This is a genomic window from Leptospira saintgironsiae, assembly GCF_002811765.1.
Classification (GTDB): domain Bacteria; phylum Spirochaetota; class Leptospiria; order Leptospirales; family Leptospiraceae; genus Leptospira_B; species Leptospira_B saintgironsiae.
Map to the genome: position 1 here is coordinate 1 of NZ_NPDR01000003.1, position 57,671 is coordinate 57,671.

At 38.5% G+C, this 57,671-nt stretch carries 51 protein-coding genes (1 of these 51 running past the window's edge); 31 read left to right on the forward strand and 20 right to left on the reverse strand.

The genetic code is table 11. From position 1 onward, the window contains the following. Window positions 1-92 precede the first annotated feature (92 nt). Complete coding sequence (locus tag CH362_RS07620) at window positions 93-1,367, reverse strand: transposase (RefSeq protein WP_100709780.1); 1,275 nt, start codon at window positions 1,365-1,367, stop codon at window positions 93-95. 158 nt (window positions 1,368-1,525) lie between these two features. On the opposite strand from CH362_RS07620, the gene CH362_RS07625 reads away from it, so the two are divergent. The 4 genes from CH362_RS07625 (at window position 1,526) to CH362_RS07645 (ending at window position 11,862) form a co-directional block, all read left to right on the forward strand. Further along, window positions 1,526-4,534, forward strand: a complete 3,009-nt coding sequence (locus CH362_RS07625) for a DEAD/DEAH box helicase (protein WP_100709781.1) — start codon at window positions 1,526-1,528, stop codon at window positions 4,532-4,534. Between the two features lie 33 nt (window positions 4,535-4,567). Then, on the forward strand, window positions 4,568-5,353 hold the full coding sequence (locus tag CH362_RS07630; protein ID WP_100709782.1) for an HTH domain-containing protein: 786 nt from the start codon (window positions 4,568-4,570) through the stop codon (window positions 5,351-5,353). Window positions 5,354-5,692: 339 nt separating this feature from the next. Next, window positions 5,693-7,276, forward strand: a complete 1,584-nt coding sequence (locus CH362_RS07640) for a hypothetical protein (protein ID WP_100709783.1) — start codon at window positions 5,693-5,695, stop codon at window positions 7,274-7,276. Between the two features lie 68 nt (window positions 7,277-7,344). Next, window positions 7,345-11,862 (forward strand): NACHT domain-containing protein, encoded by a 4,518-nt coding sequence (locus CH362_RS07645; RefSeq protein WP_100709784.1) that lies wholly within the window; start codon window positions 7,345-7,347, stop codon window positions 11,860-11,862. Window positions 11,863-11,881: 19 nt separating this feature from the next. Here CH362_RS07645 and CH362_RS07650 read toward each other — a convergent pair whose 3' ends face one another. Next, window positions 11,882-12,079, reverse strand: a complete 198-nt coding sequence (locus CH362_RS07650) for a helix-turn-helix transcriptional regulator (protein WP_100709785.1) — start codon at window positions 12,077-12,079, stop codon at window positions 11,882-11,884. A 159-nt stretch (window positions 12,080-12,238) separates the two neighbouring features. On the opposite strand from CH362_RS07650, the gene CH362_RS07655 reads away from it, so the two are divergent. From CH362_RS07655 to CH362_RS07730, 15 genes are all read left to right on the forward strand, one after another. After that, window positions 12,239-12,985, forward strand: coding sequence for a hypothetical protein (locus CH362_RS07655; protein ID WP_100709786.1), 747 nt, complete (start codon window positions 12,239-12,241; stop codon window positions 12,983-12,985). Between the two features lie 336 nt (window positions 12,986-13,321). Next, the gene (locus CH362_RS07660) at window positions 13,322-13,855 is read left to right on the forward strand and encodes a phage neck terminator protein (RefSeq protein ID WP_125169712.1); all 534 of its coding nucleotides are present in this window, start codon (window positions 13,322-13,324) and stop codon (window positions 13,853-13,855) included. A gap of 3 nt (window positions 13,856-13,858) precedes the next feature. Further along, entirely contained in the window at window positions 13,859-14,887 is a 1,029-nt protein-coding gene (locus CH362_RS07665; RefSeq protein WP_100709788.1) for a DUF3383 family protein, read from the forward strand. 12 nt (window positions 14,888-14,899) lie between these two features. Continuing rightward, the gene (locus CH362_RS07670; protein ID WP_100709789.1) at window positions 14,900-15,319 is read left to right on the forward strand and encodes a phage structural protein; all 420 of its coding nucleotides are present in this window, start codon (window positions 14,900-14,902) and stop codon (window positions 15,317-15,319) included. 201 nt (window positions 15,320-15,520) lie between these two features. Next, window positions 15,521-15,808 (forward strand): hypothetical protein, encoded by a 288-nt coding sequence (locus tag CH362_RS07675; protein ID WP_244280511.1) that lies wholly within the window; start codon window positions 15,521-15,523, stop codon window positions 15,806-15,808. A 173-nt stretch (window positions 15,809-15,981) separates the two neighbouring features. Continuing rightward, a complete protein-coding gene (locus CH362_RS07680) occupies window positions 15,982-17,592 on the forward strand; it encodes an LIC12611 family phage tail protein (RefSeq protein WP_100709791.1) in 1,611 nt (536 codons plus the stop codon). Window position 17,593: 1 nt separating this feature from the next. After that, window positions 17,594-18,160: a phage baseplate protein gene (locus tag CH362_RS07685; RefSeq protein WP_100709792.1), complete on the forward strand. Its 567-nt coding sequence runs from the start codon at window positions 17,594-17,596 to the stop codon at window positions 18,158-18,160. Window positions 18,161-18,169: 9 nt separating this feature from the next. Beyond that, the gene (locus CH362_RS07690) at window positions 18,170-18,514 is read left to right on the forward strand and encodes a phage baseplate plug family protein (protein ID WP_244280512.1); all 345 of its coding nucleotides are present in this window, start codon (window positions 18,170-18,172) and stop codon (window positions 18,512-18,514) included. Further along, complete coding sequence (locus CH362_RS07695) at window positions 18,511-19,305, forward strand: phage protein (RefSeq protein WP_100709793.1); 795 nt, start codon at window positions 18,511-18,513, stop codon at window positions 19,303-19,305. Before CH362_RS07690 ends, CH362_RS07695 begins: the two co-directional genes overlap by 4 nt. 71 nt (window positions 19,306-19,376) lie before the next feature. After that, on the forward strand, window positions 19,377-19,970 hold the full coding sequence (locus CH362_RS07700) for a Gp138 family membrane-puncturing spike protein (RefSeq protein ID WP_244280513.1): 594 nt from the start codon (window positions 19,377-19,379) through the stop codon (window positions 19,968-19,970). Window positions 19,971-19,981: 11 nt separating this feature from the next. Further along, a complete protein-coding gene (locus CH362_RS07705; protein WP_100709795.1) occupies window positions 19,982-20,374 on the forward strand; it encodes a contractile injection system sheath initiator in 393 nt (130 codons plus the stop codon). Further along, window positions 20,374-21,612 carry a baseplate J/gp47 family protein gene (locus CH362_RS07710; protein ID WP_100709796.1) on the forward strand — a complete coding sequence of 413 codons (1,239 nt, stop codon included), beginning with the start codon at window positions 20,374-20,376 and terminating at the stop codon, window positions 21,610-21,612. Before CH362_RS07705 ends, CH362_RS07710 begins: the two co-directional genes overlap by 1 nt. Further along, the gene (locus CH362_RS07715) at window positions 21,609-22,487 is read left to right on the forward strand and encodes a hypothetical protein (protein ID WP_100709797.1); all 879 of its coding nucleotides are present in this window, start codon (window positions 21,609-21,611) and stop codon (window positions 22,485-22,487) included. Before CH362_RS07710 ends, CH362_RS07715 begins: the two co-directional genes overlap by 4 nt. 562 nt (window positions 22,488-23,049) lie before the next feature. Beyond that, window positions 23,050-23,751: a hypothetical protein gene (locus CH362_RS19155; protein WP_125169713.1), complete on the forward strand. Its 702-nt coding sequence runs from the start codon at window positions 23,050-23,052 to the stop codon at window positions 23,749-23,751. A 174-nt stretch (window positions 23,752-23,925) separates the two neighbouring features. Then, window positions 23,926-24,126 (forward strand): hypothetical protein, encoded by a 201-nt coding sequence (locus tag CH362_RS07730; RefSeq protein WP_125169714.1) that lies wholly within the window; start codon window positions 23,926-23,928, stop codon window positions 24,124-24,126. 111 nt (window positions 24,127-24,237) lie between these two features. On the opposite strand, the gene CH362_RS19375 is transcribed toward CH362_RS07730, so the two are convergent. The 5 genes from CH362_RS19375 to CH362_RS07760 all read right to left on the reverse strand — a co-directional run bounded on the left by CH362_RS19375 (window position 24,238) and on the right by CH362_RS07760 (window position 27,602). Continuing rightward, a complete protein-coding gene (locus CH362_RS19375) occupies window positions 24,238-24,828 on the reverse strand; it encodes a sulfite exporter TauE/SafE family protein (RefSeq protein WP_341865077.1) in 591 nt (196 codons plus the stop codon). Beyond that, a complete protein-coding gene (locus CH362_RS19380) occupies window positions 24,750-25,013 on the reverse strand; it encodes a hypothetical protein (protein ID WP_244280514.1) in 264 nt (87 codons plus the stop codon). Before CH362_RS19380 ends, CH362_RS19375 begins: the two co-directional genes overlap by 79 nt. 36 nt (window positions 25,014-25,049) lie before the next feature. Next, window positions 25,050-25,487, reverse strand: a complete 438-nt coding sequence (locus tag CH362_RS07740; RefSeq protein ID WP_100709801.1) for a DUF6691 family protein — start codon at window positions 25,485-25,487, stop codon at window positions 25,050-25,052. A gap of 436 nt (window positions 25,488-25,923) precedes the next feature. Further along, the gene (locus CH362_RS07755) at window positions 25,924-26,805 is read right to left on the reverse strand and encodes an alpha/beta hydrolase (protein WP_100709802.1); all 882 of its coding nucleotides are present in this window, start codon (window positions 26,803-26,805) and stop codon (window positions 25,924-25,926) included. Between the two features lie 29 nt (window positions 26,806-26,834). Then, on the reverse strand, window positions 26,835-27,602 hold the full coding sequence (locus CH362_RS07760) for an SDR family oxidoreductase (protein ID WP_100709803.1): 768 nt from the start codon (window positions 27,600-27,602) through the stop codon (window positions 26,835-26,837). Between the two features lie 106 nt (window positions 27,603-27,708). Here CH362_RS07760 and CH362_RS07765 point away from each other — a divergent pair, with 106 nt between their 5' ends. Next, window positions 27,709-28,746, forward strand: coding sequence for an AraC family transcriptional regulator (locus tag CH362_RS07765; protein WP_100709804.1), 1,038 nt, complete (start codon window positions 27,709-27,711; stop codon window positions 28,744-28,746). Between the two features lie 22 nt (window positions 28,747-28,768). Here the strand turns inward: CH362_RS07765 and CH362_RS07770 are convergent, their stop codons facing one another. The 3 genes from CH362_RS07770 to CH362_RS07780 all read right to left on the reverse strand — a co-directional run bounded on the left by CH362_RS07770 (window position 28,769) and on the right by CH362_RS07780 (window position 34,554). Then, entirely contained in the window at window positions 28,769-29,545 is a 777-nt protein-coding gene (locus CH362_RS07770) for a LamG domain-containing protein (protein ID WP_165780242.1), read from the reverse strand. A gap of 301 nt (window positions 29,546-29,846) precedes the next feature. Further along, window positions 29,847-32,372: a magnesium-translocating P-type ATPase gene (mgtA, locus tag CH362_RS07775; protein ID WP_100709806.1), complete on the reverse strand. Its 2,526-nt coding sequence runs from the start codon at window positions 32,370-32,372 to the stop codon at window positions 29,847-29,849. A gap of 97 nt (window positions 32,373-32,469) precedes the next feature. Beyond that, window positions 32,470-34,554, reverse strand: coding sequence for a glycoside hydrolase family 5 protein (locus CH362_RS07780; protein ID WP_244280516.1), 2,085 nt, complete (start codon window positions 34,552-34,554; stop codon window positions 32,470-32,472). A 43-nt stretch (window positions 34,555-34,597) separates the two neighbouring features. Between CH362_RS07780 and CH362_RS19390 the strand changes: the two genes are divergently transcribed. After that, the gene (locus CH362_RS19390) at window positions 34,598-34,777 is read left to right on the forward strand and encodes a hypothetical protein (RefSeq protein ID WP_244280517.1); all 180 of its coding nucleotides are present in this window, start codon (window positions 34,598-34,600) and stop codon (window positions 34,775-34,777) included. A 337-nt stretch (window positions 34,778-35,114) separates the two neighbouring features. Here CH362_RS19390 and CH362_RS07785 read toward each other — a convergent pair whose 3' ends face one another. From CH362_RS07785 to CH362_RS07795, 3 genes are all read right to left on the reverse strand, one after another. Continuing rightward, complete coding sequence (locus CH362_RS07785; RefSeq protein WP_244280518.1) at window positions 35,115-35,624, reverse strand: zinc-binding dehydrogenase; 510 nt, start codon at window positions 35,622-35,624, stop codon at window positions 35,115-35,117. Between the two features lie 61 nt (window positions 35,625-35,685). Beyond that, the gene (locus tag CH362_RS07790) at window positions 35,686-36,732 is read right to left on the reverse strand and encodes a VOC family protein (RefSeq protein ID WP_244280519.1); all 1,047 of its coding nucleotides are present in this window, start codon (window positions 36,730-36,732) and stop codon (window positions 35,686-35,688) included. 111 nt (window positions 36,733-36,843) lie between these two features. Continuing rightward, entirely contained in the window at window positions 36,844-38,139 is a 1,296-nt protein-coding gene (locus CH362_RS07795; RefSeq protein WP_244280520.1) for a phospholipase C/P1 nuclease family protein, read from the reverse strand. A gap of 108 nt (window positions 38,140-38,247) precedes the next feature. Between CH362_RS07795 and CH362_RS07800 the strand changes: the two genes are divergently transcribed. Beyond that, complete coding sequence (locus CH362_RS07800; protein ID WP_100709808.1) at window positions 38,248-39,846, forward strand: Na+/H+ antiporter; 1,599 nt, start codon at window positions 38,248-38,250, stop codon at window positions 39,844-39,846. 40 nt (window positions 39,847-39,886) lie between these two features. On the opposite strand, the gene CH362_RS07805 is transcribed toward CH362_RS07800, so the two are convergent. The 3 genes from CH362_RS07805 to CH362_RS07815 all read right to left on the reverse strand — a co-directional run bounded on the left by CH362_RS07805 (window position 39,887) and on the right by CH362_RS07815 (window position 45,956). Further along, window positions 39,887-41,434, reverse strand: a complete 1,548-nt coding sequence (locus CH362_RS07805) for an efflux transporter outer membrane subunit (protein ID WP_244280521.1) — start codon at window positions 41,432-41,434, stop codon at window positions 39,887-39,889. A 65-nt stretch (window positions 41,435-41,499) separates the two neighbouring features. Further along, the gene (locus CH362_RS07810) at window positions 41,500-42,714 is read right to left on the reverse strand and encodes an efflux RND transporter periplasmic adaptor subunit (protein ID WP_100709810.1); all 1,215 of its coding nucleotides are present in this window, start codon (window positions 42,712-42,714) and stop codon (window positions 41,500-41,502) included. Then, a complete protein-coding gene (locus CH362_RS07815; protein WP_100709811.1) occupies window positions 42,711-45,956 on the reverse strand; it encodes an efflux RND transporter permease subunit in 3,246 nt (1,081 codons plus the stop codon). Before CH362_RS07815 ends, CH362_RS07810 begins: the two co-directional genes overlap by 4 nt. Before the next feature lie 85 nt (window positions 45,957-46,041). Between CH362_RS07815 and CH362_RS07820 the strand changes: the two genes are divergently transcribed. Then, the gene (locus tag CH362_RS07820; RefSeq protein WP_100710230.1) at window positions 46,042-47,607 is read left to right on the forward strand and encodes a helix-turn-helix domain-containing protein; all 1,566 of its coding nucleotides are present in this window, start codon (window positions 46,042-46,044) and stop codon (window positions 47,605-47,607) included. Window positions 47,608-47,685: 78 nt separating this feature from the next. Here CH362_RS07820 and CH362_RS07825 read toward each other — a convergent pair whose 3' ends face one another. From CH362_RS07825 to CH362_RS07840, 3 genes are all read right to left on the reverse strand, one after another. Further along, entirely contained in the window at window positions 47,686-48,459 is a 774-nt protein-coding gene (locus CH362_RS07825) for an MBL fold metallo-hydrolase (protein WP_100709812.1), read from the reverse strand. Between the two features lie 153 nt (window positions 48,460-48,612). After that, window positions 48,613-49,575, reverse strand: a complete 963-nt coding sequence (locus CH362_RS07830; RefSeq protein ID WP_100709813.1) for a lipin/Ned1/Smp2 family protein — start codon at window positions 49,573-49,575, stop codon at window positions 48,613-48,615. 291 nt (window positions 49,576-49,866) lie between these two features. Further along, on the reverse strand, window positions 49,867-50,568 hold the full coding sequence (locus CH362_RS07840) for a lysozyme inhibitor LprI family protein (RefSeq protein ID WP_100709815.1): 702 nt from the start codon (window positions 50,566-50,568) through the stop codon (window positions 49,867-49,869). Window positions 50,569-50,594: 26 nt separating this feature from the next. Between CH362_RS07840 and CH362_RS07845 the strand changes: the two genes are divergently transcribed. From CH362_RS07845 to CH362_RS07875, 7 genes are all read left to right on the forward strand, one after another. Further along, window positions 50,595-51,011 carry an ArsR/SmtB family transcription factor gene (locus tag CH362_RS07845; RefSeq protein ID WP_208859559.1) on the forward strand — a complete coding sequence of 139 codons (417 nt, stop codon included), beginning with the start codon at window positions 50,595-50,597 and terminating at the stop codon, window positions 51,009-51,011. Next, complete coding sequence (locus tag CH362_RS07850) at window positions 51,008-51,436, forward strand: SRPBCC family protein (protein ID WP_100709816.1); 429 nt, start codon at window positions 51,008-51,010, stop codon at window positions 51,434-51,436. The genes CH362_RS07845 and CH362_RS07850 overlap by 4 nt, the downstream gene beginning before the upstream one ends. A gap of 8 nt (window positions 51,437-51,444) precedes the next feature. Beyond that, window positions 51,445-51,843: a GFA family protein gene (locus tag CH362_RS07855; RefSeq protein ID WP_100709817.1), complete on the forward strand. Its 399-nt coding sequence runs from the start codon at window positions 51,445-51,447 to the stop codon at window positions 51,841-51,843. A gap of 74 nt (window positions 51,844-51,917) precedes the next feature. After that, window positions 51,918-54,053 (forward strand): ammonium transporter, encoded by a 2,136-nt coding sequence (gene amt / locus CH362_RS07860; RefSeq protein WP_100709818.1) that lies wholly within the window; start codon window positions 51,918-51,920, stop codon window positions 54,051-54,053. A 68-nt stretch (window positions 54,054-54,121) separates the two neighbouring features. Further along, window positions 54,122-54,472, forward strand: coding sequence for a DUF3147 family protein (locus CH362_RS07865; protein WP_100709819.1), 351 nt, complete (start codon window positions 54,122-54,124; stop codon window positions 54,470-54,472). Between the two features lie 75 nt (window positions 54,473-54,547). Further along, window positions 54,548-55,396, forward strand: coding sequence for a phosphotransferase family protein (locus CH362_RS07870; RefSeq protein WP_100709820.1), 849 nt, complete (start codon window positions 54,548-54,550; stop codon window positions 55,394-55,396). After that, window positions 55,393-57,003, forward strand: a complete 1,611-nt coding sequence (locus CH362_RS07875) for a glycerol-3-phosphate dehydrogenase/oxidase (protein ID WP_100709821.1) — start codon at window positions 55,393-55,395, stop codon at window positions 57,001-57,003. The genes CH362_RS07870 and CH362_RS07875 overlap by 4 nt, the downstream gene beginning before the upstream one ends. An 85-nt stretch (window positions 57,004-57,088) precedes the next feature. Here CH362_RS07875 and CH362_RS19395 read toward each other — a convergent pair whose 3' ends face one another. Continuing rightward, window positions 57,089-57,364 (reverse strand): hypothetical protein, encoded by a 276-nt coding sequence (locus CH362_RS19395; protein ID WP_244280522.1) that lies wholly within the window; start codon window positions 57,362-57,364, stop codon window positions 57,089-57,091. Between the two features lie 28 nt (window positions 57,365-57,392). Between CH362_RS19395 and CH362_RS07880 the strand changes: the two genes are divergently transcribed. Continuing rightward, on the forward strand, window positions 57,393-57,671 hold the start of the coding sequence (locus CH362_RS07880) for an NHL repeat-containing protein (RefSeq protein ID WP_244280523.1). The gene runs 630 nt beyond the window's last position; 279 of the gene's 909 nt are visible here — the first part of the coding sequence; the start codon lies at window positions 57,393-57,395; its stop codon lies off the right edge, out of view.

Here is a 57,671-nt window from a genome sequence, read left to right on the forward strand (position 1 = left end):
CGTAATGTTTAGCTCCTATTGGGGAATTTGAAGGGTCGTTTGTACTTACGTTGTGCGGATTAGTATCTACGAATAGATAGTAATCCCTTCCTCTAAATCCGAACCGCCTCCTTCATCCTGGCTCTCGGATTGACAGCAAAAGCATCCCTATCTCTACACCTCATTCCAACATTGGGATCATCATCACGTTCAACCAACACATCCAGTCCGAATACATTAGCATTCTTAATGAAGCTAAACTCATTCAGATACATTTGCGAATACTTTGGCTTTATATATCCATAAGCCGCAAAAGCAGTCTTTAAAACTCTCTGATTACCTTCCGCTACTTGGTTGTGGACTCCATTCTTACTCCATCTATTACGAGCAAATCTGAATCTATTATCCTTTGATCTTGCAGAGTGATTTACTGATCTATGGTTCTTATATATTCCCCAAAGCCATGGATATCCTTGGTCTGTGAAAAGTGGGGTAGAAGTAGGTAAGTGATCCTTGATGATCGGACCTAATGTATCTGCTTTCTGATTAGATACTGATGTAAAGAATACAGGTCCTTGCTTTATTGCAATAGTCTGGACTAAAGTTCCGACTTGTCTTCCTCCTAATTTCTCTGAAAGGTATATAGAAGAAGTCTGTCCACTATGTCTGTATCGTTTCCTACCTTGGCTTGCTCTTTCTCCCGCAGAATATAATACAGCAGTGTCTACGCAAACGTAGGGTCGTTTTGCCATGATCTTAGTTATATCTCTATTCTCATTTGGTGGGAGGAGAAAGACTTTGAACTGATCATTTAAGGCTTCGTAGGTTAGCTTCTTATACTTTGGTAATTGGTCAGAAGCGAAGAGTTGAAATCTTCTCTTGAGTAAGCTGGCTGCATTATATCCTATCTTTAGTCTCTTACTTAGTTCTGTTGCTGTTACTACTTTTGGATATTGAATTAGAGATTCGTAAAGTAAGTATCCGAACATCCATATTGGTAGTTTGAAGTGATGAAGGGGAGTGTAGCTTAGTCTTGAAGTTAGATGTCTACATTGAGGACATCTGATTAGATCTGGTCTGGTTGAGATTTCTTTATCTAAGATTCTATTGTTACATTCAGTAGTTGGACAATGCTTTGGGTAGAAGTCATTTAGTATCTTCTTGGTTATTTCTGTGAAGTAGGCTGTGTTTAGTGCTGGGTTGTGATGTTTTGGTAGGAGGATTTTATTTTCGGTTTTTCTAATAGAAGGGGCGGTTCTGGATTGGAGGAAAGGTGGTCCTCGGTTCGGATTACGTGTATTAAATATTCCGAATTCAAGCCAAGGTCGAGTAGGAGTGAAGGATTGTCCGTGAGAGTAGATTTCTTGATATTTTAGTGCTGCTTGCATGAGTATTACTTTTTTGTTTTTTAAGGAAGCAAAACGTTAGACATGATTAAAAGAAAAGCTTTATTTTGAATATCGTGTGCAGAAGATCAGGAAAATTCTGATGGCTTTTGGGCCGTTGTAAATACGATTATTTTAAAGCAAAGGGAGATTAGATCGGGATGGCATTGCGAGCAGTCTTCATTGGAATTAACCAATATAATGATCAAGGTATTTCTGAGCTTAATGGAGCAAAGCGGGATGCCTTAGCTCTCTGGGCTCTGTTTACTGATTCTATTGAAGGTTTAACCTCGAAGTTGCTAGTAGATCAAGATGCAACTAATTCTGAAGTCCGCAAGTATGTTTTTGGAGCGTTGTCTGAAGCAAATGGGGATGATGTCATTATCATTTCCTTTGCTGGTCATGGGTCACCAGATGGGAATATTATCTTGTACGATACTGAAATAGGGAATCTCCCCGGAACTGCTATTTCAATGGCTTCTTTAGCCGAAGCTTTTAAAACTACCAAAGCAAAGACTGTACTTTTTATTCTGGATTGTTGCTTTAGCGGTCAAACTCCAGCTAGGGTTCTTGAAACTGCTGGATTACCTCGAAGTAGCTTTATTCTAAATGAAGTATACGGAGAAGGACGAATAATTTTGTCGGCATGTTCTGTGAGTGAATCTGCTTGGGAACAACCTGGAACCGGACATGGATTATTAACTTACGCAATTATTACTGCGTTAACTGACAGCGACAAACAGATTGTAAATTTTCCAGACGTTGTTGGGGAGATTATTCGACTAACTCGGATTGAAGCAGAGAGAATTAATGTTAAACAAACACCCATGTTTTTAGGAACTGTAATTGGTGGTCTTACATTTCCTGTTCTCAAACGAGGAGCCAATTATTTTGCAGCTTTCCCACATAAAACTACAAAGAAAGTTTCTGGTAAGATAGAAGATCTTCACCAATACGGGTTTCCTCCTTCTATAATTGACCAGTGGAAAGTTCGATTTCCACATGGACTTAACTCTTTACAAATTCAATCTATTAATGAATTCGGAATTCTCGCTGGTAATTCGTTACTTGTTGTTGCACCGACAAGTTCAGGCAAGACTCTAATCGGAGAATTAGCAGCAATCCCTTCGATAACTCTTGGGAAGAAGGTAGCATTTTTGCTTCCATATCGTGCTTTGGTTAACGAGAAATATGAAGATTTTACATTTAATTATTCACTGTCCGGTCTTCGAGTAGTTAGATGTAGTGGAGATTCGACGGATGGAGTTGCACCTGTAATTAAGGGGCGATATGATCTTGGATTTTTTACATATGAGACCTTTTTAAATATAATTTTAGGATCTCCTGGTATTCTCAATCAATTAGGCCTTATTGTTTTGGATGAAGGACAGTTTATCACAGATCCAAATCGGGGAATCATTGTTGAATTGATTTTTTCATTTTTATTACGCGCACGAGCTAATGGAATTGAACCTCAAATATTAGTCCTATCTGCAGTCATGGGGAATATAAATAATTTTGATCGCTGGCTTAACCTACCTCTTTTAATTTCGAAAGAAAGACCAGTGCCATTAATAGAAGGAGTACTAGATCGAAGAGGGCAATTTCAATTCGTTGATGTAGATGCTACAATTAAGAATGAAGAATTGCTCCCTGTTCAAAGTATTGTTCAACGTCGTGATAGGCCCAGTTCTCAAGATGTAATTGTTCCATTATCTAAGAAATTAGTTTCGAATGGGGAAAAGCTGTTAATTTTTCGTAATCAAAGAGGTGCAGCTCAAGGTTGTGCCAAATACTTAGCAAATGAACTCGGTTTAGAACCTGCAAACCAAGTTCTAAATACATTACCGACACAAGATTTAACCAATGCGTCTCAGGACTTACACTTGTGCTTAAAAGGCGGAGTTGCTTTTCACAATACGAATTTATTAAGATCTGAAAGAGAAGCCGTCGAAAAAGAATTTCGAAAATTGAACGGTGAAATTCATGTAATTGCGGCTACAACTACACTTGCTGCGGGTATCAACACTCCAGCTTCAACTGTGATTCTCACAGAGAATGAATTTTTGGGCGAGGATGGCCGAGAGTTTACTGTAGCGGAATATAAGAACATGGCTGGCCGTGCAGGAAGAGTTGGTTTTAATGAAATAGGTAAATCTATTATATTGGCAGAGACTCCTTTAGAGAGAGCACAGCTTTTTCAAAAATATGTATTGGGAACTCCTGAAGAGGTTCAATCATCTTTTCAGGAGCGGGACCTCTCTACATGGGTTATTCGGTTGCTTAGTCAAGTTAAAGAGATCTCACAAAAAGAAATTCCCGGTTTATTAATTAACACTTTTGGCGGATATTCTGCTTCCCTTGAAAATCCTAAATGGGTCGTAAATATTGAATTTGAAGTAAATACATTCGTAGAACGTCTGCTTCAATTAGAATTAGCAGAACTAGAAGGCGATTTTATTCATTTGACATTATTAGGAAGAGCGTGCGGCTCCTCATCGTTGTCCTTTGAATCAAGTATGCGATTAGTTGAAATTCTGAAAGAAATTGATACTAGTAAAATTTCTCCCGTACATTTATTGGGCATTCTACAGGTACTTAATGAATTGGACTCAATTTATACGCCACTAATGAAGAGGGGCCAATCAGAGTCTTTGCGAGTTTCCGATGCATCTAAAAGATATGACCTAAATGTAATTCAAAGTCTAAAACGCTATTGTCATGATCAGTTTCAATTTTGGGCCCGTTGTAAACGAGCTAGTATTTTGTTTGATTGGATAAATGGGGAACATATTGAAGTAATTGAAAAATATTATACCGCTAATCCATATCAAGGTACGATAAGTTACGGTAACATTGCTAGCATTGCAGAAGGTACCCGATTTCATTTACGCTCAGCTCATAAAATTCTATCTACTCTTTTGCTCGATACACCTGATTTCTTAAGTGAACTAGATATAATATTACAACAACTCGAATTCGGATTACCACGTGATGCCTTGTTCTTATTAAAATTGGAAATTCCTTTAACTAGAGGGCAGTATTTAGCATTATTTTCTGCTGGATGTAGAAAAATAGAAGATATATTCGATTTATCGAATGAAAAATTTATTGAATATGTCGGTACGGATATTGCTAAACAATTACTGTCAAAGCCTTTAAAACAATAAACGTGAAATTTGATATTTTATAACGAGGAACCTATGTCTGATTTAACTTGGATTGAAGCAATAAAACAAGTGTTAGATGCAAATAGACAATCAATGCATTACACTGAAATTTTAGATAAGATAATTGAAAGAGGGCTACGGGAAGAAGTTGGCGCAACGCCAGCGAATACGGTATATTCTTCTATATATCAGGATATTAGGACAAAGAAGAAAAAATCTGAATTTATTAAAACGGATACTGGAACTTTTATCCTAAGAAAATACATTGATTCAAGTTCTTCAGTAGATGCTGAAAGTAAAGATTCGAACATAGAAGATGAATCTGCGGGAATAATTAAGGCTTTTGGCATGTTTTGGAGACGAGATAAGGTCCACTGGGAGTCTAATCCGAAGATTTTTGGTAGACAATCCTTTGGGTCGACTCCCGTCGATTTCGGAGATGAAATCGGTGTGTATGTTTTATACGATGAAAATAGGCCAATATACGTTGGTAGAGCGATTGATCAAGGAATAGGAAAAAGAATCTTTCAACATACGTTTGATAGATTGAGTGGTCGATGGAATAGATTTTCTTGGTTTGGCCTTAAGTCTGTATCTGAAACTGGAAAGTTGGATCAGTTCAGAAAAACGTCCCTCGATGCAGAAGTTCTGATTGTCACTATGGAAGCTATTTTAATCGAAACTCTCGAGCCGGGGTTAAATAGAAAAAGAGGCGATGATTTTAAAGCAGTTGAATATCTACAAAGTGAAGATCCAAAAATTCAAAATAAACATATTGCTTCACTCTTGGCAGAGATACAGGGCAAACTAAACGGTTAATTATATAGTCATAATAATATAACCGTACTTGAAAAATAAATAAAAGTCAATTCTACGATTGGTCTTTCTTAAAATCAAAGAAATCTTGAATTTTAACTCCAAGTCGAAAGGCGACACGAATCAAGGTGTGAATAGTTACATTAGAGTTTCATCTTTTCAGCTCAACGTATGCTCGAAGAGGTAAACCTTAAGTTTCTTCTTTTATATCTTCTTGCGTCAGACCTTTATCAATACGAATTTATTTGATTCGTTTTCGCCATTATCAATCTCGTAGGTAGTTTTGAAAGAAGTGCAAATTTATCTTAATCTTATAGTCAAGTATAGCGGGTACTTTTGGAAATGAACAGAGAAGATTTTACAATTCGAATATTCCTTAATTTTCTTCGCTCAGTTGGAATTACGGTAGAAAACGACATTTTAGGCGTAGTTAGAAATGTGATTCTGCCACAGTCTGATATTCCTTTATGTTTAACTGGAATTTGCTATGAGATAGCATTGCATGAGCCAGGAAAGTTTTACAATCGAAAAGTTGCCGATGAACTAAATTCGAAATTTAAAACGGCATATGACACAGACAGCAATATATTCTTGAAAGGTATGCAATCAGCCCTTTCTTATTTTTACACTGCTCTAAAGTCATACGATTACACATTAGAATTGTATAACGAATTTTCTGAATCGGCATTCGATAATTATTTTAAAACAAATGTTTATAGAATTCCAACATTGCTGCGAATTTCTGAAGATATTTTGATGAATCTTTATAGATTTGTAAGGGATATTCATCAGCAATACACCGAAAAGAATTATTCAAATCTGGAAACGCTCGGACAAATTATATCCGTTTTGAAAAGTATCGGATATACTGAATTTACTAACGTTGATACGGATTTACGAAATGCTTTAAGTCATGGGAAGGCGTTTAATCATGGAAATAGCGTTTCTTATAAATATAAAAAAAACGGCCAAGAGTATCCGGAAAGCATAAATATATGGGACTTCGACAGAAAAATTAATGAATCTCTCGATATTGCTTCCGCAGGGATAATTGGAGTTTTACGGTTCTTGTCATCTCACGTTGACTTGCTTGAAAAATTATTATCCATTGCTGATCTCGAAGTTAAAGACATGCTTATTAAACTTCAATTTAGAAGTTCAGATTTTAGGATTATGGATATTCAAAGGATCGGAGGAAATAAGCAATTAAACGCCCTTTGTATTTTAAAAGCAAAAGACAATACTAGTTTACTTATTTCTTTGTATTATACCGCGATAATCCTATATTTAAATTATCCAGATTTCGATTCCTATTTTGTTTCTTACGATCACATTAGAAGTCTTGGAGGATATGTTCGATTTAAAAAGAACGAAATTATTAAATTTTTAGAGGATGAATTTTCTGAAAAAGTGCCTCAATTAAGCCAAAAACATGAAATAAACGTGTATGAAATAAAAGAGGAAGTTAAGAGTGAGAGAGAGCACAAATATTTTCAATTTCCACGAATTGAAGGAGAGGGGTGGTATTTAAAATATATTGAAGATATAAGTATTGAATCACATAAAAGAATTAAGGCAATACTCATTGTTCGAGAAGGAAGATTTGATAAGGAAATGGTAAGAGCATTTCTTTTAGAATCTATTGAAAAATTGAAACGAATCTATACTCCGGAGAATCCTAAATTTGTTTGTCCATATGGGGACTCGGAAACTGATGCGATATTTATCCATACCTTCAAAGATTCTCAAGTTAGGGAAACATATAGTCTTTTTAACTCGAACAAAAACTTCTTATGTATAGCTAATTATTATCGGAATGGAACTGTCCCACGATTAGTTCACGGGGGTATTATGGAAAGTCTTTGGAAGGAATATTCTCGAGAATTTATTGACTCAATAGAATTTGGCTGGAATTCGAATTTATAATTTTGGGGAAAACTGTTTGTATCTTGATTGCTCGGACAATAAATCTTCAACTAAGAGAAACTTCATAAATGGAAATTAACTTTTCAAATATACGAACTCACAATGGCAGTAAGAATTCGGGTTTTGAGGAGTTAGTTTGTCAACTAGCTCATTTACAGCGGCCCAATAATGGAAAATTATTTGTAAGGAAGGAAGGTTCGGGCGGAGATGCTGGAGTAGAGTGTTATTGGGTTATAGATGATAATACTGAGATAGGTTGGCAAGTTAAGTACTTTCCCGATGGATTAAATGCTTCTCGCTGGAAACAAATTGAAGAATCTTTTTCAACTGCATTAGAAAAACATCCCAATTTGAATCACTACATTGTCTGTTTACCAATAGATAAAGCGGATAGCAGGAAAATAGGTAAAGGAGGCAAGCTTGTAGTTTCCGTTGAGGATGAATGGAATAAGCGAATTCAAGAGTGGGAAGATCAGGCTAAGAAAATTGGTAGAGAAATAAAATTTTCGTTTTGGGGAAAGCATGAAATTACTACTTTTCTTACAATTGATGATCCCCTTTACTCCGGTAGAGCTTTGTACTGGTTTAATGAACCATTTCTCGGGTCGGAAATATTTAGGAACATCGCAAAAAGATCAAAAGATAGTTTAGGAGAAAGGTATAGCCCGGAATTTCATGTTGATTTACCGATTGTAAGAAGTTTTGACGGACTATCTTTGAATTCCTCCTGGTGGGAACTTCTTAGAGAAAAAAAATCGGCATTAAGAAAAATTGCCTTGGAAGTTATTTCTTTTTTAAAAAAAGAAAGTGAAAATGGAAATACTTCCTTAGAGAGCGAAAAAGTAGAAATACTAAGTAAGCTATTTAAATTAATCAACGATGAGTTTGAAGCTGGAATTAAGTATAAAGATTTTCACAAGCGAATATCGGAAATTACCTCTTCGATTGAGAAATTTTCTAAGTTTTATACTAATTTCTATCAAACTGCATATAACGCAATTGATTGGTCTCAAAAGAAAGAAATTTCTAAATCCAGTTTTTTCAAATTAGAAAGCGAAATAAATGATCTAGAATATTTCGTTAATCAAAAAACAAATCTATCTCGGGCAAAATCAGCTCTCCTTCATGGTGAAGCAGGTATAGGTAAATCGCATTTTTTATGTGATTTAAGCCTAAGTAGAATCAATGAAAATTTACCCACAATTTTTTTATTAGGAGCACAATATTGCGGAGGAAATCCGAATGATTTTATAAAAGAATCATTAGACTTGCAAAGCTATAGAACCTCACAGGTTTTAGGAGCTATTGATGCAGCAGGTGAAGCATCGAGAACAAGGGCACTTATTGTTATTGATGCTATCAATGAGGGAAACTATCGAAATGATTGGCATGATCGAATAACTGGATTCTTATCTGATTTATCAGAATTTTCAAATATTGCTATTCTATTCAGTTGCCGTAGTACATATCTAGACTACATTCTTCCGGAAAGTGCAACCGAAAATCAACTACCTCGTTTAGAACATAATGGTTTTAGAGGACATGAACATCGGGCTGCAGAAATATTTCTTTCCCAACAAGGAATATCTAAACCAAGTGCTCCAATTCTTGCCCCAGAATTTACTAATCCGCTATTTTTAAAAACATGTTGCCGGGCTATCAAACAAAATGGGCAAAACTCATTTCCGAAAGGTTTGAATTCGATTACTTCATTATTTGATTATTATGTTGAAAGCATCGAGAAGATTGTAGCAAGGAAGAAGAAATTCAATTTTCAAGAAAAGATCGTTAGGTCGACTCTTATTGAAATTTCTTCCAAATTATTGCCAGATAATCTGGAAGGGCTGCCAGTGCAAGAGGCGAGGAAATTAGTAAATGGTTACGATCCTTACCAGAACTCTGGTGAAACTCTATTTGAAATCTTGCTTGATGAAGGCATTTTATCTGAAGACGTTTCTCATAAAAAAGAGAAGTGGGGAGAACTAATTATAAGGTTTACTTACGAACGATTTAGCGATTATTTTATTGCTCAACAACTATTGGACAAAGTAGTAGATATTGAATTAGCTTTTTCCGACAAAGGCTCTATATACGAGCTTCTTAAAGAAAATGGCTATTATTCATTTGCAGGAATATTTGAGGCATTGGCAATTATTATTGCTGAGAAATTTAATAGAGAGTTAGAAGACTTACTTCCTCATGATATTGAAGTTGCTAGATGGCAACTTGATGAGACATTCCAGAATACCGTTTTATGGCGAAGCCCAAGCTCATTTACTGAAAGAACTTTTGAGATATTAAATAATTTAGATTATCATTTATCCATTGATCCTGCTTTGGATATTTTGTTGAAATTGTCAACCGAACCGAATCATCCATGGAATGCGGAATTGCTTCATCGGAATCTCATTGACAAAGAAATCGCTGAAAGGGATCAATTTTGGTCTATTCATATAGCATATGGCGATAGCTCAGAAGAGGATAACGATTATGAATCAATCATTCGAACAATTATTGAATGGTCTTTCTCCGGCGAAATAAATTCGGCTGAAGAAGAAAGGGTTAGGCTTTGTTCTGTTATCCTTATTTGGTTTTTAACTACTCCGAACAGAAAAATTAGAGATCGATCTACAAAATCCTTAGTCAGAATACTAGCCTTTTTTCCAAAACTTGTTGTAGATTTATTAGAAAAGTTTTCAAGTATAAATGATACATACTTGTCTGAGAGACTTTATGCAATTGCCTATGGTGTCGTTTGCAATATCAATAATGAAGATGTTATAAGAAATATATCAGATTGCACATATTCTTTGATCTTTAAAGAAGGTGAAACAATACCACATTTATTACTTAGAGATTATGCTCGTGGAATTTTAGAGAGAGCATTAAGTTTGGGAATACTCTCATCAGAAATTAATCCCGAAAAGTTTAGACCACCGTATAAAATCAGCTCCCAATTTCAAATTCCTACAATCGATGATATAAACAAAATAGAGGGGGATGAGTTTTCATCTCGAATTAAAAGTTCCTTAATGGGATTTCCTGGCGATTTTGGAAACTATACATTGGGTTGCGTTCATAGTTGGTCTTCCACACCGTTATTTAATTCAACTACCGAGAATGGCCTTACATTAAAGAAACGTTTTGCAAATGAGACGCTAACAGGAAATCTGAAAAAAGAATATTTAAGAAAAATAGAGTCTGAAAAAAGAGAAAATACTCCAATTACGAAAGACAAACTATTAGAATTTATTAGCTGGGACGATGAAGAATACAAACGTATTTTTGAGGTTAGTCGAAAGGAACAGGAAGACTTTGATAAGAGAGTGAATGAACGGTTAAATGTAGAGCAAAAAGAATATTATCTCTGGATTTCTGGGTTAAGTGACGATAGGCCAGCAGCTTTTAGTAAAAAATTGGCACAAAGATGGATTTGTAAACGAGCTCATGAATTCGGTTGGAGCGAAGAGCTGTTTGCTGATTTTGAAAGAAATTGTTCATTCGGTAGAGGTGGCGGGCCTAGCGGTGGAGCTATGGAACGTGTCGGGAAAAAATATCAATGGATGGCATTCCATGAGTTTTTAGCGAGACTTTCAGATAATTATCATTGGATTAATCGGGGCTACGTGGATATTACTGATGATGATATCTATGAAGGCCCCTGGCAAATTTTCAAACGAGATATTGATCCAACTTTATGGGCAAGGCAGAGTGGTGAATATAAAACATTTCACAATGAGCAGTGTACTTGGTGGCAACCTTATAAATTTCCATTTCCAAAAGAAAATAACCACGCGAGTAAAACAAACTTCTTATGGGATGAAGATGTTATACCTGATTTCTCTGATTTGCTTCAAAGAAGGATGCCTTCCGATAATTCTAGTTGGTTGGTTTTGCATGGGTTTTGGTCTGAAAATAAGAAATATATTGATATCGAATCTGAGAGCCCAGAACTTGATGGGTGGTTCAGGATTAACTCTGTTTTGATCCGCAAAGGAGATTACGACTCATTAGTTAAAGGCGTTGAGGAAAAAACACTTTGTGATCCTCATATCGTAAGCGTTCATTCAACTCAACATCAAGGTTTCTTCGGAGAATACCCGTGGCATCCAATATATCGCCATATATATGATTGGATAGAGCCGGAAGAGAGCGATAGTGATAAGATTGCCGTTAAACACTTTATCCCTTATTCCACATATGAATGGGAAGCTGGCAATCATGACTATTCTCTCAATCATTCACTTCAAATTCAATTACCAGCTAAGGAGATAATTCAGGGAATGGGCTTAACTAGAACTTTAGGCAAGCTTGGGACCTGGGAACAAAAAGGGAAACTTGTTTTTATTGATCCGAGTATAGAAGAATATGGCCCTTCATATGCATTAATGCAAACTGATACATTACAGAAATGGCTTGAAGAAAATGGTTTTGAAATTGTCTGGCTAATCGGGGGAGAAAAACTAATGTTTCTTTCTGGTCCAGGGCGATTTTTTGGTCGTTTAATTTACAGCGGTGTATTCAAAATTGAAGATGGAAAACCTATCGGAAAAATATGGTGTGATAGGGAAGAACCAATAAAATGAAGAACTAAATTTATTTATTTTAAAAATCAAATAAATCCTTAGGCTTCACTTTCAATCTTTTAGAAATCCGAAACAAAGTATTCACATTCGGATTAGTCCGGCCATTCTCTATTTCTTGAATCGTTCTGAAATGAACAGCGAAATCTCCTTCATCCATATCTTCCTGAGTTAATCCGGCAGCAAGTCTATGTTTCTTTATTTTTAAATGCGAATTGATTTTCCCTCAGAGTCTATGCAGTTGACTTTGGGTTTTATTAAGGCTAAAGCTTGGAAGAGCTAATTTCAGAACGGAATTTAAAAAACTTCGTTGACTGCGTCCTACGAAGAATTTAATTTCCGCCAGACCAAAGAGCATTTTTCTCGTATTAGAGGCTGAATGGATAATAAAAAATTTATTAAAGAACTCATGAGATATGGAACTGAAAAATACGGCTTACTTTACGACCGTTGGGTAATCTTTGGGGTAAGAGGTATTGACTTCTTAAAAGAAATACTTGTAAATAACGATGCGATCAATGAATATAATGATGCTATTTTTTTGGTTAAAAATCCGAACAACGGTGTATTGGAATATAAGACGTATTCAGCCACAATTGATCCAGGACGTTATTGGCTGGTAAATCCAATGAATCCTAGCGGTACGGCAAGGATAGTTGAAGGAATCTATAAATATAAATTAGGTATGCATCGCGGACATAAGGCCTTAAATCAATATGCTAAAGTTACCGTTAACCGATACGCAATTCATCAAGGCTCAGAGCCCTGGTTTCGATGGAAAGACGAAACTCCAGCGGTCACGCAAACCGATTTTTTTGCGATCGATATTCACGCGAAAGGTAGCTCTTCTAAATTTGTAGAAATGGCAAGTGCTGGTTGCACGGTAATAAATTCTACTTGGACAGATACTGGGTGGAGGGATTTTTATTCCACCGTAGAGGCAGCTTTGTCTTTGAGGCAATACATTTGTTATTGTGTTTTGGACCAAAGTTCCGCGATTTCTATTTTGAATTCTGAAAAAATTCGAACAGAAAAAGAGACCTTCGTAATGAGACAGGAAGTAAATTCCGGACAGAAGAAGTCTTTTTTCTTCTTTTTAAAAAATATTTTTTCATTTCTGAGATAAGCAAGACGTAATTTCTGTATAGCCTGCTTTTAATTTCGAGTTCGAGATTACTTAACGTTAATTATTAAGTAATCTCAAATATTGATTTCCTTTCTTTTTCCCCAAATTGGATAAGATTTTGTTTTTTTTTGAAAAAAATATTATTTGGACCTTTTTTTACTTGAAAGGTGTCTTACGTTTTAATATTTCTCGTTATCTTTATAAAATGAAATAAATTTGTGTAAATTATATTTATTATAGATATTATGCGTCTTTTTGGCTTATTTCGTTTTATTTTAACGTTTAGGAATTTTGTGCATTGGCTTTTTTATATTTTTGCGATGGATTGAGCTTTTAATGATTCCAGCTACAGTGATGACTGCGCTTATTACAAAAATCCAAAATGATACTTCGGTTGTTCTGATTAAATATGATCAAAATCAAGCGACTTACCCATTTGGAACGTATCGGTCTTCTTCCTGTTCTGTAGAATCCGCCTATAAGAGTATCCGATCCAGCGCAGAGAAGGCGGATGATCCAACAACCATAGTACAGACGCGGTTCGAGAAATACCAAGATACATATTCATTCAATTTTTTTGATACACAAAGTCTGGAAAATGCAAGGTCGATTGCGATGAATGTTTTTTACTGGTTCGATTTTCCAGACAATCGGTCTTTTTGTAAAGAACTCTTCCTTATTCCCAGACTTACTGCCACAGTTATTCAAGATCGTAGCACATATAAAGACTCCGCTTGGCTTTACCAAGTTGGTTTCGACATGAGGTTGGATTACACCAATGAAGTGATTTTGGAAATCGAAAAAATTTCCAAAATCCAAATCGAAGAAAATTTCGGAAATCATACTGAAAATCTAGAAGTAGAGGTTTAACAAATGGCATTTATTAATGATATCGTAATAGATATCACTCGGGGAACCCAAGGGTTAACACAAAAGTCCTTTCGTCCGTTGATTTTAAAAGCGGGCGATAGTTCTGCGACTGCTTTAACTAAACATATCGTTTCAGATATCACTGACGTTGTTTCGGCAGGATTCGCTTCGGGAGACGATGTGTATAAGATGGCTGCGGCTATGCTCGCGCAATCTCCGAAGCCGCAAGATATTATGATTGCGGTTTCTCCTGATGCGATCGCCGATGCGTTAGACGACCTTAGGGAATTGGATGATAATTTTTATTCGGTTTGTATTACATCAAGAACCACTGCAGATTTGAATGTGGCTGGAACTTGGGCTAATTCTAATAAAAAATTCTTCTTCGGCTGTTCTTCCGATCCAGGCGCCCTCACTGGCAGGAATGTGGATCGGGAAGCCTATTTGATCCATAATAATAGCCCCGCCGATTTTCCTGAATGTGCATGGGTGGGGCAAAATTTACCTAAACAGCCGGGATCCGTAACTTTCAAGTGGAAACGATTAAACGGACAAAATGCATCCACGTTCACGAAGACACAATTGACAACGATTAGGACAAGTCAGGGGCAAGCATTGCAGGAAATGTCTGGAGCAATTTACGTAAATGAAGGAACAAGCACTTCCGGAGAGTTTATTGATATAGTCGTCGGACAGGATTGGGTCGAGGATCAATTGCAAAGCGAATTACTTTCCTTATTCTTAAATAATGAAAAGATTGCCATGGATGATTCTGGAATCGCGCAAGTAGAGGGTGTTGTGCGTAATGTATTAAAGAGAGCAGGGGATGCCGGTATTGTCGCTAAAGCGACTTCCGAAGATGATCTAAAGTTATCGGATGATAAGATTTACATGAGCCAAGTTTTTGTTCCAAGGAGAGCTGACCTTTCAGTTACTGATCGTGCCAATCGAGAATTGAAGGGGATTACGTTTATATATTATCTTGCCGGGGCTATCCATAAAGTGAACGTGAATGGCTTAATTACTGTTTAAGGAGTTTTAATAATGGCTACGAAATTTTTAGGAACATACGATCCAAATGCAGTTACTCTTTCTATTTCTGGAAGGTTAGTTTCGGGTTTTTTTGACGGAACTTTTATCTCTGTTAAGAGAAGTGATAGTGAGAATTATAAAACGCATGTTGGAGCAAGAGGGGAAGTTTCTCGAACTAAGAATAATGATACTTCTGGGCAGATCACTTTTACTTTAAAGGGAACAGCTCCGGATAACGCATTTTTGGATTTGGTAAAACAGCTGCCGAATACATTTCCAGTTATGGTGAAGAATAATTCGGATGGAAAATTTGTAGCAGTAGCAAGCCAGGCTTGGGTGATGACCGATCCGGATAAGGAGTTCGGTGTGGAAGAGTCAGGTGTCGAATGGGTTCTTATGTGCGCTGATTTGAATAAATCGCATCTATCGTAAAAAAAAACATTTCGATTGTTTCGGTTTCATTTTCGAATTTCGAAACGTGCGAAAAATCTATATATAAAAGTAAGGAATTATAATATGTCGGCCTATCAAGAAACGATTTTCGTTAATGGAAAAGAGTATATTCTCCAGCATCCTGGATCGAAGGAATGGATAAAACTTAAATCTAAAATGTTCAAAATTGCGGATGGGAATATGGATCTTTCTGTTATCCTTGAATATTGTTTCGATCACGTTGTTTTTCCTGGAAAAGGAGCTGCCAAATTGTCGATCGACGGGCCTCTTGCTCCTGATGGCAGACCGACAATTTTACAGCAAGCCGAATTAAAATCCTGGATCAGGGAACTTGAGGAGGTGTGGGAGATTATTCTTCCCCGATTTCTTAGAGGGGAGTTGGAGCCCGGATTTTCCTGGCCAGAAAATGGATCTCGCAACGGTAAAGTGGCTCTTGCAAATCAATCGTCTAGAGGAAATTCGGCTTAAGCAGGAGTTGGATGAAGAGATTGCAATTTGGAGACCGGTAGTAAACGGAATTCTTACGTATACGGAAGCCTGTGCGATGCATCCGAAAGAATTAGCAAAAGCGAATATTCTAGTAGATCGAATGATTAAAGAGCAAAAGCAAGCTTCGAATAAATCTCGGGGAAAATGATCGGATGGCGGAAGAGATCCAAATTAATTACGAGTTTGTCTACCTGAGCAAGGGATTTAAAGAATTTGTCCGCTTGAATACTACTTTTAAAAAAACTTCTATAGAATTAAAACAGTTGGGAGAAACTGCGAAGGCATCTTCAAAAAGTTTTAAGGATTTATCAGAGCAATATAAGAATATTGGAAAATTTGCTTCTGGCGTTGCAAATGCCTTTTCTTCGTTGATTGGAACATCCGATGCGAACAATCAATTGGAAAAGCAAAGGCTTTTATTAAAACATTTGGCCGGAAGTGGTTACGGAGAACTCCAGAAAGCGATTCGAAAAACCGTATCATTGTCGAAGAATACGTCATCAGAAAAATCCCTTTTAGAAGCTAGCAAGGCAGCTTTAGAAAATAAAGTATCCATCGATTTTGTAAATCAATCCCTTGAAACTTTTCAAAAGATTTCCGTTGTAACGGGTCAGAGTCTAACGGATCTCTACAAACTTCCAGAAAGTGAAAGAAATAAACTTCTGGCTCAATATACGCAAGATCAAGCAAGTGCAATGAAGCTACAAAGTGAATTTAATCTAGTGATCAATTCGGGAGTATATGTACAAGAGCAGTATGATAATTCACTATTAAAGTTACAGCAAACTTTGAGTAAGGCTTTACTTCCTGCAGTTATTCCTCTAGTGGATGCATTCTCTTCTATTGTGGAATATTTTACGGATGCTACTAATGGCTCAGAACGTTTGCAAGTGGCTTTTATCCTGTTGGAATCATTGGTAACCGGTTTGGCGGTAGCTGCTAGTTATTTCGGTGTCTCCTTATTGCCTCCTGTAATTGTTTCTACTTTAGCGTGGGCCTCTGCGACTTGGGCTGCAATTGCACCATTACTTCCAGCGATTGCAGCAGGGATAGCTTTGGGCTTAGTCATTGCGGGAATTACTTTGGTTATTCGAGATTTATTTTCCTGGTTGGATGGTGGAGAGTCGGTTATTGGAAAATTCTTTATGCCATTTTCCGAATTTAAAGGAAAAGTTTCTAAATGGATCGGTGAAGGGGTGGATTGGATCCGAAATTCATTTAATTCTCTTTTAGGTTTCGCGAAAACCTACGGAAAGTATTTAGTCATGGCCATCTTTCCGGTTTCACTTATCTATTTTTACTTCGAGGATATTAAAAAAGCTTTAAATAGTTTTGTGGATTGGATTGCAAACGCATTTTCTTCCATTAACTGGAGCAATTTATTCCCTAGTTGGGTTTTGGATGCTGCCCATTCTTTATCCAGTTTAGCTGGAGTGGGAGGAGGGGGAAATTCTACCGGCGTGGCTGCTGGAACTGTTAGGATGGATGGTAGTAGAGCTTCTGGTGGGATAGTATCTGCGGGAAAATCATATTTGGTCGGAGAAAGAGGACCTGAGTTATTCACACCTGGTAGTTCCGGTAAAATTATACGCAATGGATCAGGCAGCAGCTCTGTCGTTGTGCAAAGTGTAGTTGGAACTCTAACAGTTAATGTTACCGGCTCTAACGAAGCCGGGGCTGAGATTAAGAAAGCCGTTATGCAGGCGTTGGATGAGCTTTCCGAAGATATTTTACCTGCTAAACTGGGACTAGCGATTACTTGATATGCCTGCTTTAGTCCAAAGAGCTAAAAGTGCCCTATTTGGGGAAAGAGTCCAGGCGTATTTAAGTTCTTCTGGAACGGATTTAACTTTGGATTCAACGATATCTATCACAAAGGACCGATCTGCCAACATAACGAGTCATGCGATCGAAAAAGGGGCCGATATCACTGACCATGTTGCCGACGAACCAATAGGCATTTCTTTAAGTGCTGTTATTTCAGATGCTGATTGGGATCCGTTAGATCCTTTAGCATTTCTTAATAAAACCGTGCGAGAACGTTTGGATCTTTTATATCAGTGGATGGACAATAAGGAGATCGTCACTTTTTATTCTTACGATGAAGACATCGAGAATTTGATCGTCGAATCCGTTTCGGAAGAACAAACGGTAGATCTGGGCAGCGGCCGTAAATTAAGTCTTAAACTTAAAAAAATTAATATAGTCGAAGCGAAGAAAGCGGAAGTAACTTTAAAGTCTCCTGTTCCTAAGACCGGACAGGCTGCGACTGCGACTAAGCAAGTTTCCGGTAATGCCGGCGTCGGAAAGGGTGTTTGTAAAGGATTCTAAGGACGAAGTATGATCGAGGTAGAATATCTTCCTATCACTGCAAGTGAGATACCTATAGAAAAGGATTTCACTATTGGGGCAACATATTCTTTTCGATTTTTACATAATGAGAGATCTGATTTTTATACATGCATTATTCTGAACTCTGATGAAGAAATTTTATTTACGACTAAGATTTGTTATGCGAGAGAGCTTGTTGACGTTGTTGTTGATGGTTTGCAGATTAATCGTCTCATTATTCCTTTGAATCCACAAGAGATAGAGCAGGCTAGAATATTGCAAGGACAAGTAGTAAATAAACTTCTCTTTGGAAGCGATATTCTTTTGATTTTAGGCAGGTTGGTCGAGGTATGAGCAAACTTTTCAATCGAGTCGCAAAGGTAAATATTGGAGGACGGGAATTCTCATATCCTCCATTTTCAATTGAATTTACTCAAGAACAGAAGATTGGAAATTTACAATCTGCAACTTTGAAATTGTACAATCCCGCACCAGAAACTGTCCGAGTCTTTGAAGCCAAGAAAAAGGGAGGAGGTAAGATCTTTCCTAAGGTTACAGTGAGTGCGGGTTATAAAGAGGATTCAGGTACCGTCGTTCTTGGAGAAGCTATAAATTACTCTGTTTCCCAGAGCGGATTGGACCGGGTCCTGGAGGTTCAGATTTCTGACTCTACCACAAAATGGAGCACAGCAATCGTTAATAAAAGTTATAAGAAATCTTCCGCTTCCTCCATCATTAAGGATGCATGTAAAACTGTGGGTATTGACCCGGGAGAGATTGAACTGGGAGAGGATAAAACTTACGAGTCTATGACAATCAGGGGCTTTAATGAATCTATTCGCAAAATAGCTCTTGATACAAAATCGGAATTCTATTTTAGAAACGGTTTATTAACTCTCCAGCCGAAAACATCAAAAAAAAAGAAAGTTACCTTATTGAACTCATCTTCAGGTCTCTTGGATAAACCGGAAAAGACGGCAAAAGGATATAAAATAAAGACTTTGTTTTTATATGCATTGTCAGTGGGGATGATCGTTAAGATCGAATCGAAGGAAGTAAATATAACTGCAAAGATAGTGAAGGGGGTAAAAAACTTCTCCACATTCGGCGACGCTGGATGTGAGTTTGAGGTAATACCTGCATGAGTTTTGCTGAATTATTAGATCGATATACGGATAAAAAAGGACGAGGAATCCAGTTGGGAATGGTCTGCCAAGTGGAATCATTTGATGCCTCTCGTATGAGAGCTGACGTTTTACCGCTTGTGAGGGAAAAAAACGAGTTGGACGAAGTATCGAATTATCCGGTACTTCCTGGAATACCCGTGCATTACGTTCAGATCGGTGAAAATTGTTTTATTAAACCTTTTTACCAAAGAGGTGACCTGGTTTGGGTGGGATTTTCTACATTCGATATTTCTAATAGTCTTGGCGGAGGAGGAAGGAAGCAGGAGGTTCGGCCGGATTCTAAAATTTTCGGTCTGGAAAACGCATGTCTTTTGGGACGTATTGCGGAACAAGGTTGGTCGGAGCCGACGAATCTGATTAAGTTTGAAAATGGAAGATTGGTTTTGAAAGTCGGATCAACGGAACTCTCTTTAAGTGAAGATGGAGTTGAAGTCACCGGTAACTTGAATGCGAGCGGAGAGGTTTCGGGTGACGTAGTATATGAAACCGGTCTATCCGCTTCCGGCTCGGACGATGGAGGTTTATCTATCGGTGAAATCAAGGCCGCCTTTAATAACCACATACACAATACGACTGCGCCAGGTGCGCCGACCGGCACGCCGGTTTCCCAAATTCAGGAGTAGTCTTTTAAATCATGAAAACGTTAAAAGTTATCAATAACGATTTAGTATATATAGAAAGCGAAGGTTCAGCAGACACGAATCCAAATCGGGGTAGACTTGTTATGCTAGAGGGGTTGGATGCACTTCGCCAAATATTAGGAAATCGACTTAGAATGCATTTGGGAGAATGGTATCTTGCTCCCGAAGCTGGCGTGGATTGGTTTGGGCTTGTAGATGAAAAATCTTTCTTTCGTCCTGGCTTCTTAGCAGCGATCAAGAAAGCGATTTTGGGAGAACCGGCTGTAACAAAAATCATATCGTTGGATGCAAGTTTTGATAGAAAAACTCGCACTGTTACCGTTGAGTTTGAAGTTGAAAGTAATCTAGGTATAGTTTCAGGCTCAATATCAAATGGTGATGCGTGATGGCTTTTGGAGTTACACCACAAGGATTCGTTCGTAAATCTTATGCAGATATTCTTCAGTCTTTGGAAGATAGGGCTAAATTAGAGGAGAATTTCGGTCCCGAGATTGATCTTTCACCTTACGGGGAATTAGGGATTATTCTTCAAAACGTTGCGAAAGAATTCGACAATGTTTGGCAAGGATTAGAAGACACTTATTATTCTAAATTTATAAATCAGGCAGAAGGAATACAGTTAGATCGGATCGTTGCTCAAGGCGGTCTTTCTAGAATTCCGGCACAAAGATCAAAGGTAGAGATCAAAGTTACCGGAGCGAGTGGATCCGTTGTGCCGCAGGGATTTCTTGTGCAAACTGCGCAAGGAGTTCAATTCCAAATGATAGAAGACCGCACAATTACTGTTAGCTCAGGTCAGCTGTTTTCTTTTAGCAGTGTTGGGACCGGTACTGAAACGATTGTTCCGGCAAGTAGTATTATAGAAATCGTAGTTCCGATGACCGGAATTGATTCCGTTACAAATCCTTCTCCATCTTCTGGCGGGGCCCCTATCGAGACAGATGCAGAATTAAGGCAAAGATATAAGGATCGTTCAACTTTCGGAGGATCTTCCGTTCCGGCAATCCGAGAGGCGATTCTTCAAGTCCAGTATGTTTCTGCGGTAACTGTTTATGAAAACGTAATGAATGCAGTAGATTCTTCCGGGAGACCTCCTCATTCTATCGAGATCGTAGTCGCTGGGACACCTTCAGGTTCTACAAGCGAAGATGAATACGAGGGGAATATTGCAAACGCAATTTTTTATTCCAAGCCGGCTGGAATACAGGCTTTCGCCCAAAACGGTGTTAGCAAAAGGACCAAGGACGTTTTAGATGCCAATGGTCAAACCCACACCATGACATGGTCGGTGCCTATTGCGGTAGACATTTATGTAAAAGTGCAGATTATTAAAAATGCAGAATGGACGACTTCAAACGAACAATTGATCCAAACCAGGGTTATTCAGACTATCGGCGGTGTGGATACTGTCGGAATTGAAACTACAGAGTATCCTGGACTCGATGTAGGAGCTGACGTTGTAGGTTGGGAAATTATTGCGAATTTGGATGGAATTAAAGGAATCGACGAAGTAGTGGTCTACTTAAGTAAAACTGTAAATCCGACTTCGACTGCAAAAATTCCGATAGGTGCATCCGAATATGCCCAGACATTCAATAGTAATATCCAAGTGGTCGCAACATGAGTGCTATCGACTTACTTCAAAAATTTCCAGAATCCATTTTAAGCAGAGAAGCAAAATGGTTGGGAAAACTTTGGAAAATCATTTCTGCTGAATTTGATGAAGTTGAAGTTCAATTGCAGCTTCTAAAAGATATTGAATATATATACGCGGCGACCGGTTTAAACTTGGATCGCATAGGTGAATTGGTAAATCAGTCTAGATCTTCCGGACAAGCCGATGAAATATACCGCTTATTCATTTTAGTTGCAATGGCTAAACGATTAGCGAAAGGGACCGTCCCGGAGATCATCGAAATTGGTAATACCGTAGCCGGTTTAGAAAATGGAGGCGTTTTTATTCCGGATGGGAATGTTGAGTCCGAGCCTGCTACTTTTACGATCGAGATCCAAGGTGATATAGATAATTTTAATGTTCCTACGTTACTGGCAGGTGCGATCGATTCCATTCGTCCAGCAGGAGTATATGCGAAGGTTACAATTCGATTCGTATTTACTGAAACTTCCGGAGAATTATTCACTAAACGTTGTGCTATATTTGATTCTACTGGAACTTTCGATGGACTAACATTACTCAATCCTCAGGCGAATTATTCCATTGATCAAGCTGCGATCGGGGTGGGCGGAGAAGTTCAACCACCTCCTGTTTCGGGAGAATTATCCGACGAGGTTTTACGAAAAACGGTCAGCATCGTACCACTCCCAGATGGAACAAGAGAATATACTCTTCGGGTCGCTTACGATGAAGCGAATGGAGAAGAATTAAGCGAGATCGTTTTTCTTTCTGGCTCTCGTTCGGTTTTTCGGGATTTTTTTCCGGATAAAACTAAGAACTCTACTCTAGTTTACGATTTTAAATTTAAGGAAGCAGTGATTTAATATGGCAAGCTTTAATCAAACACCGGCTACAAATTTCAATCGGTCCACTCCAAATGATGGGAACCTATTGGGATCAGAGTATGCACGATTATACGAAAATGATGCGATTTTGAAGGCTGAGATCGATACCCTTTCGGCTGGTTTACAAACCTTAGAAACTAACGTATCGAATCTGAATAGTACGTTAACAGCCGCTATTGCTGCCAAGGTCTCAGATGTGCCAAATTGGGCTGCTCCTTCTACTTCTGTGGCACCTTCTCAAAAAGCAACTAATAACAGAATCAGAAGATTTGTGCAAATGTTCTCGGGTTGGTTTGTAGACACTTGGATTACTCGTACAAGTGCTGCGGATAATGGTTGGTATGGAGTCTGTTGGTCTCCACAGTTAAAGCTCTTCGTTGCAGTATCACAAGGTGGAACAACTAACCGGGTTATGACGTCACCGGATGGCATTACTTGGACGATACGAACAACACCTAATCAAACGTTCAATTCTGTCTGTTGGTCGCCAGAGTTAAACCTCTTCGTTGCAGTTGCTCAATCTGGAACAGGTAACCGTGTAATGATTTCCGCAGACGGTATTGCTTGGGCTTCGCAGACGAGTGCGGCTGATAATAGCTGGACTTCTGTCTGTTGGTCTCCACAGTTAAATCTATTCGTTGCAATATCTTATTCTGGATCTGGAAATCGAGTAATGACATCACCGAATGGAACGGCATGGACTATCCGAACCAGTGCTGCGGATAATAACTGGCGTTCTGTTTGTTGGTCTCCGCAGTTAAACCTATTCGTCGCAGTCGCGGATTCTGGATCTGGAAATCGCGTAATGACGTCTACGGATGGCATTACCTGGGTAACTCGAACAAGTGCCGCAGATAATAGTTGGTTTGGGGTTTGTTGGTCTCCAGAATTGAATCTATTCGTTGCAGTGGCGCAGTCAGGAACGGGTAACCGTGTAATGACGTCCGCGGATGGCATTACCTGGGTAACTCGAACAAGTGCCGCTGATAATGGTTGGTATGCTGTTTGCTGGTCTCCTGAATTGGGGATCTTCGTTGCTGTCGCTGGAACTGGGGGGGCAAATCGCGTCATGACCTCTTTAGATGGAATCACTTGGACTTACCGAAACGCTGCTGTGGCGGCTAATGTATGGTCAAACGTTTGTTGGTCTCCTGAATTGGGTACTTTTGTTGCTGTATCTTCTACTGGTACTGGAAATCAAGTTATGACGACAGGAATGCTTGGGAAAGGTTATTATCCATGACCCCAAGGATGAAATTCGCGTACAAAGAACGGTGTAAACTTTATTCCGATGTTGTTATCATTGCAGATCCGGATCGCTGGGATAGATTTAAGACAGGAGGGGCGGAAACACTAATATCGCAGGAAGAATATCAAATCCGCATGTCTCAATCAACTATTTTAAGAGGAAAACGCTTTGATGAACTTTCTCGCTAAGGATGACCAAAAATATCAAGTTAAACATATCAAAACTAGTCGTCATTACTACGTAGTCAGGCATTGTATGAATTGTACAAATGCACAAAATATGATTATCTATAGAACAACTCCCTATGATACAAATCTTTATGTTCGGTATGAAGAAGAGTTCTGGAAAAAGTTTGAAAAAACCTCTTGATTTCGCTTAACTTTTCATTTAACTGCAGATTGCCATTTTTATGTATTATGCACGGATAATATGAATTATTGTCTTCGACTCTGATTATGAGCTTGGATAGTAGTAATTAACCTACAATCTCCCTCCCTGATCCCATAAGATCAGGGAAGCGATGATTAATACAAGATAACCAAAACCACTTTTCAAATATCTTTCGTACATTCCGGATGAGAGTTTTCGTCCTAAAAACATTCCTGCAATTCCTAAGACGCTAATAGTTAGAAGTAATGGACAACTTTCGTTTTGCGCAGATGTAAAACTGATTGCAAATCCGAAAAGTGAATTTGCAGCAATAATAGCAAGTGATGTGCCTACGGCTTTTCTTATAGGAAAATTTAGCAGAATTACGAGAGAAGGAATGATAAGAAATCCTCCTCTTGCTCCTACAAATCCTGTGATTATACTGACTGTAAATCCTTTGAAGCCAATATTTAAAAAGTTAGACGATATCGAATTAGGTTTAAGGGATTCTTCAGCGAATGAATTTCCTGAGCGGATCATGGTCCAAGAACTAAAAACCATTATGATCGAGAAAACGATCATCACAAATATAGATTTTGTTAGTGTGATCCCGAAGTTAGAAATTAAGATATTCGGAAGAGAGGGTAGAAGGAAATATCTCGCAATAGAAATGCCTGCAAAGCTTGGAATTGCGAAATATATCCGACTTTTATGTTTGTATCTCCCTTTTGGGCTTGGATTACTGCTCCGACTAACGCTGCCATTCCAACCACAAAGAGTGAGTTTGTTGTGGCGAAAATTGCCTCTTGTCCGAAGAAATAGAAAAGAATGGGAACTGTGAGAATGGAACCTCCGGCGCCGATCAGGCCTAGCAAGGTTCCCATCATAAAGGAAAAGATATAACCTAAGATCGGCATATTTGTTTATTCTAATTTACTTTTTAGATTCGTTTTCTTATCTATAAATGCGAATAGTAACATTCCTAAGATTATACTGCCAAAAACGATAAGTGGCCTTGTTTCAAAACTTGTAAGAGTAGTGACTGAGACTGTAGGACAATAACCACCAAGACCCCATCCGATCCCAAAAATCAAACTTCCTATGATCAAAGCGGGAGTAATTTCTTGCTGAGTTGGAATAAACCAATCCTTTGAGAACATCGGGGTTTTTCTTTTTCGTATCAATTTGTATGTGATGAAATGAATTCCGACTGCTCCGGCCATTGTGAATAGAAGGGTAGGATTCCATTTTCCGAATACATCTAAAAATCCTATGATGTTCGCTGGTTGTAAAATTCCGGACAGACCTAAGCCGATTGCGAATAATAAACCTACGATCAGCGCTCCAATATTATATTTCATGTAAGTAGTCCTGTTTTTCTAAGTAAGACGACTGCTGCCATTCCTGCAGTCATAAATACGATTGTGGCAATTAAGCTTAGGAGGTTTTGAAAATTTTGGAGCTGTTATCATTTGGGCGATTCTTTGTCCGCTCGGAGCCCTTTCTTTCCCACCAATCCTCACAAGCGCTGCTTGCGGTGCACGAGTAGAAGACGGCGCTAACACATCGAGTCCCAAGACTCGTGCATTCTTAATAAAAGAGAACTCATTCAAATAGAGAGTAGAGTTTTGCGGACGAATATATCCGTAAGATACGAAGAGAATATGACCAGAAAGCAAGCTTCGATGAAGCTGGTCGAAACGGAAGCTCAGTCTAATACCCATTTTGTTTTAAATGCCTTTTATTGGGTGAGCGACTCCCGCATCCATACGCAACTCTCGAAGCGATTGTTTAAAATTATAACAAGTGACTACACATAAAGTTAATGTGCGTATCAATGTTGTCTTTAAACACAGCACCTGTATACGGCGCAAAGTGGTTGCAATTCATAATGACGATTTTACAATCATGAATTTTTTCTGCTACTTTTTGTATCGCTTCTAATGGAATCAACGAATCATGTTTTGCAGCCATTATCAATACAGGCGATTCGATTTTTTTCGCGCCAGCTCCAGGATTATAGGTTGCCATTTTTAGAAATCCTCGGGAGGTCATTTTATTTTCCCAAATAGGATCCCCTCCCACTAAAGACATGAATCCGTCATAAGATTCATCTGTATTCATCGCAGCAAATTGCCCAGGATGACCAATAACCTTTGAATAATGAGGTCCTAAGCCAAGATACGAACGTATTTGATCGTATATTCCAAATACAGTAGATTTAAATATATCTGTAAAGCGTTTCATTTTTAATGAACTGAAAGCGCTCACGAACGGGACTTGAGCGATTACGGCAACAATATTACTATCTCTTGATGCAGTAGAAAGGACGTGTCCGCCAGAAAATGAAGATCCCCATAAAGCAATTTTTTTTGTATTAACCCCGTTCAGGTTCCTAACGTGAGCGATAGCGGCATTCCGGTCTTCCAAATGTTTGTATGGGTCAACATTCTGACGAGGCAAGCCGTCACTTTTTCCGAAACTGCGGTAATCAAAAAGAAATACGGCAATATTTTTTTCTACGAATCGTTTTGCATATGGTAGCAATCCAAAATTCTTTTGAGCAGCTAATCCATGTGCCATTATAATAACTGGCGGATTTTTTACTCCCTCTGGGAATAAAAGATCTCCGTCGCAACGAATTCCTTTGCTCAAAAAGTCCGATTTAAGAATTTTCATTTTTTCTCCTTACAATTCTTCGAATTTCTTTAAAGGCCAGCTGTCTTTTTCATTACTTTTCTAATAATAGATCGCGGCATGAATTGTCCTACTGGTTGAATTAAATTATAGGGGAAAAACTCTACAAGCCAGTGGACTTTTTTTTTGCGTGCAGCTTTCCAAATAACTTTCACAACATCTTGAACGGTAAGTTTAATTCCTACTTTTTTAGAAACTGAAGAAGCACAGTTTTTCATCATTGGAGTATCAACGAAGTTGGGCATTATATCGCAAACATGAATATCGTGAGTTTCCCATTCCAAATTCAATGCTTCAGTGAATCCTTTTACGAAAAATTTACTTCCGGAATACGTTGCCTCGAATGGAACACCATAGTGAGAAGCGGCAGAGCACATATTGATTACTTTAGAACTTTTTGTTTTTTGAAGAAAAGGAAACGCATGATAGCTACAATTAAGTATTCCTTTGACGTTAACATCAATGGTTTTTAATTGTTTCTCAAGAGGTATTGTTTCGAACGAATCCATCCAGGCAACTCCAGCATTGTTGAAGAGTATGTTTAATTTACTCCCGGAAGCCATACAAAATTTACTGATATTCGTCGAAACTGAATTTGAATCGGTAACATCCATAGTCGAAATAAATATATTATTACCGTTGATTTCTTTTTCAAGATCTTCGAGTCCTTCTCTGTCGATATCGGCTGCACCAACGAACCATCCTTTAGAAGCAAAGTATAAGGCGGTCGCTCTTCCGATTCCTTTGGAAGCGCCTGTAATAAAAATGTTTTTTCTCATCTTCTCAGTTGATACATTATTTTGATTTTCAATAAACGAAAAAAAGGATATACGTATTCTTGTAAAAGGACAGATTGATTGTTAAAAGAGGACATGCTTAAATCGTATGAAAACGTTGTTTACGAGCAGCAGATATTTGCCGCACTATAGAACCATAAATACGATCGCTCATATAACAAAATTTATGAAGCAGCTTGATATCCCTATTGTTCAGGTACTTGAAGGTAGTGGCATTGAGCAAAGAGATCTTCGTGATCCAGATAGACGCATAAGAACAGAACAGGAGTTAAAGATATTAAGTAATATTCGTAATTTGTCAAGTGAGCCGGAAATTGGATTGAGGATAGGGCAAGAATATCATATTGGTGTACATGGAAATCTTGGAATAGCTGTAATGTTTTCTGACACTCTTGTCGAGGCCATCGCGCTGTGCTTACAATATGCAGAACTTACTTTAACTTATTTTCAATACGAATTGACAGTAAATAAAAATCTTGCATATCTAAAGATGACAGAAGCTATCAAATTGGATGGACTGAGGCAGATGATTTGTGAAAGGGAATTTGCTTCTGTATACAGAATGATAAATGATGTTTATGGAAAACCTCTCACTTTAAATAAAGTTTGTATAGCCTATCGTAAACCCGCATATTCATCTTTATATTCTAATTACTTCAAGTGTCCAATTGAATTTAATTCGAAGAGCCATATGTTTGTTTTTGATTCCAAGTACTTAAGTATGCAATTGCCCAAAGCGAATCCTTTGATGCGAGAGAAATATCAGGAGGAATGCCGTAAATTATATACTAGGCTCAAAGATTTTGGGACAGTTGCTGAAAAAGTGTATAATGAGTTGGAATTTTATGAACTAAGCAAGGTTACTATGAGAGTAATAGCAGATAATATGCATATTTCTACGCGCACCCTGCGGCGTAATCTTGCTTGCGAAGGCACATCGTTTCAATCAATTCTTTTGGATGTTCTTAAAAAAAAGGCGATTAATTATTTAATCCAAACTGATATTCCTATCGATCAGATTGCTGAAAATCTAGGATATAGTAATAGACCAAACTTTTATCATGCCTTCAAAAAGTGGACGGGAGCTTCTCCAGCTGAATTTCGCAACCGTAATATTATTTCTTAGATTCCATTGCCTTGATTGTGTATTAAAAGCCGAACAATATCGGAGGGACAACTCTATCATAGATCCTTACTTCGTCTATGGTTACTTCTTGGGATCCACCGCCTAATGTACCGTATCCTAGAGTAATGGGAGTGCCTGATGTCCAAGGGGTCATATTCGGATTGTATACTTTAGAGTCTACAAGATCGTTTCCGACGTATAGGTTGGCCCTATTATTTGGAAGATCCCATGTGAGAGTTACATTATACCATAGATCTTCTTGGTAAGCTCTGCAAGGGCTGAGATTGCTGACAACACCTGTACCTACGTTCGTACTATAGACTCTGATTTGTAAACATGATGAGTTATCCATTAGCTGGAATCCTAAGCCATCTCCTGCACCAAAAATAACTCCCGGTGAGGGTTTGAATTTTCCTTTTACCCAGGCGCTGAAAGTAAAAGACGCAGTCCCAGTTAAGATAGGTTCTCCTGCAGGATCGGAATTATGCCATGAATCTATACCGTCATACGAGTATGCGCCGTTTGGTAAATTGTTGTGGTCAATAGTAAGAATGGGTCCTACAGTTCCAAATGCAGTTAGATGTAATGTCCCGACTCTATCGTTTGCGTCCCCATCTAAGGGCCAATAATGGATTAAGCCAACATTCATAGCGCCTACGATTGATTTCGCAATACTCTCCTGGCGATTATCTTCGTTTGTTGACTGAAGTGCATTCAAAAAGAGAACCGTCCCGCAATTTTGAGTGCTTAGGATTACGAGCAATAATAAGAGAAGTGGATAAGAGCGGACGTTAGGCATGATCATATTCCAAATTCTGACCAATAGTCATAGGAATACAAATGCAACGCAATCAATATAGAAAAGGAAACAGTATATGTATTTGTAATATGAATGAATTATTAGAATATATACTTGAACATCCCCAATAGAATTTGTGATATTAAATAGGTAATTACAGTTTTTGGCTCTGAGCCCATAAGATCAGGGAAGCTATGACCAATGTAAAATAACCAAAACCAAGCAGGTAGTGTTGGAATTTTAATACCTGCTACTTTTTGAGAGTAATTGTTGATCTATGATAAAAATATTCTGAATCGTTTTATCTTTCTTTTTTATAAAAGAAAGATTTTGCGAATTCCGCAGAGCCTATATAGAGAACTATTATTCCGAGTAAGTAACCATAGAAAATCAATGGTAAATGACCAAAGCCGAATGTTTTTGCTAAAGGAAGATAGGGGATTGCAAATACGAAACCAATGCAGGCTAAGGTAGCACCTAAAAGTAATTTTCCTGTTTTACTTCGGTAAAATACGTTTTTAGTACGGATCACGAGTACGATCAGACTTGCAGAAACCACCGATTCTATAAACCATCCGGTTTGGAATTGGGTCTCGTTCGCCCCGAGTCCGAATAATAATAAGCCGAATGTAGCGTAATCGAAAAGAGAACTTAAGAAACCAAATACGAGCATGAATCTTCCAATAAATTTAATATCCCATTTACGTGGACGGACGATCCAATCTTTATCTACTTCATCGGACGCGATTGTCATTTCGGGTAGATCAGTTAATAAATTCGTCAATAAGATCTGCTTTGGAAGGAGAGGAAGATAAGTTAAGAATGCAGAAGCTCCTGCCACACTGAACATATTTCCAAAATTTGCACTGGTCGCCATGAATACATACTTTAGAGTATTTGCAAACGTTATGCGTCCCTCTTTGACCCCATCCAGTAAGACTGCCAAATTTTTTTCTAATAATACAATATCTGCTGCTTCTTTTGCTACATCTACAGCAGAGTCAACGGATATTCCCACATCCGCAGAGTGAAGTGCAGAGGCGTCGTTAATCCCGTCTCCAATATATCCAACCACATGGCCCGCTTTTTTTAGAGCTAATATGATCCTTTGTTTTTGATTCGGTTCGATCTCTGCAAATACGTCCGTTTCTTCTGCTTTTACTCTTAAGGCTTCTTCTCCGATACTTTGTAGTTCTTCTCCTGTAAGTATATTTGAACTGGAAATCCCAACCGACTTGGCAACTTGTTTCGCGATCCATCTATTATCGCCAGTAATCATTTTTAGACGAATTCCCAAATCACCTAAATTACGGACCGTGTCTTGGATACCTACTTTTGCTGAATCTGAAAAAGCTACAAATCCTAAGAACACCATTGAAGATTCAATTTTATAGTCTACCGGATCGTTATCATTCAGTTCTTTAATGGAGATCCCGATCGTGCGATATCCTTGCTGGCTGAATGTTTCATAAACTTTTTGGATGGATTCAGTTACTTCTGCAATAGGTTGTATTCTTCCTTCAGAATCTAAATAACGATCGCAAGTTTCTAATAATGGAGTACAAGCTCCCTTGCAGATTGCTTTACGTTTTCCATCTATCTCTGCAATTATTGTGATCCTTTTTCTATGAAAATCATAAGAGAGTTCTCCAGATTTAGGGATCGTCTCAGAAGAGATTGGGTATGCTTTGCTAATTGCCAGATCCATTGGGTTTTGGAAACCGCTTTGCAAGTTGGAATTGATAGATGCGAATTTTAATACATCTTGGTTTTGATTTCCGTTTGGATCTACACTTGTATGTACTTGGATGACTCCTTCTGTCAAAGTTCCCGTTTTATCTGAACAGAGTACATCCATACTTCCGAAGTTTTCAATTGAGTTCAGACGCTTTACGATTACCTTTTTCTGGCTCATTTGTTTGGCGCCTTTAGCCAAGTTTATATTTATGATTGCAGGTAATAGTTGAGGTGTAAGTCCAACAGCAATTGCTAACGCAAATAGAAATGAATCTAAGATTGGTTTTTCTAATAGTATGTTGATCCCTAAGATTACTAGTACTAAGCCCAATGTGATTTCAAGTAGAAGGTTACCAAATTTACGGATCCCTTTTTCGAAATCAGTTTCAGGCTTTCTTTCGTTCAATCGTTTATAGATTTCTCCGAATTGTGTATTTTTTCCCGTAGCATAGATTAGGGCTAAACCAGAACCGCTGACTACATGAGAACCCATATATAATAAGTTCGATCGTTTTGATAATGTAGTTTCTTCGGGTAATGAGCCTATGGTTTTTTCCACCGGAAAAGTTTCTCCAGTAAACGCAGCTTCATCCAAAAACAAACGATCTGAATCTATAAGATAAGCATCTGCGGGTATGATATCTCCGACTCTCAATCGGATCAAATCTCCTGGCACCAAGGATTGGGAATCCAGTTCTGATTCCATATTATCTCGAATCGCAGCCGAGTTTAATCTGACCATGGACAATAAAGAATGTAGTGAATCGCTTGCGCTTTTTTCCTGCCAGTAACCCAGGATACTACTCAATAAAACGATACACTGGATTATGATCCCATCGGTAGGGTCGCTTAAAAACCAGGACAAGGCAGATGCAAAAAGTAGGATGATAGTGATTGGATTTGCAAATTGTCTTAGGAATAAAACAATCCCTGTGACCTTCTGGCTGGATCCGAAATTATTTTTCCCGTAGGTTCCCAATCGTTTTTTGGCTTCGGATTCACTGAGGCCATTCGGTCCGGAGCCAATTTCAGAGAACATCCGCTCTGAGGTATAAGTCCAGTAATTGGGCGGGGTTTTCCGGGATTCCATTCTCTTAGGTTGAGATCCCTGGATTCGTAGAAAAGTACTAATTCATTAGTAAAAACCTCCTCCGCCAGAAGTACCGGCGGAGAAAGTTTGATATTTATTATCTATTTTGAATGGTTACATTCTCAGTCTTCACATAAGAAGTATCAAACCACCAAGCGCGAACTTCCATAGGACGATCTGCTTTTTCTGGTGCTATATTGAAATCTAATGAGAAGTTTGTGTATTGGCCTGGACCAACAAACTCGTTTCTGTAGACATCTCTTCTTGCCAATACTTCTTGGCCGTCATAAACATCTATAGTAACGATCTTATCGTTATTCGCGTTAGTAACATCTACTAACATGCGGAATACTGCTCGTTTATTACCAGTTCCCCAACGACCTCTGTCATACGGACCATAGATAATATGATCTGCCCAATGATCAGCTGTAGTAACAACCCAAGCATCACCTTCTGCGAAACCAGTGCGGTGAGAAAGATTTTTTGCCTTATATACTAAAGGTAATTCTCCGCTCAATGGAGAAGAACAACAAAGTAATGCAGCTCCTCCTCCGTCTCTTTGAGCAACCCCAGCTACGTATTCGGTGTCAGCACACTGGCCTTTATAAGAACCTGGAGCCCAGTCTCCTCCACGCTGAGAAGAACGACTGTCTCCTCTGTCGAACCAGATAGTGCGGCAAGAGTTCGCAAGAGGGACCTTACTATGAGCACAAAGGATACCACTTGTTCCCCAAGAGTGTTTAGTCGCTCCTGCAACATAGTAGTCGTTAGGACATTCGTATTTTGTAAATCCGCCTGCCCAATCTCCTGTGCCATGGTAACGAGTGTTAGTCTCGTATACTGCTTGAACGTTGATCGCGCGGTCAGCATGCCAAAGTTTTCCGTATTTTGTATCACTACAAAGTGCTCTTTGGTCGCGGCTTAGACCTAATAGACGTTCTCCATCAGGACAAGTTCCTTTGTTTGCGCCTGATAACCAATCGTTGTCGATTGTACTTACGTTATCGTCTACACCATTAAAACCGATCTTAGTCAAATGATCTACATAAGCAACAGATCCAGTTTTACCATTGGATGCAAGAAGGCGATCCATATGTTCATCACGCCAGTTGCCTCTTTTGGTTTGGGACCAATCAGAAGTTACAAGTCCCCATTCGTCTTCTCCGTTTAGAGGCCAGAATGCAAAATCAAGATCCTTTTCGATTAAATAATCCACAAGTCTTTTGAGCCATTCTCTATCCGCAGGATTTGTTTCTCCTGGAGAAGCTCCGAATTCACTTACCCAAACAGGAGCAGTCGTAACTGCATCTGGATCAGTTACATATCCCCATTCGTCAGTGATAGTGTTGCGGAAAGTATTTAAATCCATATCCTTGTATTTGATATTTCCGCCGGATGTTGCATCATCACCGTTATGTTTAGGTCCGATAAATCCATAGTTATGAGCTGCATAAACAAGTTTGTTTACATTACGAATATGGACTTGAAGATCTCTAACAGGTTTTAGGTGAGGACGTTCTCCTGAACCTAAGATTGGGATCGCTCCCCACCAGTTGATACCTTCTACAACGATTACCATATCTGGGTTTGCACGTAAGATATCATTTCCTGCTTCGCCCGCAGCCTTACGCCAATCGTCTATATTATTCCAACCCCAGTTTGGGCTATTAGGTAAATGAGTATCGTTAAAACGTTGGGTACGGACTTCGTTTCTGAGATCCGCAGCAGCGACTAACTTATTATTCTTATAACGATTTACTAAGAAAACCCAATCTGCTTTCCACATTTCAGGAGTTTGGTTATAAGCGAAGGAAGATCCTGTATGATACCATTGACCATTATAATCGAATCCACAGCACCATTCTGAGAAAGTAGTATGGTTATTTAAAACAACAACGATCCCTGCAGCAGTTAAAGCAGCCACAGTTTCATCATAGATCTGTAATGCTGTCTTGCCGAAAAATTGTGGGTTAGCCGCCACATATTGGTCCGGAACGATATTCGTATCATGGAGCATTATATTGGAAAAAGGCAATCGAACCGAGTTGAAGCCCCATTCCTGGATCAAAGAAATAATATGAGAGATGGGTTGTTTATCCAAGCCTCCTACTACCTGACGAGTATCACTCGCTCCATACCAGTTCACCGCTTTCAATTTGAAACGGTTATTATTCGAATCCACGATATATCTTCCGTTTGTACTCAGCGGTACAACCGGAGGATTAGTGGCCACTACAAAAGCTCTCACGGAGTTGTATGTGGACTTCGCCGATTTAGAAAGTGAGAACGGTAAATACGCTTGGTCTGTTTCAGGGGAACAACTCGCCAATATAGCAAAGACCACCGAAACAGAACAAAAAATTTTCATTTTCCTTCTGTTAAACATTTTGAATTCTCTCCATTGAATTCCCAATCAATCACGGATTGTTTTTATATATGTGTGGGAGATATTAAACAGGGCATACTTATATACCGTTTATTTTTCTCCAAGATTCTATTTGATATCCGAAGTTTTTTCTTTTTAAAGCGTTCGTTATGATAAAAAATATTGAACGAACAGTCCATATATTTAAAATCCGTATATTACGAAATGTTTATTATATTATGAATATATAATATAGTATTTGTATATCTTAGGGCGCCTTCTCGCTTTCGCTCGAACCGGGCTATCCGCTTGTATCTGCGCCTCACCACTCGTGTTGCGGCGCAGTATACCGCTGCTATCCCTGGCGCGGTGAAGATTCACAAAGGATCTGTATCTTCCCGTCCGTCATATTCTGGCTGTAATATGCATAAGGTGGATCCTTGGGGCATGGAGCGGATAAGTGTTAAAGGCATCTCTCCTCCGATACAATCGAAACCGTACGTGCAGTTGATATCCTTACAAAGTTCTATAAGTTGTTTTTCAAAATCAGGATCGGATTGGTTTAATACGTAGGAAGCCCCTTCTTCTTTGCAGATTTCTTTCTGTTCTTCTCTGCGTACAATTGCAATACTCTTCAACCCGTATTTACCGGCTGCTCTCATTGTCATTCTAGCAACTGCACCTGCTGCTGCAGTGATAAAGAAATATTTGGAACCGGAGGCCTTGGCCCATCTTGCCATGCCTATACGTGTGATAGGATTTGCTACAGAAGATGCAGCTTCTTGAAATTTTACATCATTAGGTAGTACAATTAATTTTAATGCATCTGCTAAAACATACTCCCGCAAAGAGCCCGTTTTTAGTATAGAAGGCGACTCTTTTTCCAAGTCTCATTCTTCCAACGAGCGATTTGGCGGACAGCCTTCATTTTTCTGGGAAGAGTATTTTTCATGGATTGGTTTTTTCAGAGTTTAATTTTTGGGAGGATAGAAGGATAAGATTCCCTTCTGGATCTTTAAGTATTGCAGTATTACCTTTCTCATCTAATAAGATTCCACCTTCCTGCAATATTTTGTTTACTGATGATCTTAAATTGAATACTCGGAATCCCACTGCAATTCTACCTGTATCAGATTTATCTAATGGACCATTATTACTGAAATTATTATAAGTGAATATCTCGAATGTAGGTCCTCCTTCCTCATATCCGGGGAGGGGAAGATGGCGGCCTTTGATCTCTATTCCTTGGATGCCAGTTAGGTTTTCTATAAAGTCTCCTTTATAATCTCTTTCGAAGCCTGTAGCATTTGCCGTGAATACCTTGCCATAAAATGAAAGGGTCTTGGTCCAATCCTTAGAATTGATATTTACATGAAGAAATCTGATCTTATCGATTCCTGGTGGATCTAGTTTTAAGCGAGTTCTTATTAAGGAATTTAAACTTCGGAAGATAGTGCTTGGGTTAAGAGGAGTTGGGAATGGAATATGGATCTCAAATATATTACCATCAGGATCTCTTCCATAGATTGCAGGAACTTTTTGCAAATCCTCGAAACGGCTATCTATCTTTCCCCCGTTCTTTTGGATTATTTGAATGAGACCTGGAACATTGTCCGTTTCAAAACAGATATGAGCGTAACCCAGATCGTTTGCAGCAGACGTTCCGTGATTCGATTTCTCAGATTTTAATATAGTAAATATTGGTCCTTCTTCTTGGTAATCAGGAGTTCTGAGACTAATGACAGAAGAGAGTGGATCTCCTAGGGCCCAGTCCGACTTCTTCTCTGTTTCTTTAGCCTTGAATACATTCTTGTAAAAATCAGCAAGACGTTTTGGATCGGAACTCCTGAAAATTACAGTCTCAAAGGAAAGATTCGAATTTGGGATCCTTTTGTATACATGGGGAGAAGGAGTTAAGATCCACCATATAGTAGTCAGGAAAAATACAGAAAATAGAACGATCAGAAACTTCTTCATGTATACCAAGGATAACATGATCGTCCATTTCTATGCTTGAACGAATCCGGTATAAGTGAAAAAATCGATCCCTGCGAATGATAGGCTGATTTAGCTTTTTACATCCTCAGCCTAAATTTTTTCTTACTCTTACTTCATTCCGGTCCTAACATAATTACGGATATGAGAGCCAACACTTTTCATATGATCCGTAATTGTAGAATTTAGATCCTCTAAAGACTTTTGATTGATCTCCGGTAAAAGTTTGTCTTCTGAAAAACCCTTTAATAAATTAGATTCATCTATCAGAGTATCAATTCGATCGGAAATATCGTAACTTTGTTTTGATACAACGTTTACAATATAGGAATTATCGTATTTACCATAATTATTATCCAAATCAGTTTGTTTTACGCTTTGGATAAAAGGATGAGTTAACACCTTATTTCTATAAGCATTTCTTAATGTACTAAAATGGTATTTTTCGATAGTCGTGTGCCTGTTTGCGATCCTATCGATTGCTTCATTTTTAGCGTTTTCAAATCCGAAAATTGCTTTTAGATTGATCCAAAGCATACTGATTGTACCAAAATTTGGAAGAACCCTGGAATGATAAGGCTGAGTAAGATCCACAACATAATGCATTCCCCAACCTAAAAATCTATATCCCCAATATGTATGTCCGGTTTGGAAAGCATAACGAGAGAGTGTCATAAACTGATGCACTCTATATTGAGGATAGGTGCGTGTCAAAAATCCCGCTGCTGCAAAGATGATTGGAGATTCGTGATAATAACCTATATGAAAAGGCACTTGAGTTGCATAATAGATCCTAGAATCTCCAAAAGATTGTATTCCAAAACCGTAATCTTTTCCGAAACTTTCTCCATTATCCTCAAATAAATTTAGATCTAATCCGAAATCAGGTTCATCTCCTGCAGTTGCAAGTACCTCTATTGGGCTTACAAGTTCACCTATTCGAATATCATAAAATTCGTAATCTTGTTTTAGGTCCTTCTCCCCATAGATGCTAACTGTCATTGGGTTCGATTTTTTTCCAGGAAGAGGATATCCTGGAAGATTTTGTAAAAAATAACCTAACGGTGTTCCGGTATTTAGTCTTAGTGCTCTTAGGAAATGATTACGGATTGTTTTTCTATCTCCGCCCTTGAATACGAGTTCTTTAGGAAGAGGTGCATGTTTATCATAGTTTAGATTTGCCTCCTTCTCCATATCCCTCATAAGAGGGATGAGTTTGTCTTGCTCTTTAAGTAAAAAATCTTCGAGTGATTCTACTTTTACCTTAGGTGTAGATACCAATTCTGGCATAGCTTCGAGTGCAGGTCGGTTGAATAGAAAGTGATTCCACCATGCTTCTGCAGGTGTGGCAAACAAACCAAGAGAGGAAATACAGATTAGACTAGAATAATATTTGAATTTGAGCACACCAAAGTATTTTCAATAAGCAAGAGAAGTCAACACAAACTGGAAAGTTGTTGAGAAGAAGAAAAGCTTCGTGATGATCTGTAAAATCTCTCACTCAAACAGGAACAGATGGAAAACATCCTAGTTGAATACGTTTATTTAATTTTGATCATTCTCGGATTGGTTTTGATTGCCAATAGACTTGGACTTGCATATCCGATTGTTCTTTTGATTGGAGGACTTGTTGTAAGCACAATTCCATTCTTCCAAAATATTACGATCACGCCAGAACTTGTTTTTCTAATATTTCTTCCTCCGTTACTTTATGAAGCTGCTTGGCAAATTTCTTGGAAAGAATTTTGGAAATGGAGAAGGATCATTGCAGGTTTTGCATTTCCAATAGTCATTATCACTTCTTGTGTAATTGCTTTAATATCTACTTCATTGATCCCTGGGTTTACATTAGCGATTGGATTTTTATTAGGAGGTATAATCTCTCCTCCAGATTCTATTTCTTCTGTTACTATCATGAAACAGACAAATGCTCCTAAGTCTGTGGTAAGTATCGCAGAAGGAGAAAGTTTGCTGAATGACGCTTCTTCTTTGATCGTTTTTAGATTTGCTTTGGCAGCTGTGATTACTGGGCAGTTCAATCTCCAAGCGGCAACTTTTAGTTTTGTTTGGGTAGTGATCGCTGGTTCACTGATTGGTCTTGCCGTAGGTTTTGTATTTTATGGAATTCATCGCTGGCTTCCACTTACTCCAAGTATTGAAATCGTTTTAACTTTTGTGACTCCATATTGTATGTATTATTTGGCGGAACATTTTCATGTTTCTGGAGTTCTTGCGGTCGTATGTGGAGGGCTTCTTCTTTCCAGTAAACGCCAAGGTCTTTTGAGTTATGTGAGCCGCATCCAGGGTGAAAATGTTTGGAATAGTATCGTATTCATTATGAATGGGCTTGTATTCTTGTTAATTGGTTTACAGTTGCCTTCAATTGTAAATCAGCTAGGAGATATAAGTTTAACAAGTGCCATTATCTATGGACTTCTGATCTCATTTGCTTTGGTTTTCATTCGGGTCGTCATCGCACTTTGTACTTCCGGTTTTACTCGGATCATGAGTAATTTTATAGAAGTAACAGAAGTAAATCCTGGTTGGAAGATCCCAATTGTTTTAGGATGGGCGGGGATTAGAGGAGTTGTATCTCTTGCTGCGGCACTTTCTATTCCATTATATACAATTGGAGAAACTCCATTTCCGTATCGAAATTTGATCTTGTTTATCACATTCATAGTGATCTTGACTACTATGATCTTTAATGGACTGACTCTTCCTTGGCTTATCCGAAAATTGAATGTAATGGATTTTCAAACTCCTGTTCCTGTACATAGACAGGAAGTGATGATCCAGAAAAAATTGGCAACAGAGTCACTTCATTATTTAGAAGATAAAAATAAAACAGGTAATCACAAAAATAAACATCTCAAAAATTTGATTTCTCGTTTGAAAACTGAATTAGGTTATTTTGAAGAAGAGCTAAAGGGAATGTCTGGAACTCATAGGGGAGAAAGAAAGGAATACGGAGATGTATATTTGGAACTTCTTCAATTCCAGAGAGATGTTTTGAATGATCTAAATCACGATTCCGGATTCGACGAAGAAGTGATCCGTAAATACCATGCTCTCATCGATATAGAGGAATTTAAGACCAGAGAAAGTGATTGATTATTGTTCTTTCTCCGGTCCTAAGCTTATCCGCAGTGGATCATTTATTTAAAACAGGCGCCGTTAAATTTTTATTCTGAGAATTATCGTCGTCTGCATTTACATCTATTCCACCGGCTGCATCTGGTTTTTTAGAATTAGAATAATCGAATATATTGAAAGGTTGGATCTCATCGTCTTTAGGCAATTGAGAATTTTTCCAGCCACCACCCAATGCTCTGATCAATCTAACAGATGCTCTGTTTAATTCAGTTTTAACCAAGATTGCATCTATTCGAGCGTCCAGAGTATTTACTTGAGCGTATATCAATTCCAAGCTATTACTTAAACCCCCTTTATACAAAGCCATTGTCATGTTTTGTACTTGAGAGGCTGCTTCTACAGCTTGCTCCTGTCTTTGGGATTGTTGGGACATATAAGTAGTTTCTGTAAGTCCATTTTCTACTTCCCTAAATGCGTTCAACACTGTGGAGCGATAGATATCTTCTGTTTCTCTGTAAGCAGACCATGCTTGTTGCAATTGAGCTCTACGATATCCACCTTGAAAAATTGGAAGAGAAACTGTGGAGCCATAAGACCAAAAACTATTTGCAAGTTGGACTAAGTTAACTCCACCCTCAAATCCACCTCCTGCACTAAACGAAATATTAGGAAAGAATGCTGCACGAGCTATTCCAATATTACGGTTTGCGATTGCCATTTTTCTTTCCATCGAAGCAATATCAGGTCTACGTTCTAGTAAAGTAGAAGGAAGGGTATTTGGCACCTTAAATGTAACAACATGCACTTCTTCTACTGGAGGGATAGAGAATCCAGTGGGAGCTCTATTAAGTAGGATCGCAATTGCATTCTCAGTTACTCTCATCTTAGATTGAATATCTAAACGTTTTGCTTGAGTACTGGAAAGAAGATACTGAGCTCTTTGCACATCCAATTCGGGAGCTATACCTCCCTTGTATCTTTCATTCACAAGATTTAAAGATTGCTCATAAAATTCTATGGATTGGCGGTAGGTTGTATCCTGAGCATTCAAACCTCTAAAGGTAAAATAATCAGCAGCAAGTTCCGCTTGTAAGCTCAATCGTGCTAAAGCAAAATCAGCGGCAACGGATTGTGCATTATAAATTTGTGCTCTTGTTGAGTTTCTGATAGAAGACCAAAAGTCAGGTTCCCAAGAAGCAATTCCTCCTAAGGAAGCAGTCCCTTCTTGATTTGCTTCTCCAGCTCCCCTAAAAAGTCGATCGTCTGATTGCCTGTTATTCGAGCCACTTAATCCGACTCCAAGATGAGGGATTAATTGAGAACGGACTTTAAGCATCGCATCTCTTGCCTGGATAAATCTTTCTGCGGCAGCTTGCAAATCTGGATTCGCAGCGATCGCTTGTTCTTCTAATTTATTTAATACAGGATCGTTAAAAAGTTTCCACCAATCTGCTTGTATCGCTTCTCCTTCCGAAGGATTTGCTTTTACGAAAGGACCAGATCCGCTCCAAGAATCCGGAACTACATAGTCCGGACTTAAATATTTAGGAGCGAGATCAAAGGCAGGACCATTCAAACAAGAAACCAATAAGACTGCCAATGGCAAGAGTGAGATCCATCGTCCTAAGACGATGTTTCTCCCTTTTGTTTTATATATTTTTCGAGATCGGTTCATTTGGATGCTACTGGTTCATGTTTTGAATCTTCTTTTTTTGAAGAATTCATATCTGAATATCCGTTTCTTGGTTCTACGACTCTTACTTGATCACCTTCCAATAAAGAAGCAGAAGGATTATTCACGATTCTATCGCTCGTGCTAACTCCATCTCTTACTTCAATTATAGAATCTATAATCTTATTCACAGTGATTGGTTTGAAATGTACCTTATTGTCTTGGGTGACAGTTGCAACTTGGGTACCGTTTTCATCAAATACCAAAGAACTGGAAGGGATTGTTAAAAGATCCTTTTTAACTGGAGCAGTGAGAGTGACTTGTGCATAAGAACCTGGCCATAAAGATCTGTCCTTATTATCTATCGTGAATTCTGCAATTACAGTTCTCATGTTCAGATCGAAACCTTTAGAGATAGTAAGAAAGTTTGCTATAAATTTACGATTTGGGAATTGTTGCACGGTGAGTTCGGCAGCTAATCCAGGTTTTAATAAGTAAGCGAATGTTCCGGGAACAGATACGAATAAACGCATTTTATGGATATCCGCCACTGTGAATAGGTTAGAAGGAGTTTTGCTATCATCAATATTCCCTTCTTGGTTAACATAATCACCTACGTTGATATTTCTTTGGATCACAACTCCTTTGAAAGGAGCAACTATCGTTTTAAAATTGATCCTGGCCTTATATTTATCCACATTCTTCTCTGCAGATTTCAGCTTTGCTTCTTCTGAATTTTTATCTGCCACTGCTACAGAAATAGACTGTTCCGAAACTGCATGAGAACTTCTTAATGCTAGATATCTGTCTGCAGTAACCGCTGCCAGTTTGTATTTTGCTTTTTGAGAATCTAGATCTGCTTCTGCTTGTGCATATTCTGCGTCCAATGCAGGAACCTTGATACGAGCAAGTACGTCTCCTTCGTTTACTTCTGCGCCATAGTCTTTATACCACATCTTTACGTAACCAGGGACCTGAGCATAGATCACAGCCTCATACCATGCGCGAACTGTTCCTGGAAGAGTAATCGTTTCCAAAGGATTGGGGGGTGTAGGGCTTACTACGGAAACATTCGGAATGGATGCTTCCAAGGCTTCCTTTCGGAATTCTTCTGCGCTATGTATTTGTTGATAGAATATATAGCACAGGAATATAACTCCGAATGAGATAGAAGATAGTGTTAAAAGTTTCTTTTTAGGTACTGTTGGAATCATTTGGAACTTTCCTTTTGAATTTTTGCACGGTTGTTATAGATGATCGCATAGATACAAGGCACGAAGAATAGTGTCGCGAATGTAGCAACAGCCAATCCTCCGATCACTGCTCTGCCCAATGGAGCATTTTGGGAGTTACTTATGGACATAGGGACCATTCCTATGATCATCGCAGAAGCAGTCATAAGCACTGGTCTAATCCTGGAATATCCAGCTTCGATAGCGGCTCTTACTGCATCTCCATGAACTTCTAAACGGTCTCTTGCATAAGAAACTACTAATATAGAGTTCGCAGTCGCAGTTCCCATACACATGATTGCTCCAGTTAATGCAGGCACTGAAATATATGTGCGTGTGAGAAATAGGGACCAAGCAATCCCTGCTAACGCTCCAGGTAAGGCAGTGATGATGATGAACGGATCCGTCCATGATTGGAAGTTCACTACGATCAAAAGATAGACCAAAAGAATTGCTACAAAGAGTCCGCCTATCAATTCTATATAAGCGCTTCTCATTGTTTCTGCCTGGCCAAGGATCTCAATTGCTGCTCCTCTTGGGAGTTCGCCTTTCATAGAGTCCATGATCTTTTGAGCATCGCTCAAAACTCCTCCTAAGTCTCTACCTTCTGCAGAAACATATACGTCAATGAGAGGCAAAAGGTTTTGGTGAGTTACTAAACCTGGAGTTCCGGTCGGCGTGATATTTGCTACGTTACCTAATAGTTGTATTCCATTTTCTGTATTATCTTGTAGGTCTCCTCGATTGACAGGAACAGTAAGTAAATCTTCTGTCCTTCTCATTTGAGGTTGAGGCACATAGATATTGATCTGGTAGGAAAGACCGGTTTTACGATCCATCCAATACTCTTGGTCTATCTGCTGGCTTCCTGAAGTTGCGAGTAACATATTTTCTGCAACTGATTTCATTGGAAGATCAACGTTAATCCCTAAACTTCTATTTCCATCTACGAGAAGAGTAGGTGTGCTCATTGTTTGTTGGATTACAACATCTGCTGCACCTGGAATTGTTTTCAATTTACCTTGGAGTTTTTGAGCAAATTCAAAGTTCTTTTCCAGATCCATTCCATTGATCTGAATATCAATTGGAGAAGGTGAACCGAAGTTTAGGATCTTTGAAGTCAAGTCCGCAGGTTGGAACGTGAATACAGTTCCTGGATAAAGTTCGTTTAATCCTTTTCTGAGAGTCTGTCTGTAATCCCAAACAGGAGATTCTTCATCCTTTAATGAAATTGTTAAGTCGCAATCTTGAGAACCGATTGTAGGAGTAGGAATGAATGCAAGGTTATGGGGTCCTACAGGAAGACCGCAGTTACTCAAGACACTCTCTACCTTGCCTGGAAGTAATTTTTTAATATCTTCCGAAACCAAAGTAGCAATCCTTCCGGAAACTTCTATCCTGGTTCCTAAAGGTGCACGCATATGCATCTGTAAGGTCCCAGCCTTGATCTCAGGAAAAAAGTCTCTACCATTCATATAGAATAGAAGAAGGGAACCGGTTGCTATCGCTAAGAATATCTTCACAAATCTTTTACGATCTGCTATTACTTTCTGTAGAAGAATATAATAACGTTCTCTGAATTCAGTGAAGTTATGTTCGAATCCTTTTTGAAAACGTATTAAGAAATCGACCCATTCCGTAATGAAAGCAAAACGAGAGTTTGTTTTCTTGGTGCTAGTATATGTAATATGTTTTGCAGCCGTCTTAGAATGAGATCCGTGTTTACCGTTTTCAGGAGAATGATGAGCCGTTAGCAAATATTTTGCCATGGTAGGAACAAGAGTTCTGGAAAGAATGAAGGAGGCGATCATTGCAAGCGCCACTGCTTCTGCCATTGGTTTGAATAACCAACCGGAAACACCACTCAATTGAAAGAGAGGGAACCAGACGATTACAATTGCAAGAGTTGCTACGAATGTTGGAATTACTATCTCGTTAGCAGCATCAATGATCGCTGTCTCCAATGGTTTACCCATTTCAATATGAGTATCAATATTCTCTATCATCACCGTAGCATCATCCACAAGGATCCCCACGGCTAAGGCAAGACCTCCTAAGGTCATTACGTTGATAGATTCTCCTATCAAATGAAGGCCTATGATGGAACTTAAAAGAGACAGAGGAATAGATGTCGCAATAATCGTAGTCGCTCTCCAGGAACCTAAAAAGAGTAATACCACAAGTCCTGTAAGAGCCGCAGCCAATACCATTTCGTGAACAACATTCTCAATAGAATCCTTAACGAAAACGGAAGCATCGTTTAATAATTTGATCTCTACGTCGTCCGGAGAGATCTCTTTGATCCTTGGCATGGTCTTACGAATTCCGTCTACAACATCCAGAGTGGATGCATCACCACTTTTCATCACAACGATCAATACGGATTGTTTTCCGTCTACGAGAACTGAGTTCATTTGAGGAGGGCCGCCTAATGCAACACTTGCAACATCTCTCATGAAGAATGTGCTATTCCCAACTCTTTTGATTGGAATATTATTAAAATCTTCTACATGGATTGGGATTGCATTTGTCATTACCATCCAGTCGGTCTTACCGATCTTCTGGTCTCCTGCAGGTAACACAGCACTTTGTTCATTGAACGCCTTGAATACGTCCATCGGTGAAAGGTTCCTAGACAAAAGTTTTTGCTTATCTAGAGAGACAAGCAATTGCATAGGAGTTCCTCCATAAGGCTGAGGAATGATTGCGCCAGGAATTGTAACTAAAAGAGAACGTATCCTCATGAATGCGAGGTTATAAAGTTCCGCAGGAGTCATCTTCTCAGATGTAACTTGGAGCATCGCGACCGGAACAGAAGACGCCTCCAATCTCATGATCATAGGCGGAGAAATATCCGGAGGCAAGGACGTGACTACTGTCTGCGAAATCGCAGCCACCTCCGCTTCCGCACCTGCAAGGTCTGTATGAGGTTGCAATTCGATATTGATAATGCTACTTCCGTAATAGGATCTGCTATTAATACTTTTGATCCCTTCTACAGTACTAGTTAATGCTCTTTCAAAAAAGTAGGTGATCCTTCCCGCAACATCTTCCGGAAGCATACCTTGGTATCCCCATACTACCGAAATCACCGGTATTTTGATGTTTGGAAAAACATCTGTAGGGGCCTTGAAAATGGATTGTATCCCGAAGAATAGGATTAGAATAGCGAGGACCACGAAGGTGTAGGGTCTTTTTAGAGCAATGAGAACGATTTCATTCATTTTGTTTCCTCATATATTAGTATCATTTAAGATGGAGAAAATCGTCCCGGTTTATAAGTTTGGACAGGATTATTGAATGATCAATATGTCTAGAATAAAAGTATTTCTAATTTGGATCCTGATTTTAGGGATTTCTGCCCAGATCTATTCCCAAGGGGATGAGAAGAAGGTAGGGCATCTGAGGATCCAGGACTCGGACCAAACTCACTGGAAGCAGATAGATGATTTCTCAGTACTGCTCGATTGGGGGTTTTATCCTGAACCGATTGATCTACGCTTTCGGATAGGCAATTTGCCAGAGGAATCCAAAACAGAGTTTTTGATCTTTCCTTGGAGTCTTTTGGATTCTGTTCAGGTTTGCGATCTGAAAGGAGACTGTTTACAGGCAGGTTTTATTCATCCGGTGAAGGAATGGCTGATCCCAGGGATATTCCCCGTTTTTCCTCTCCGGAAATTTCTGGAGGAAAGCCAAGAGATCAATATTAGGATACAGTCTAGGAATTATATACTTTCAGAGGTTCGTTTAGTAAGCGCAGAAGAGTTATATTCCATTTCCACAGTTTACTCAGGGATTGTATTTTCACTTCTGGCACTTGTGATCGTTCAGATTGCTTACTTAATCAATTCTTATATTCGTCTTCGTTCCAAATGGATCTTGTACCAGATCCTCTTCTCCTTTGGTATGGGGCTTACATTCTTATTTGTGTCAGGGATAGCTTCTCGTTATCTCTTTCCAGGTTTTGGTTTCCCTCTTTCTTTAGGGAAGAAGATCATGATAGGATACCTGATCATTTCAGGCACTCTTTGGGTTTCTCATTTTTTAAAGATCAGGCAGAATTTCAAACCAGTTTGGTACTTTTATAATATAGTAAATATTCTGACTGCGATCATGATCGCTTTAAGTTTTACTCAATTCCCAAGGCAGTTTATTTCCAGATCCTTTACAATATTCTATTTGGCTGTAACAAGCACTGCAATCGTTCTAAGTCTTGTTGCCACAAGACGAAAAACAATCCAAACACGCTGGTTTGTATTTGGAATGTTCTCTTTACTTGCGATAGAATTATTAAATATCATTTCATATAAGGCATTCTTTTCCTTCGATGGAAAAAGTTTCTTATTCTTTATAGCATTTTTCGTTCCAGTAAATATATTCCTAACAAGTCGTTCCGTTCGGACTCGAATCAGAGAATTGGAATATGAGATTTCTTTAAGAAGAGAAGAACTTAGGAATTTCCAAATCGATAAGACATCTTCAGACATATCAGGAAAGAAAAAATCTACGATCGTTGGGATCAATGTAGACATCACATTGGCTCGATTGAACAAACTTTTGGATGAGGACAAGATCTATTTAGAAGAAGAATTGAGGATCAGCGATCTTGCTGCTGTGTTGGGATTATCAGTGCATCAGGTTTCGGAACTTCTGAACCAAGTGTTAAATATTTCTTTTCCCGACCTGCTTAAGAAATATAGGATAGAAGAAGCTAAACGGATTATTCTAAACGATCCTTCTGCAAATATACTGGATTTGGCGTTCTCTGTTGGTTTTCAATCTAAGTCCTCCTTCTATGATACTTTCAAGAAACATACAGGGCTAACTCCTCAGGAATTCAAAAAATCAGCTTCGCCAGATTCTTCTGAAGAATAATTTGATTTGTAGGGATAATGGAAGAAGTTCCGAAAAAGAAAAATCAGATTCTCTTTTTCGAAACTATTGATTAATAGATCAATACCAGTTGATCAATTCAACTTCTGTAGAAGGGCTGGACTCTTTTACAAGTGCCTTAAACTTTTCAGTATCACTTAATCCGTCTTTTCCGCGGTAGTGGTATGGATACACAACTTTAGGTTTAAAGTCTTTCACTGCGTCTGCAGCTTTTTCTACGGTCATTGTATAAGGTTGATTCATACAAAGAAATGCGATGTCAATATTCTTCAGAGCTCTCATTTCTTTAATATCTTCAGTATCACCGGAGATATAGATTGTCTTTCCACCAAACTTGATGAGATAACCATTTCCTCTTCCTTTAGTATGTTTATCCAAATGTTCTTTGGTAATATTATACATAGGAATAGCGGAGAAGTTTATATCACCTACTGAAGTGGATTGTCCATTTTTCAAACGAGTGATATTTGTATATTCTTTGGCTTCTTTCGCAACAGCTTCCGGAGCGATGATCTGAGTTTCCTTGGTTGCGATCTCTCCTAAAGTTTTTAGATCCAGATGATCAGGGTGAATATCTGTGATCAGGATCAAATCCGGTTTTTTCAGATCCTTATATTTTTCTCCTCCCCAAGAAGGATCCACATAGATTGTCTTATCGCCAATTGTCAGAACTAGACTTCCATGAAAGATTGGCTGGATTTGGATAGAAGTTTTAGAACTTGGGATCTCGATTTTAGGTTTTGGTTCTGTTGTTGCGCAGTAGGCGAGTGTAAAAGCAAGGACAAGGGCGGTAATAATTCTCTTACCTGGAAAAAGTTTCTGGATGGATTGCATAAGTTCTCCTAATTTTCGATCCAGAATATTTTTCTTTTAGAGGTTTGTAAAGATAAGTACATCTATAGACCGAAGGTCAATATAGTATGATTCTCTAAAATTCTTTTTAGGAATGCCTCACTATAAAGGCATTCCTAATTCAAATAAAGTTTATCAATAACAGGAAGAAGATTGAGGAGTACTTGCTACTACAGTATTGTAATGAAGAGAATAATTTCCAGTGATCGACTGGGTTCCTTCTTTACCTGCATTTTCTCCAATAATCCAAGTATCCGATTTCGGAATACCACCTGCTGCGTATGCCGCAATATCAGTAGTCGCATTTCCATAGGCACGAATAATATCCAAGCCAACGGTATTGCGCAAATAATTGATATAATCAGTTTTGTAAGCCTGAACATTCGCACCTAAATAATCAGAACTAGGATGGTAATGCCAAGACTTCATTCCTTTGGAAGGGAACCATTCGCGAGTATCTTTTGTATTCCAATAAGGACGGCCGGTTAAATAAACGATCTGATATCCTTTATTACGATATGCATTCACAGTTTCGGGAGCATAGTAATAAGCGTCCGCAATTTTGATACCTGCATAATCTGCAAGAGCTTCAAAATCGTTTGTGGTCAAGGTTCCGTCCACATCGAACAGAACAGTTTGGCGACCAGGATCAGCCACAGTTAAATAACCATCAGCACTAGACAGATCACCTTCTACCACCATACGAACAATATAATCACCAGTTGCACGAATGCCTAAGTTCGCAGTGATTTTTCCGTCACCATTCGTAGTATAACGACCAACATAGGTCCAACCACTCATCGCAGTTCCATAGATATAAACATGAATGTATTCACCTTCCAAATCTTTGTGAAATACAGCGTCATAATCAAATTTACCAACCATAGTTGCATTTGATCCTGATTTCACGATCGTATCATAAACCATATGATAAGGTACATACAAACCAGCTAAGATAGTATTTCCGAAATTTCGAAAACTTCTTTTGGTAGGTTTTGAAAAACTAGGTGGATTAGAAGGAGTGGTGTAGTCCGGACAATCTGCCCAAAGGCCACCTGAGAACGCAGTTAAGCACAAGGCTAACAAAAAGGATCGCATAGGGATCTCCAAATATTTTTTTCATCTTAAAGTTCTTTCGAAAAATTTTTGTAAACTGATTACAAAAATTATCCAAACAGCGGCGAATATATTGGAGTTAGATATGCAGAGCAAGAAGAAACTAAAAATACGACTGTGACAATCTGCAGAAATATAAAATACGAATACATGATTGAATGAGATGCAACTGTTATAAATAAATTATATATGTCATATATAAGAAATATATAAAGAATAAAGATTGCCATACTAATTTCAGTTCGAAACCAAACTGTTTCGCGTTCTACTTTTTTATTTAAATTCATATCTATAACTTCCGCCGAAATAAGCTCTTGCTCCGTGATATGCAGAACAAGAAACTTCTTCTACCTCTATTCTATTTTGAAAATATTCGAATTCCAATAAGCAACAATCAGGATCTTCTGATTTACAATCCTTGGTAGAAGCCCAGGTCCATTTGCCTTCTTTGGTTGGAGTCCAATTTCCGCTCACTTCTCCTAAATGAGCTGTAGGACCTCTAACAACCTCGAAAGAAAATTGGATATCCTTAGTCGATTTATCCCTGAAAAGTTTTAAACTACCTCCGAAACCATCCGTATAGGAACCCAATCCTTCTTTAGAAGCTGTGCCGAATTTCCAAACATGATTTAAATATTTAGTTCTTTCTGCAGTCGTTCCAGTTTTACAGATAATTGTTTCTATACCAGATTCATCCGAAGCATACATAGGTCCTTCGCATACCCCATCTCTGTATCCGATCCAAAGAACTTGCAATTTTTTTAAATCTTCTTTTTGCGATTCCGATAAACCGTCTCTTATCTTTTTATAAGTCACATTCAATTCTTTGTCTGCTGTCTGGTATTCCTTAGAATAACATTTTTTCTGATCATTCTTGTTTTTGATCTTAGAGCAAGGATCTACGGGTTCGGATGACTTGGAAAAAATAGAAAATGTAATTAAGAGTAGTGAAGTGGAGGAAAGTAGAAGGCGCATGAAGGAATTTTATCGAACAACGGTCTATGGCAATAATTTTTCTGATAAAAAATCCAAAAACATTCAACCAAATGGTTGACTCATTTGTTGGTCTATGTTATGCATTTAACCATATGGTTGAATCCAGGAAATACGACCTCAATTTGATCTTCCAGGCATTGTCAGATCCTACAAGAAGAGCAATGCTAAAAAGCCTTTCTAAAAAGGAGAGGGTGATCACAGAAATCGCAAAACCGTTCGAAATGTCATTAGCTGCTGCTTCTAAACATATTAAGGTTTTGGAAAAGGCAAAGTTAGTGAATAGAAGAAAGGAAGGTTCCTTCTCCTATTTAAGCCTGAACGGAAAGGCGATGATGAGTGCGGATAGATGGATACAATATTATAAGAAATTCTGGGAGGATCAGTTGGATTCTCTCAAGGAACTGTTGGAGGAAATAGAATGAAAACAGCAGAATACAAACTGCAAATATCTAAGTTTATCAAGGCCAAAAGAGAGAAGGTCTTCGAAGCCTGGATCAACCCTGAAATTATGAAAAAATGGGGCTGTCCTAAGGAATTAAGCATCGGAGAGATCCAGATGGATTTTAAAGTAGGAGGCAAATTTAGGACCTCTATGCTCGGTAATGGAGATGTTTATATCGCTACAGGGATATATCAAGAAATCATATTAAACGAAAAACTTGTTTTTACTCATAGTTGGGAAGGACCGGACCAAGGTAACACTCTTGTTACAGTTGTATTTAAGGACAAGGGAGAAGGAACTGAAGTATTCCTGACTCATGAAAAACTTTCTAACGAAAGTTCTATGGAAGGTCATAAACAAGGTTGGATCAGTACATTGGAAAACCTTGAGCTTCAATTCTCTTGAGAAATATTATGGCTTTAAGAAAATACTTAGGAAGTTGTCGTTGTAAAAAGGTCCGCTTCGAGGCTTGGATAGATCTGGCCCAAGGAACCTTTAAATGTAACTGTACGAGTTGTGTAAAAGGAAGATTTTGGGGAGTCTCTGTAAAACCTGAAAACTTTAAATATTTGGACGGAGAGGAAGAGCTTACCGTATATTCGACTCGGATCGACGGAATATTTTGCAAACATTGTGGAGTAGGTATCGGTGGATGGGGAGATGTTCCCGAAGCGGGTGGTAAAAATATCGCTATCAATCTGGGCGCGTTGGATGATCTAGACCCTAAGGAATGGGCGGGAGCTCCAATCAGCTACTATGATGGATTACATGATCGCTGGGACAGGGAGCCAGAGTTTATCTCACATCTTTAAAGATTAGTATATCATAGAATTGGCAGAAATGCTTCTTGCCAATTCGTTTATCATTTTACGAAATAAGAAATTCGATGCCTAAAACGAATTTCGACATTCTTTGGATCATTCTTTCTTCGGGATTGGTATTCTTTATGCAAGCCGGGTTCTTATGTTTAGAATCCGGGCTAACGCGAACTAAGAATTCGATTAACGTAGCCATTAAGAATATTACAGATTTTGGTATTGCTACTCTCGTTTTCTATTCAATCGGATTCGGGCTTATGTTCGGTGCAACTTATAATGGTTGGATTGGAAAGGATATGTTCTTTCCTGATTTTTCAAAAACAAGTCCAGAAACTTCTGTTTTCTTTTTATTCCAACTCATGTTCTGCGGGACCGCAGCCACTATAGTTTCTGGCGCTGTTGCAGAAAGAATGAAGTTCGGTGCCTATATCATTGTTACTACAATCATTTCTTCTTTGATCTATCCGATTTTCGGACATTGGGTTTGGGGAAGAGATCTACAAGATTGGAATCAATTCACAGGTTGGCTTGCTCATCTTGGTTTTATGGATTTTGCTGGTTCTACTGCAGTCCATAGTGTTGGTGGATGGGTTGGGCTTTCTGCGATGATACTCATTGGAAACAGGACCGGAAAATATGGCAAGGATGGTTCTGTCCGAAAGATAACTGGGCATAATCTTCCGCTTGCTATGCTTGGAACATTAATACTTTGGTTTGGTTGGATAGGATTTAATGGGGGAAGCACTCTTGCTTTCACTTCCGAAGTTCCAAAGATCATTGTAAATACAATGTTTGCTGCTTCTGGAGGAATGGCTTCCAGTTTGATCTATGGTTGGATCCGTTTAAAATATGCAGAAGCTACTCTTCCTTTAAACGGAACATTGGCTGGCCTTGTTGCAATCACTGCTCCTTGTAATGCGGTTAATTCTATTGAATCACTTTTGATTGGACTAGTTGCAGGAATTCTAATGTTCGAAGCAGGAGTTATTTTAGATAAGCTGAAATTGGATGATGCGGTGGGAGCGATTCCTGTTCATCTAGTGTCCGGTATCTGGGGCACCTTGGCAGTCGGATTTTTTGGAGATCTCTCTATTTTAGGTACTGGACTGGATAGAAGTACCCAGATTTTAATTCAGTTACTTGGTGTTGTTTCTTGTGCGATTCTTTCTTTTGGAGTAAGTTATCCTCTTCTTTTTATTATCCATCGTTTTTATAGCCTAAGAGTTTCTCCCCAGAATGAATACCAAGGCCTGAATTATACAGAACATAGAGCCACTACTGAGCTAATAGATCTATTTTTAGAAATGGAATACCAGAAACAAACTGGGGATCTAAGCCAGGATCTTTCTATAGAACCATTTACGGAAGTAGGACAGATTGCAGAAAGATATAACTTGGTCTTGGATAAGATCAGAACCAATATTAAAGAAAAAGAAACTTTAGCCGTAGAGTTAGAACATAACCTAAGCTTACTACAAAGTGATCTATCTACCGCTAGAAAGATCCAATCTGGGATCATTTCCCAAGAAGATAAGCTTACGGGAGATTTGGAAATTACAGTAAGATATCTTCCTCTTACAGAAGTCGGGGGAGATTTTTTTGATATAATGGAACTTCGTCCTGGATTGACCAGAGTATTTCTTGCAGATGCAACTGGGCATGGTGTGCAGGCTGCACTCTTGACTATGGCGATCAAAGCAATTTATGAATCCTTAAAGCGCGGGATTTATAGTGTTACTGAAATTTTATATCATTTAAACAATGAATTCTTACATACATTCAAAAACCTGAATCAATTTTTTACCTGTATCGTGGTAGACATAGATACAAATATGAATTTGATCCGATATTCTTCCGCGGGACATGTGCCTCAATATTTGATCCAGGACAAAGATATTCACTCATTGGAAAAAACTGGAAGGATCATGGGCGTTATCCCGAACACTAAATATACTTCCAATGAGATACAATTTACACAAGATTCTAAGGTAATACTTTTTACAGATGGTCTTTTTGAGCAATGGAACTCTCAAAAAGAAGAGTTTGGAGAAGAAAGGGTAGAAGCGATCATAGGAAATCTAAAAGGAATTCCTATTGGAGAAGGGATCGACCAAATATTAAAAAAGTTAGATGAATTTCTTGATGGATCTCCCAAACAAGATGATATTTCGGTTTTAGGGATCAGTAGAAAAACCAAAAAATAGAAATTTACATCCTATTTATAAACTTGTGAAAAATCGATAGATTGCTACTTTGATAATTCTCAAGATCTATGTTATATCTTATACTTAAATACGCAGTGACTTCTGCATTAGTGGTTTTAATTTCTGAAATTGCTCGTAGGAATGATCGAGCGGGTGCCTTGATCGCTTCTCTTCCTTTGGTGACCATTTTGACATTATTATGGTTGCAGTTTGAAAAAACAGATCCTGAAAAGATATCTAATCATGCATATTATACTTTCTGGTTTGTGATCCCTACTTTGCCAATGTTTTTGGTGTTTCCTAAACTGTATTCTACATTCGGTTTTTGGTCTGCACTTGGATCTTGCGTTCTACTTACTGTTTTACTTTTCATTTCCTTTAATTACGTTCTTGAAAAATTCGGTATCAAACTTATTTAAAATTACTGAAATTACTTCTTGCTCACGAATATGTGAGTATAGAATCAGTTTTGCTAAAGTATATAGAAGAGAATCATGCCTACTAAAAAAACAAAACAACCAAGCCCTGGAAAATCACTCGCAATAGGTAGGTCCGCCGAAATTTCGGAATATGGACCAAACAAGATCTTAAAATTATTTTTTAAAGAATTCCCTTCTTCTGAAGTAGATACTGAATATTCTAATTCTGTAATAGCTTTCTCGTCTGGTGCTACTTCCATGAAATGTTATGAGAAGATTAAGATTGGAGATAGGAAAGGGTTGATCTTTGATAGATTGGATGGGATTTCCCTTACCAAACTTCCGGACAAAAACCCTCTGGCACTTTTCAGTCTTTCTAAAATACTCGCAGACCTTCATCTGGATTTGCATAATAAAAAAACTAAGAAGATGAAGGATATCAGATCAGAGGCAATTCAAGTTCTTTCTCGAGAGCCACTTTCTTTTTTGAACAAAGAAGAGAAGAAGGTCGCAAAACGACTTATCGAAAATCTGCCTGAAGGTTCTTCTATTTTACATTTGGATTTTCATCCTGAGAATGTGGTCGTTACAAAAGATTCTTTTGTGATTATAGATTGGATGACCGCCTTAAAAGGAGATCCCGCTGCGGATGTTGCCTCTACTGTTTTTCTATTCCAAGACGCTGAGCTTTGGCCGGGAACTCCATTTCTAAAAGTGATATTTTATAATATAGTTCGAAAGTTCATCTTAAAAGGTTATTTAAAACGATATCTCTCTGTTTCTGGAATGGATTGGAAAGATATAGAAAAATGGAGACTTTCTATATTAATTTTTCGTTTAGGACTTTGGAATATAGAAAGTGAAAGAGTGGCTCTCCAAAAAGAGATCAAAGAGATTATTTCTTCTTCTAAGGCAGGTAAATGAGTCCTCAAAAATTAGAACGATTTATCGAAAACATAGGCGATGAGGCTTACTTTGATGTATTGATCATAGGCGGAGGGATCACTGGTTCCGCATTGGCCTATGAAGTGGCGAGCAGGGGACTTTCCGTTGCATTGGTAGAAAAAGAAGATTTTGGAGGAGCAACATCATCTGCCACAGGAAAACTGATCCATGGTGGACTAAGATATTTAAAACGTTTCGATTTGTCTTTAGTCAGGGAGGCTCTCAAAGAAAGAAGGATCTTATCTAATATTGCTCCAAACCTGGTATACCCTTATCCGATGATCCTTCCGAATCCGGGAGTTCTGGAGAGAGTCGGTCTATTCGTATACGATCTACTTTCTTTTGATAGAAACAGAACTTGGGATAAATCCAAAAAAATCCCTGCGCATAAATTGCTTTCTAAAAAAGAGATCCAAAGCCGCGGCTTGGAAGTGAATTCAGCGATCTATTTTTACGATTGTATCATGCCAAGTCCTGAAAGATTGACCTTGGCTTTTTTAAAATCGGCAGTCCAAGAAGGCGCATTCATTTCCAATTACACAAAGGCAGAAGAATTGATCTTTGATGGAAATCGGGTTATTGGGGCAGTTGTAAAAGATATTATTTATAATAAAAACGTAAAATTAAAGTCTTCTGTAATTGTAAATGCATCCGGGCCTTGGAGCCAGGACTTTTTGAATGGAACCAAAAAGATAAAAGTCCCAGTTCCTAAAACAAGATCAGAAGGAATTTATCTAATCACAAAAAAATATTTCGATACCATGGTGCTTCATGTAGGCAAAAAGGGCCATTTCAGTTTTGCTCCTTGGAGAGGAAAGAATATGATTGGGCCGACTGAAAAAGCATATTATGGGCCGGTGGAAGATTGGAAACTTTCTCGGGAAAGTATTTTAGAATTTTTAGAATATATCAATTCCTCCGGTCTACTTTCAGAAAAATTAGAATTAAAAGATGTAGAGTTTGCTTATGGTGGACTCAGGCCTCTTGCAGAATCCGGGGGAGAAGATAAAGAAACTTATTCTGCTTCCAGAAAATCAGAATTACAAGATCATTCTAAGGATGGAATAGAAGGACTGATTAGTGCTGGTGGTGGAAAATACACCACGAGTCGCCACTTCGCAGAGAAAATATTCCAACTTATCAAAAAGAAAACATCTAAAAAAACAGGACCTAATGTTTCCGAGAAAAAATTCCTAAAAGGATGTGAAGTCCCAAATATAGAATCTTATTTAGAAACTGCTAAATCTTCTCATCCTAATTTTGCCAAAAATACAATAGAGTATCTGGTCCGAAATTATGGAACTGAATATGAATCTGTTCTGGCATTGGCAAATTCTTCTAAACAATTATCAGAAGTGTTAGATGAAGATGGGGAACTGTCAGCTCAAGTTCTATACGCAATTCGTTTCGAAATGGCGATGAATCTTAAGGATATTTTCCTCCGACGAACAGGTCTTGGAACTGTTGGACTTCCCGCCGATGAGGTGCTTTCTAAAGTTGCTGAAATTGCAGGTAAAGAATGGAATTGGTCGGTTGAAAAAAGATCGGAAGAGATCCAGAAATTAAAACGAAGACTACTCGTTTGAGGGATTTGGTTTTCTCTCGCTTGGTAAATAAATTGCTTTGCAATCGAAAGTAGTTCGTCTAAATTACTTATCGAATGTCTGGAATTTATCCCTTGTCTAATAATATTAAGAATTTATTATATATTATCTGTTTCTCATTTTTTGCAAACTGCGGGGCGATTTCGACCGAGAACCCTTGTGATCCCTCAAGTGATACATTTTTAAACACCCAACTTTTAAAATTCCTTCTAAATGATACGAGCTCTACCTGTGGAGGAGTGGCTGGAAATTCCTGCAGTATTTTTGAGAACGGAGAAGCGGCTACTATCGTCCTGGGCCAATCGGATTTTACGGACAATAGTTCTTTTGGAACGGCCCCCAATCAATTCCGAGGTGTTGGTGGAGCCGCAATGGACGTTCAAGGGGGGCTTTGGATAACAGATGCTTATGGTGGTCCTGCCGATTCTAGAATCATGCATTTTCCCTCACCTTTACAGACGAATGCGAACGCAGATATTATACTTACTGCTAATCCATTGGAGGCCAGACTCATGGCCATGGATTTAACCGGTGGGATATGGGTGGTTGGCGGAACTACTTCAACTGGGAACAAGGTTATACATTATGCTCCCGGAATGAGTTCTGGAGATTCACCTGATATGATGCTTGGAACTGGGGCCTCCGGCAGT

Excerpts from the sequence above, each read along its gene's own strand:
- CH362_RS07620 (WP_100709780.1), bottom strand. The coding sequence starts at position 1,367 with ATGCAAGCAGCACTAAAATATCAAGAAATCTACTCTCACGGACAATCC.
- CH362_RS07625 (WP_100709781.1), top strand. The coding sequence starts at position 1,526 with ATGGCATTGCGAGCAGTCTTCATTGGAATTAACCAATATAATGATCAA.
- CH362_RS07630 (WP_100709782.1), top strand. The coding sequence starts at position 4,568 with ATGTCTGATTTAACTTGGATTGAAGCAATAAAACAAGTGTTAGATGCA.
- CH362_RS07640 (WP_100709783.1), top strand. The coding sequence starts at position 5,693 with ATGAACAGAGAAGATTTTACAATTCGAATATTCCTTAATTTTCTTCGC.
- CH362_RS07645 (WP_100709784.1), top strand. The coding sequence starts at position 7,345 with ATGGAAATTAACTTTTCAAATATACGAACTCACAATGGCAGTAAGAAT.
- CH362_RS07655 (WP_100709786.1), top strand. The coding sequence starts at position 12,239 with ATGGATAATAAAAAATTTATTAAAGAACTCATGAGATATGGAACTGAA.
- CH362_RS07660 (WP_125169712.1), top strand. The coding sequence starts at position 13,322 with ATGATTCCAGCTACAGTGATGACTGCGCTTATTACAAAAATCCAAAAT.
- CH362_RS07665 (WP_100709788.1), top strand. The coding sequence starts at position 13,859 with ATGGCATTTATTAATGATATCGTAATAGATATCACTCGGGGAACCCAA.
- CH362_RS07670 (WP_100709789.1), top strand. The coding sequence starts at position 14,900 with ATGGCTACGAAATTTTTAGGAACATACGATCCAAATGCAGTTACTCTT.
- CH362_RS07675 (WP_244280511.1), top strand. The coding sequence starts at position 15,521 with ATGGATCTTTCTGTTATCCTTGAATATTGTTTCGATCACGTTGTTTTT.
- CH362_RS07680 (WP_100709791.1), top strand. The coding sequence starts at position 15,982 with ATGGCGGAAGAGATCCAAATTAATTACGAGTTTGTCTACCTGAGCAAG.
- CH362_RS07685 (WP_100709792.1), top strand. The coding sequence starts at position 17,594 with ATGCCTGCTTTAGTCCAAAGAGCTAAAAGTGCCCTATTTGGGGAAAGA.
- CH362_RS07690 (WP_244280512.1), top strand. The coding sequence starts at position 18,170 with ATGATCGAGGTAGAATATCTTCCTATCACTGCAAGTGAGATACCTATA.
- CH362_RS07695 (WP_100709793.1), top strand. The coding sequence starts at position 18,511 with ATGAGCAAACTTTTCAATCGAGTCGCAAAGGTAAATATTGGAGGACGG.
- CH362_RS07705 (WP_100709795.1), top strand. The coding sequence starts at position 19,982 with ATGAAAACGTTAAAAGTTATCAATAACGATTTAGTATATATAGAAAGC.
- CH362_RS07710 (WP_100709796.1), top strand. The coding sequence starts at position 20,374 with ATGGCTTTTGGAGTTACACCACAAGGATTCGTTCGTAAATCTTATGCA.
- CH362_RS07715 (WP_100709797.1), top strand. The coding sequence starts at position 21,609 with ATGAGTGCTATCGACTTACTTCAAAAATTTCCAGAATCCATTTTAAGC.
- CH362_RS19155 (WP_125169713.1), top strand. The coding sequence starts at position 23,050 with ATGATTTCCGCAGACGGTATTGCTTGGGCTTCGCAGACGAGTGCGGCT.
- CH362_RS19380 (WP_244280514.1), bottom strand. The coding sequence starts at position 25,013 with ATGATGGGAACCTTGCTAGGCCTGATCGGCGCCGGAGGTTCCATTCTC.
- CH362_RS07740 (WP_100709801.1), bottom strand. The coding sequence starts at position 25,487 with ATGAAATATAATATTGGAGCGCTGATCGTAGGTTTATTATTCGCAATC.
- CH362_RS07755 (WP_100709802.1), bottom strand. The coding sequence starts at position 26,805 with ATGAAAATTCTTAAATCGGACTTTTTGAGCAAAGGAATTCGTTGCGAC.
- CH362_RS07760 (WP_100709803.1), bottom strand. The coding sequence starts at position 27,602 with ATGAGAAAAAACATTTTTATTACAGGCGCTTCCAAAGGAATCGGAAGA.
- CH362_RS07765 (WP_100709804.1), top strand. The coding sequence starts at position 27,709 with ATGAAAACGTTGTTTACGAGCAGCAGATATTTGCCGCACTATAGAACC.
- CH362_RS07770 (WP_165780242.1), bottom strand. The coding sequence starts at position 29,545 with ATGCCTAACGTCCGCTCTTATCCACTTCTCTTATTATTGCTCGTAATC.
- mgtA (WP_100709806.1), bottom strand. The coding sequence starts at position 32,372 with ATGGAATCCCGGAAAACCCCGCCCAATTACTGGACTTATACCTCAGAG.
- CH362_RS07790 (WP_244280519.1), bottom strand. The coding sequence starts at position 36,732 with ATGTTATCCTTGGTATACATGAAGAAGTTTCTGATCGTTCTATTTTCT.
- CH362_RS07800 (WP_100709808.1), top strand. The coding sequence starts at position 38,248 with ATGGAAAACATCCTAGTTGAATACGTTTATTTAATTTTGATCATTCTC.
- CH362_RS07810 (WP_100709810.1), bottom strand. The coding sequence starts at position 42,714 with ATGATTCCAACAGTACCTAAAAAGAAACTTTTAACACTATCTTCTATC.
- CH362_RS07815 (WP_100709811.1), bottom strand. The coding sequence starts at position 45,956 with ATGAATGAAATCGTTCTCATTGCTCTAAAAAGACCCTACACCTTCGTG.
- CH362_RS07820 (WP_100710230.1), top strand. The coding sequence starts at position 46,042 with ATGTCTAGAATAAAAGTATTTCTAATTTGGATCCTGATTTTAGGGATT.
- CH362_RS07825 (WP_100709812.1), bottom strand. The coding sequence starts at position 48,459 with ATGCAATCCATCCAGAAACTTTTTCCAGGTAAGAGAATTATTACCGCC.
- CH362_RS07830 (WP_100709813.1), bottom strand. The coding sequence starts at position 49,575 with ATGCGATCCTTTTTGTTAGCCTTGTGCTTAACTGCGTTCTCAGGTGGC.
- CH362_RS07840 (WP_100709815.1), bottom strand. The coding sequence starts at position 50,568 with ATGCGCCTTCTACTTTCCTCCACTTCACTACTCTTAATTACATTTTCT.
- CH362_RS07845 (WP_208859559.1), top strand. The coding sequence starts at position 50,595 with ATGGCAATAATTTTTCTGATAAAAAATCCAAAAACATTCAACCAAATG.
- CH362_RS07850 (WP_100709816.1), top strand. The coding sequence starts at position 51,008 with ATGAAAACAGCAGAATACAAACTGCAAATATCTAAGTTTATCAAGGCC.
- CH362_RS07855 (WP_100709817.1), top strand. The coding sequence starts at position 51,445 with ATGGCTTTAAGAAAATACTTAGGAAGTTGTCGTTGTAAAAAGGTCCGC.
- amt (WP_100709818.1), top strand. The coding sequence starts at position 51,918 with ATGCCTAAAACGAATTTCGACATTCTTTGGATCATTCTTTCTTCGGGA.
- CH362_RS07865 (WP_100709819.1), top strand. The coding sequence starts at position 54,122 with ATGTTATATCTTATACTTAAATACGCAGTGACTTCTGCATTAGTGGTT.
- CH362_RS07870 (WP_100709820.1), top strand. The coding sequence starts at position 54,548 with ATGCCTACTAAAAAAACAAAACAACCAAGCCCTGGAAAATCACTCGCA.
- CH362_RS07875 (WP_100709821.1), top strand. The coding sequence starts at position 55,393 with ATGAGTCCTCAAAAATTAGAACGATTTATCGAAAACATAGGCGATGAG.